This is a genomic window from Microbacterium maritypicum MF109 (assembly GCF_000455825.1).
Lineage (GTDB): Bacteria > Actinomycetota > Actinomycetes > Actinomycetales > Microbacteriaceae > Microbacterium > Microbacterium maritypicum_A.
This window is the reverse complement of record NZ_ATAO01000157.1, coordinates 1-56562: the sequence shown is the minus strand read 5'-3', so window position 1 is coordinate 56562 and position 56562 is coordinate 1. Positions and strand designations below refer to the sequence as shown.

Sequence of the window (56562 nt, the reverse complement as noted above, 5' to 3'; positions counted from 1 at the left end):
TGATCGCCACGCCTAGGGTGGAGCCATGCCCCAGCGCCGATCACACGTCGCCCCGTCCGCTGCGCAGACCGAGCTGGCCTCGGCACTCGCCGGGCTGCGGGAATCTGTCGATGCTCCCCTCGACTTCCCCGACGAGGTCATCGCCGAGGCCGAGGCATCCACCGCCCCCGTGCCACAGATCGACCTTCGCGACGTCCCCTTCGCAACGCTGGACCCTGAAGGGTCTCGCGACCTCGATCAGGCCTTCCACCTCGAGCGCGCGGGGACCGGATACACCGTTCGCTACGCGATCGCCGACGTCCCGGGGTTCGTCGCACCGGGCGGAGCGGTGGATGCCGAGGCACGGCGTCGCGGACAGACACTGTATGCCGCGGATGGTTCGATCCCGCTGCATCCACGCGTGCTGAGCGAGGATCGAGCCTCGCTGCTCGCCGACGTCGACCGACCGGCGCTGGTGTGGACCTTCGCCCTCGACTCCAGCGGTGTCGTCTCCGACTTCCGCCTGGAACGCGCGCTGATCCGTTCGCGCGCACAGCTCGACTACGCGACGACGCAGCTGGCGATCGACCGCGGCGAGGACGGCCCGGCGGCACTGCTCCCGGAGATCGGAGCCTTGCGCATGGAGCAGGAGCGCCTGAGAGGAGGAGCGAGCCTGAATCTGCCCGACGAAGAGGTCGTGCGTGCAGAAGACGGCACCTATGCGATCGAACGACGCCGCCCACTCCCCGTGGAGGAGTGGAACGCCCAGCTCTCGCTCATGACCGGGATGGCCGCAGCTTCCCTCATGCTCGACGCCGGAGTCGGCATCCTCCGGACGATGCCGGAGCCGGATACGGCCGCTTTCGAGACCTTCCGGCATCAGACCGAGGCCCTCGGGCGCCCGTGGACGGCCGGTGCATACGGCGACTACCTTCGCGGGCTCGACCGCGCCGACCCGATGACCCTCCCCGTGCTGGAGGCCGCGTCGTCGCTGTTCCGCGGAGCCGGGTACCTGGTGTTCGACGGCGAAGCGCCGGGCGCCGCCGTGCAGGCCGCCATCGCCGCGCCGTATGCCCACGCGACCGCTCCCCTGCGCCGACTCGTAGACCGGTGGGCACTGGCGATCTGCCTCGCCGAAGCGAACGGCGAGCCCGCCCCCGAATGGGCTCGCGCATCGCTCGGCGAGCTCCCCGCCCTCATGCAGGAATCCGGCCAGCGTGCATCGCGCCTCAACGCGGCGACGATCAACAGCGTCGAGGCCGCGCTGCTCACGCCCCTGGTCGGCACGACGATCGAGGCGACCGTGATCGAGCTGCGCGGTGAACGCGCGGCCGTGCAGATCGCCGATCCCGCCGTGACAGCGACTGCACCGCTACGGCCGGGTGCGAAGCCGGGTGATATCGTGCGACTCCGCATCGTGCGTGCGGACATCGCGAAGGGCGAGGTCGAGTTCGCGATCTGACCTTCTGCTCATCGGCGACGCGTGGTCGCCGACGTGCTCTTCGAGCGGATCGCGGAGCTGATGCTGCTAGGCGACCGCCGCTGGATCGCCACCGGGAAGTGGCTCCCCCGTCGATTGCGCGCTCTGAGCGAGGAGCGCACCGAGCGGCTGAGTGCGCCGCTGCTCGCCGGAGACTTCGCAGCCTTCGCGGACCGCGTCGAGGAGGAGCTCGATCGAGCGGGCGGACGGCTGCAGGCCGGGTTCGTGCGCTGAGGTCAGGGGGCGGGGACAGCCGTGGTCGTCATGACGAGGAGCTGGGGATCGCTGAGATCGAGCGACACCGTGATCGATCCGAACGCGGCGAGGGAGTCGGCATGGGTTCCCCCGCAGAGGATCACGGCTTCGCCCTCTGGGAGGGAGCAGTGCCAGCGACGCCGGTCGACGATCGTCGGCCCCTCGGTCTCGATGCTGCTGGAAGCGCCCGAGGCGATCCAAGCGGCCAGTCGGTCGTTCACCTGCGCCTCGCGGTCGGGGAGGGTCGCAGCGAACGTCTCGGTGTCGAAGCCTGCCCTGCGCAGACTCTTGCCGAGCCGGTATTCGTCGACGGCCCCGTCCTCGTGGATACGACTGGACTGGTTGGCGCGACCCTCGAAGTCGGGGTTCCCGAGAGCGTCCTCCCCCGGGTCCTTCCGCCAGAGATCGACGAGGGCCAGGTCAAGCGCCAGTGAAGCGACATGACATGCCGTGTGGCCGCGGCTGAGTCCCGCGCGACGGGCACCGTCGACCGCGAGCGCCACCGGTGCTCCCTCAACGAGTGATGCCGGCACGACACCCTCGATGCGATGCCCGACCAGCCACGTCCAGCCCTCCGCACCGCGCTTGACCGGGATCTCGCGGCCCACGGCGAACTCGCCCTCGTCAGAGATCGCGGCCATGAGAGCCTCGGTCACCGTGACCGTGACGCCGGCGGCCGTGATGGTTCCGCTGTCGCCCGGCTGATCCGGCCAGGTGTGGTCGACCGGATGGAAGGGCGTCGCGTCGACGACGACGACCGCTCCGTCGGCGAAGCTCTCCACACGTGTGACGATGCCGTCTCCGGCGATGGTCCCGTCCGAGAAGGTCACAGTGGTGGGCGTCGACATGGTTCTCCTCGGATTCGTCGGTGATCTCGACGGTGTTCGCGGCCGTCGGGCCGTCGTGAGAGCGGGGCGGACCCCGGTACGAAAGGTCAGTGGGACGGCGGGATGGTGAAGCTGGCGAGCTTGTCGTCCTCGACGACGAAGATGCCGTCGGATTCTCCGTTGAAGACCCGGCTCGCCCACCCGAAGCGGATGCGGGTCGTGTCGCCGTCGGTCTCGGCGGAGAGCACGGTCATCCGCGCTCCGGCGCCGATCGCGTCGCTGCCTGCCCATTCGCGCACCCCATCAGGGCCGGCCTTGACCGTGCCCCAATCGCTGACATGCCCATCCGGGGTGAAGGCATCGACGAACGCATCGGTATCGGCCGCGTTGATCGCATCGACCATCACCTGGACAGGCGCGGGCAGGGTGACATCCGACATCTCGCGCTCCTCCGAGCTCAGGCCGTGACGACCTGGGCCGTGCCGAGCGGGGCCTCAGGTCCCATCTCAGCGGCGATCCGGTTGGCCTCTTCGATCAGGGTGGCGACGATGTCGGCCTCCGGCACGGTCTTGATGACCTCGCCCTTCACGAAGATCTGCCCCTTGCCGTTACCCGAAGCCACGCCGAGGTCGGCCTCGCGCGCTTCGCCCGGTCCGTTGACGACGCAGCCCATCACGGCGACGCGCAGCGGAACGGTCATGTCCTTGAGCCCCTCCGTCACGTTCTCGGCCAGGGTGTAGACGTCGACCTGAGCGCGTCCGCACGAGGGGCAGGAGACGATCTCGAGCTTGCGCTCGCGCAGGTTGAGGGACTGAAGGATCTGGTGTCCGACCTTGACCTCTTCGGCGGGCGGCGCCGAGAGCGACACGCGGATCGTGTCGCCGATGCCCTCGCCGAGGAGGATTCCGAACGCGGTGGCGCTCTTGATCGTTCCCTGGAACGCCGGCCCCGCCTCGGTCACACCGAGGTGAAGGGGCCAGTCGCCCCGCTCGGCCAGCTGCCGATACGCCTTGACCATGACGATGGGGTCGTTGTGCTTGACGGAGATCTTGAAGTCGTGGAAGTCGTGCTCCTCGAACAGCGACGCCTCCCACACGGCGCTCTCGACCAGCGCCTCAGCCGTCGCCTTGCCGTACTTGCTGAGGATGCGGCGATCCAGAGATCCGGCGTTCACGCCGATGCGCAGAGAGACTCCCGCCGCCTTCGCGGCCTCGGCGATCTTGCCCACGTTGCCGTCGAACTCGCGGATGTTGCCGGGATTCACCCGCACCGCCCCGCATCCGGCATCGATAGCCGTGTAGATGTAGCGCGGCTGGAAGTGGATGTCGGCGATCACGGGGATCTGGCTCTTCATCGCGATGATCTTCAACGCATCGGCGTCGTCCTGATGCGGCACCGCGACGCGGACGATCTCGCAGCCCGAAGCCGTGAGCTCGGCGATCTGCTGCAGCGTCCCGTTGATGTCGGTCGTCTTGGTGGTCGTCATCGACTGCACGCTGACCGGAGCGTCGCCGCCCACGAGCACCTTGCCCACCTTGATCTGCCGGGACTTGCGGCGCGGGGCGAGGACTTCGGGGATCTTCGGCATTCCGAGGTTCACTGCTGGCACGCCCCAAGCCTACGCCGCCTGGATGCAAGTGGGCTGAACAGACGCACCTACGCTGGAGGCATGGCCGTCGTCCTCCTCACCGGATTCGACCCCTTCGACGGGGCGGACCGCAATCCGTCTGCCGATGCCGTGAACGCGGTCGCGGCCGCATACGACGGTCCGCACGAGCTCGTGGTGGCCACACTTCCGGTCGCGTTCGAGGCATCCGCTCACCGGCTCCGGACCCTGATCGCCGCGCACTCCCCCGATGTCGTCATCGCCACCGGGCTCGCCGCCGGGAGCAGCAGGGTCGCGATCGAGCGCATCGGTGTCAACCTGATCGACGCCCGCATCCCCGACAACGACGGCGAACAGCCCGTCGATGCTCCCAGCGAGGCCGGCGGTCCCGCCGCGCGGTTCTCGACGCTCCCCGTGAAGCGCCTGCTCCAGGTTCTGACCGCGGAAGGGCTGCCGGCGCAGCTGTCGCTCTCTGCGGGAACCTACGTGTGCAACCACGTGCTGTACACGGCAGTGGGTGCCGTCCGGCCGGATGCGCGTGCCGGATTCGTGCACCTTCCGTGGTCGACGACCACGGTCCCTGCAGGCGGGCTGCACCTCGCCGACGCGCAACTGGCGCGCGCCCTGCGCCTCATCGTGGATCACGCCCTCGACGCCGAGTCGACGGAGGCCGGCGGCAGCATCTGGTGATGTCATCGCGCCGTGACCCTCGCTCGCGATGTGGTAGTTTCGGCCCCATGCTCGCGAACTTCACCTGGTGGCCCGCCTTCTAGGCGGTGTGTTCGCGTTCCCACGAATTCAGACCGCCTCCGGGGCGGTCTTTTCGTTGCGCCGAGCCGGAGCACTGCACAGGAGACATCGATGACCCTCTCACGACTCGCCGAGCTCAGCGCCGATCCCACGGCATCCTTCGTGCTCATCGCACGCGACGGCGCGGACACCGTCGAGCTGCTCAGCGGGGACGTCGTCGACGTCGAGCTGCTTGCCGACATCCCCCTCTCGGTCGACGGCACCCCGCGCGAGGTGTTCGCCATGGTGCCCTATCGCCAGGTGCGCGAACGCGGCTTCGTCGCCCAGGACGACGGGGCGCCGCTGCGCTGCGTGATCGTCGACGAGCACCTGCACCTCCCGACAGCCGAGCTTCTGCCCGCGCTCCCGAGCACGCCCGTCCCCCTCCACGACGACGGCTTCGACATCGCCGACGCGGACTACGCGGCCATCGTCGAGACGGTCATCGCCGACGAGATCGGACGCGGCGAGGGCGCGAACTTCGTCATCCGTCGAGACTTCACCGCGACCATCGACGTCGAGGACCGCACCGCGGCACTCACGTGGTTCCGTGCTCTCCTCACGCACGAGCGCGGCGCCTACTGGACGTTCGCTGTCGTCACTCCTGGGCACATCGCCGTGGGGGCCAGCCCCGAGGCGCATGTGGTCGCCCGCGAAGGCGTCGTCACGATGAACCCGATCTCCGGGACCTTCCGTCATCCGGCGGGAGGGGCGACGAAGGAGACGCTGGTCGACTTCCTCGCCTCGACCAAGGAGACCGAGGAACTCTTCATGGTCGTCGACGAGGAACTCAAGATGATGAGCGCCGTCTGCTCCGACGGCGGCCGCATCACCGGCCCGCACCTCAAGGAGATGTCGCGACTCACGCACACCGAGTACATGCTCCGTGGGCGCAGCGCCCTCGATCCCCGCGACATCCTGCGCGAGACGATGTTCGCTCCGACGGTGACAGGTTCGCCCATGCAGAACGCCTGCGCGGTGATCCGCCGTCACGAGCAGAAGCCCCGCGGCTATTACTCCGGTGTCGCCGCGCTGTTCACCCCGAATGCGGACGGCGGGCACGACCTGGATGCGCCTATCCTCATCCGGACCGTCTACCTCCAGGACGGCACCCTCAGCGTTCCGGTCGGCGCGACGCTGGTTCGACACTCCGATCCGATGGGTGAGGTCTCCGAGACCCACGGGAAGGCCGCCGGCGTCCTGGGCGCCATCGGCGCGATCGACCGCGACCGGGTGGCAGAGGCACGTAGCGACGCCGACGCGCCCGGCGACGCGCGCGCCCTCGCCGACGACCCGACCGTCGCCGAGCTGCTGTCATCGCGCAACGCCCGCCTGGCCGAGTTCTGGCTCAACCCGCAGGGCGAGGACTTCACCGGTCCGTTCGCCGGCCGCTCCGCTCTCGTCGTGGACGCGGAGGACCGGTTCACGACGATGCTGGCCCACCAGCTGCGTCATCTCGGGCTCGCCGTCACGATCGCTCCCTGGGCCGACGTGCGGGACGCGGACTTGGACGCCGCCGATCTGGTCGTCGCCGGCCCGGGCCCCGGCGACCCTCGGGATACACGGAACGCCCGCATCGCGAGGATGCGCGATGTCGTCGCCCGCCGACTGGACTCCGACGCGCCGCTGCTCGCGGTGTGCCTCAGCCACCAGATCCTCGCCGACAAGCTCGGCATCGCCCTGACTCCGCTCGATGCCCCTCACCAGGGCCTGCAGAAGCCCGTCCCGGTCTTCGGGGAGACCGCATCGATCGGCTTCTACAACACCTTCACCGCGCGGGTCGCACCGGGCACGACGGTCGTCGGCGCCGCCGACGTCTCGGCGGACCCCGACTCGGGAGACGTGTACGCGCTCCGCGGAGACCACTTCGCTTCGGTGCAGGGACACCTGGAGTCGATCCTGTCCCGCGACGGGATCCGCACGCTCGAACGTCTCGTCTCCCACGCGCTGGCCTGAGCAGGAATCCCTGCTCGCGTTCGCCTCCCGCGCGGTCCGGCGAGGCCTGCGACCTCAGCCGAGAAGGTTGACCGGGTTGAAGAGGTCGGCGACCAGGAGCAGCGCTCCCATCCCGATCAGGAGCACCGCGACGACCACCGTCAGCGGCACGAGCTTGGTCGCGTCGACCGGCGCCGGAGGGGGCCGGCGGAAGAGCTTGGCCCACGCGCGCTTGATGCCGTCCCACAGTGCGACGACGATGTGACCGCCGTCGAGCGGGAGCAGCGGGATGAGGTTGAACACGAACAGCGCGATGTTCAGCGACCCCAGCAGACCGAGCAGGAACGCGAACCTGTTGAGGATCGGCGCATCGGTAGCGGCCGCCTCTCCCGCGAGGCGTCCGACGCCGACGACGCTCAGCGGTCCGTTCGGATCGCGTTCTCCGCCGGTGACGAGTGAGACGCCGACGTCCCATAGACGCACGGGGAGCGTGACGATCAAGGATGCGACACGCGCCGTGCTGTCCGCCGCCATCTCGGGGCCGGCGGTGAGGGGCTGCTGCACGTAGCCCATCTGGGCGCCCATGCCGACGTAGCCGACCTCCTTCACGACAGGCTTTCCGGCCTCATCGAGGACGGGCTGGCCGCTGGCATCCGTGATCGAGCGTTCCGCGGCGATCGGCGTGATGCTCAGCGACTGCTCCGCCCCGTCGCGGCTCACGACCATGTCCAGCGTCTCGCCTGGCGCGGCCTGCACGATCGCCGTCGCCTCGGCGAACGTCGACACGGGCTGTCCGTCGATGGACAGGATCACATCGCCCGGCTTGATCCCGGCTTCCGCGGCGGGTGAGGCCGGGTCATCGGGTGTGCACTCGGTCGCCGTCGAACCGGCCGGAACGACGCACTCGGTGACGGACGCGATCGTCGTCGTTCCCTGCTGCAGGCCGATGCCCGACAGCAGCACGGTGAAGATCACGGTCGCGAGGAGAAGGTTCATCACCGGCCCGCCGAGCATGACGACGACGCGCTTCCACACGGGAAGACGATAGAAGACGCGATCCTCGGCACCCTCGGCGATGGTCTCGTCGTTGGCGCTGCGCGCGTCCTGGATCAACGAGCGGAACACGCCGGACGCCGGGCCCGAGTTCTTCGACGCCGGGTACATGCCCGACATCGAGATGAAGCCCCCTAGAGGGAGCAGCTTGAACCCGTACTCGGTCTCGCCGATGCGCCGGGACCACAGCCGCGGCCCGAAGCCGATCATGTACTGGCCGACACGCACGCCGAAGAGCTTCGCGGGGACGAGATGGCCCACCTCATGCAGGCCGATCGAGAGCCCGAGGCCGATCAGCATGAAGAGGATGCCGGCCAGATAGAGCAGGAATTCCACGTGCCAACGTTAGTGCCCACAGCTAGGAATCCGCCCGGCACGCCGCGCGGCTAGGCTGAGACGGTGAATGCCCGGCAGCTGCGACTCGTGCGCGCTGCCGCCGTCTCCTCGGTGGCGACGTTGCTCGCAGCCCTCTCGCACACCCTCGGCGGCGGAGCGGTCCCGCACATGCTGCTGATCCTGGCGGTCGCGACCCTGCTCACCCCTCTGTCGGCGCTCCTGGTGGGCATCCGTGAGTCGCGGGGTCGTGTCGCCATCGCCGTGTTCCTCGGACAGGCCGCTTTCCACGTCGTGTTCCAACTGCTGGGCTCGCCCACCGGTACCGCTCCGATCGCCGGCGGCGGTCACGCCCATCATCTCGATCTGAGCGCGCTCTCTTCCACGGCGCCCACCGCAGCCCCTGGCACGTTGATGCTGTTCGCGCACGTCGTCGCAGCCGTGCTCACGACGCTTCTCGTGTGGCACGGAGAAGCGGTCGTTCGGGTCGTCGCCCGCTGGGTGGATGCCCTCTTCCGGCGCGCGTCCGGCGGGGCACCGGCCATGCATCGCCGGCCGCCGCGGCTGCGGTCGACCACCATCGCCAGCTTCGCCGTCACCATCTCGGCCGCTGTGCCGAGGCGCGGGCCTCCCGCTCTCCTGCGCGACTGATCCGTCGCACTCGAATCCGCTGCTCCGACACGGGCAGCGTCCCTTTCTCGCGGAGATGCGCCACCGTGGCGCGCCCGCACTTCGAGCACCAGGAGAACTCTCATGTCCCGCAACATCCGTACCCGCACTCCGCGCCCCACCACCCTGCGCTCCACCGCTCGGCGCTCGCTCACTCTGCGACGCGCCGCGCTCGGTGTCCTCGGCGGAGCCGCACTCGCCCTGGCCGTTCCCACGATGGCAGGTGCCCATGTGGGCGTCAGCCCCGACGAGATCGCTGCGGGCGACCACGGCGTGCTCACGTTCTCGTTCTCCCACGGCTGCGAGAACTCCCCCACCACCGCGCTGCGCATCACGATGCCCGAGGGGCTCGCATCCGTCTCGCCGACGATGGACTCCGACTGGGACATCCAGGTCGAGCGCGGCGACGACGGTCTCGTCAGCGCCGTGACCTATACGGCGGTCACCCCGGTGCCCACCGACCTTCGCGGCGCGGTGAGCATGGGGGTCGGTCTGGACGAGACCACCCCCGACACTCTGGCGTTCCCCGTGGTCCAACAGTGCGTCGAGGGCTCGACCGAATGGACGCAGATCGCCGAGGACGGCCAGGATCCGCACAGCCTCGACGCGCCGGCTCCGGTCGTCTCCGTCACGGCCGCTGCCGCCGACGGGCACGGCGAGCACACCGAATCCGACACTGCGGCCGCGAGCACGGCTCCGACCACGGTCGCCGATCCCCTGGGTGTGGCGCTCGGGGCGGGTGGGCTTCTCGCCGGTTTCGCCGCCCTGGTCGTCGCGATCCTCGCCTACCGACGCCGAGCCTGACGACGCGAGCTCCCCCTCGTGCTCCGCAACGCGGCGCGCGAGGGGGCGCTCGGCGAAGGGTTCCCACCACGGTCGTGAGATCATGGATGCGCCATGTCGATTGAACAACAACCGAGCCTGCCTCCCGTGCTCCGCCCCGCGAACCCGCCCCGGCGTGAGCTGTCCGAACTCGCTTCCCGTTTCGCCCGCACCGTCCGCGGCGATGTCGACGGAATCGCCCTCTCCGGCATCACCCTCGCGACGGCAGACCTGCGTCCCGGCGAGGCATTCGTCGCGATCCGCGGCGTCAACCGGCATGGCGCGGACTTCGCCGTCACCGCCGCTGAGAAGGGTGCCGTCGCCGTCATCACCGACGACGCTGGCGCGGAGATCGCCGAAGCCGCGGGGCTTCCGATCCTCGTGGTCGACGACCCTCGCGCCGTGCTCGGTGATCTCAGCGCGTGGGTCTACGGCACCGGCGCCGGTGACCCGCTCCCCCTGCTGTTCGCGACGACGGGCACCAACGGCAAGACCAGCGTCTCCCACCTGCTCGAGGGGATCCTCGATCAGATCGGCGTGGTCACCGGCCTCTCCTCCACCGCAGAACGTCACATCGCGGGCGAGGTCATCGTCTCGCGCCTGACCACCCCCGAAGCATCCGAGATGCACGCCCTCCTGGCGCTGATGCGTGAGCGCCAGGTCGAAGCCGTCGCGGTCGAGGTCAGCGCACAGGCGCTGTCACGTCACCGCGTCGACGGCATCCTGTTCGACGTCGCCGGATTCACGAACCTGAGCCACGATCATCTCGACGACTACGCCGACATGGAGGAGTACTTCGAGGCGAAGCTGCCCCTCTTCCGGCCCGACCGCGCCCAGCGCGGGGTCATCTGCCTGGATTCCCCGTCCGGTGCGGTCGTCGTCGACCGGGCCGAGATCCCGGTCGTCACTGTCGGCACTCCGTCGATCGCCGCCGATCCCGACGCCGCGACCGCCGCGGACTGGGTGGTCGTCATCGACGAGGAGCGCGCCGCCGGTACGACCTTCACGATGACCGGCCCCGCCGGGTCCCTCACCACGACGGTCCCGGTGATCGGACCGCACATGGCGGCCAACGCGGCTCTGGCGATCGTGATGCTCCTCGAGGGCGGCTACGCCTGGGATCGCATCGTCGATGCGCTCACCCGTGACGGGGGGATCCGCGCCTACCTGCCCGGTCGCACCCAGCTGGTCTCCGGCGATCGTGGGCCTGCCGTCTTCGTCGACTTCGGACACTCACCCGACGCATTCGAGAAGACCCTCGCCGCCGTCCGGCGCGTGACACCGGGCAAGGTGCTGATGCTCTTCGGCGCCGACGGCGACCGCGACGCGAGCAAGCGCTTCGACATGGCGCGCACGGCGGTCGAAGGCAGTGACATCCTCGTCGTCACCGATCACCACCCCCGCTTCGAGGACCCCGCGTCCATTCGGGCGACCCTCATCGAGGGCGCCCGCACGGCACGACCGGATGCCGAGATCCACGAGGCCTCACCGCCCGAGAACGCCATCATCACCGCGGTCGGCTTGGTCGGCGACGGCGACGCCATCCTGTGGGCCGGCCCCGGGCACCAGGACTATCGCGACATCCGCGGCGTCCGCACACCGTATTCGGCACGCGAGCTCGCTCGCCGCGCGCTGCGCGACGCCGGCTGGCCCGTACCCGATTCGCGTTGGCCGGTCCCGTACCCCGACGAGGATTGACCTGCTCGACCAGGGCGACTCCGCCCTGGTCCCCGATCAGAGCGCCGCGATCATCCGATCGGCCGTCGAGCGCGCCCACGCCTCGGCCTCGGCGAGCGTCTCGACGGTGAGGGCGTCCGGCGCATCGTGCGCGTCGACGACCCGAGCGATCGTGTCCACGATGCCGAGGAACGAGAGCCGTCCCTCGTGGAACGCGTCGACCGCTTGTTCGTTCGCGGCGTTGTAGACAGCAGGGAACGTGCCGCCGGCGCGGCCCACCGCCTTCGCGAGTGCGACGGAGGGGAACGCCACGGCGTCGAGCGGCTCGAACGTCCAGGAAGTGGCGGATGACCAGTCGAGGGGCCGTCCGACGCCACCGACGCGGTGCGGCCAGTCCAGACCCAGGGAGATCGGCAGACGCATGTCGGGCGGGGAGGCCTGTGCGATCGTGGAACCGTCGATGAACTCGACCATCGAGTGCACGATGGACTGCGGGTGCACCACGACCTCGATGTCGTCGTAGGCGACGTCGAACAGCAGGTGCGCTTCGATCACCTCGAGTCCCTTGTTGACAAGGGTCGCGGAGTTGGTCGTGACCATCCGTCCCATGTCCCATGTCGGATGCGCGAGAGCCTCGGACGGAGTGACCTCGGTCAGCTGCGCGCGGCTGCGACCGCGGAACGGCCCGCCCGACGCCGTCACCACGAGGCGGCGCACCTCGGCATGGGTACCGGCCAGGAGCGCTTGCGCGAGAGCCGAGTGCTCGGAATCGACCGGGACGATCTGACCGGGAGCGGCGGCGGCGAGGACCAGGTCGCCGCCGACGATGAGGGACTCCTTGTTCGCGAGAGCGAGCACGCGTCCCGCCTTTAGCGCCGCGAGCGTCGAGCCCAGTCCGATCGAGCCGGTGATGGCATTGAGCACCACGTCCGCCTCGACGTCACGGACCAGCTGCTCGGCCTCGAGCGCGCCGAGAGCGGTCGACTCGACCTGGAACTGTGCGGCCTGCGCTTCCAACATCTCGGCGTTGGACCCGGCAGCGAGACCTACCAGCTCGAATCGGCGAGGATTGGCACGGATCACATCCAGTGCCTGGGTGCCGATGGAACCGGTGGAGCCGAGGACGATGACGCGACGCATACCGTCAGCCTAGGTCACGCCCTCGGCACCCAGCGGCTACTGCTGCGCCTGGACCGGTGTCGTCGCCAGGATGTCCACGACGAACACGAGGCTCTCCTTCTGGAGCTCATGTCCCTCGCTCGCACCGTATCCGTCGGACGGCGGCATCACGACGATGACCTGTGAGCCGACCTTCTGACCTTCGAGGGCCTTCTGGAAGCCCGCGACCACGCCGGTGGTCTGGAACTGCGCGGGCGCGGCGTCGCGGCTCCAGCTGGAGTCGAACTCCTTGCCGTCGGACCACTTGACGCCCAGGTACTGCACGACGACGAGGTCACCGGAGGCGACCGTCGCACCGTCACCCTGCTTGAGGACGGCGACCTGGGTCTCTGTCGGCGCGTCGCCGTCCGGGATCGTCACGGTCGGAGCGCCCTTGTCGTCGAGCTTGACAGTCGGCATGCCGGGAGTCGGGTCGACCGGCGTTCCCGTCGCCACCTCGGGCAGCTGCTCGACGGCCTCGGCGTAGACGACCACGTTGTTGGCGCCCTCGCCGAGGACCTTTCCGGGAAGAGTCAGCACGATGCGCGAGCCGACCGGCTTGCACTCGAGCGCCGCGACGAAGAGCGAGGACTGGTTGGTGTCGAGGAGAACGGGCAGCACACCGCCTTCACCACGAGCCGACGAGTCGAGCACCTGATTGTTGGTCGCGTCGACGATCTGGTACTCGACGGACACCAGGTCATTGACCACGACGTCGTCTCCGTCTCCCTCGGAGATGACGGTCCTCTCGACGCCGGCGAACGGCGCATCGGCCGGGACCGTCACGGTGGTGTCTGCCCCTTCCCCCTCCACGACGACCGCGTCCGAGGTATCCCCGGACTTCGCGTCCAGCTGGCACGTGCTCGATGCGGAGGGCGACGGGGTGCCGGAGCTCTCCGGGGCTCCACCACCGGCGCAACCCGCCAGCAGCAGGGTCGCCGCGGCGACGGTGGACAGAACGATGAGCGGACGCTTGCGCACAGTGAGACCTCGGGATCGCGGGCAGGAAACTCCATCCTGCCCCATACCCCTTTGCTCGCGCTGGGAGGCGCGGCGCAACTCTTCATTCCCACCCCGGCATGGATCCGGGAGTAATCTGCTCTGATGACCTCTGAGCAGTCCGTCGAGCCCGAATCCTCGTCAGAAGAGGGATCCTCGTCAGAGGAGACTGCGAAGCCTCGCCACGCCGGGTTCGCCTACACGCTCGGCCGCAGCCTCATCACGCCACTCGCCCGTCTGGTGTACCGCCCTCGGATCGAGGGGCGCGACAACGTGCCGCTGACCGGTCCCGTCATCTTCGCGAGCAACCATCTGTCATTCATCGACTCGATCGCGATCCCGGTCGCGGCCCCTCGTCCCGTCCACTTCCTCGCGAAGTCGACGTACTTCGAAGGCACCGGATTCAAAGGCTGGATGAGCAAGACCTTCTTCGAATCGATCGGCGCGATCCCGGTGCGACGCGGTGCCGGACAAGCCGCGCTGGACGCGCTCGACCTGCAACGCCAGCTCCTCGATGAAGGTCTCGCCGTCGCCCTGTATCCGGAGGGGACCCGCTCGACCGACGGCCGCCTCTACAAAGGCCGCACGGGCGTCGCGTTCCTCGCTCTGCAGACGGGCGCCCCTGTGGTGCCGGTCGGCCTCATCGGCACGGACAAGGTGATGCCGGTGGGAGCGAAGATCCCCACCCTCAAGGAGCGCATCACCGTGCGTTTCGGCGAGCCGCTCGACCTCTCGCCGCACGGGCCCGCGACCAGTGGACGGGCACGTCGTCTCGCCACCGATCAGATCATGGCGGCGATCCACGGTCTCTCCGGCCAGGAGCTCGCCGGCGCGTACAACGAGGCACCGGCGCAAGGTGCCATCGAGAAGATCAAGCAGGCCCTCCCGCACGAGCGTCGCTGAGGCCTGTGAGCCCCACTCAGGCGAGGGCTGTGACCGTCGCCTGGTGGCGTACGGGGAAGTTCATCGAGTTCGCGATGAAGCACCACTCGTTCGCCTGGGCGTGGGCGCGCTCTGCTGCGTCGATCATCGAGGCCTCGGCGACGACGACCTCGGGCCGCAGCATCACCTCGACGAACGATCCGCCCCCCGCACCGTCCTCGCGCATCGTCCCGCTGGCCTGGTCGCGATAGGACACCACGACGACGCCCGCGGTCACACACGCGTGCAGGTATGACAGCAGGTGGCACTCGGAGAGGGAGGCGAGCAGCAGGTCCTCCGGATTCCATCGTGAGGGATCGCCGCGGAACGGCTTGTCTGCCGAGGCGAGGAGATCGGGCTTCCCCTCGACCTCGATCGTCACGTCTCGCCGGTAGTCCCGGTATCCGGTCGTCCCGGTGCCGGTGTTGCCGGTCCACGTCGAGGTGAGCGCGTAGCGGTGTTCGCCGAGCGTGCGCGTGGTCGTCTCTGCCATCTGCTCAGTCTGTCAGGCTCCTCCGACACGACGCGAGACGCCGCACGCCCCGGGCTAGAGTTGACGGGTGCAGGAGACTCTCACCGTTCAGGATTCCGTGGAACTCGCCGTCGTCGAGCGGAGCGGATTCGTCGAATCCCGCCACGCCGGCGCGGCCGTCGTGCTCTCCCCCGACGGGGACATCGTCGGTCGCCATGGAAATGCCGATGCGCTGATCCTGCCGCGATCCAGCCTCAAGCCTCTCCAGGCGATCGCCTGCATCACCGCAGGTGCCGTCCTCGAAGGCGAGCAGCTCGCGCTCTCCACGGCCAGTCACGTCGGCACCGACCGTCACGCTTCAGTGGTACGCGACATCCTGACCGAGGGCGGGCTGACGGAAGACGACCTCCGCTGCCCGGCCACGTGGCCGAGCGACTCGGCGTCGCGAGACGAGCTCGTCCGCGAGCACGGCGAGCCGACCCGGGTGCGCATGAACTGCTCCGGCAAGCACGCCGCGATGCTCCGCGCATGCGTGGCGACGGGCTGGCCGACCGACGGATACCTCGACCCGACCCATCCACTGCAACAGCACATCCGCGACGTCATCGAGCGCCTCACTGGCGAGAAGATCGCCCACACCGCTATCGACGGGTGCGGTGCGCCGGTCCATGCGATGACGCTGACCGGCCTGGCACGCGCGATCCACCGCATCGGCACCGCCTCCGACCGCTCGCCCTTCGCCCTCCACCGCGTGGCCGGTTCCCTGGTCCGCGCCGTGCGGGAGAACCCCTGGACGATCGAGGGTCCGGGCCGCCCCGACACGATCGCGACCGAGAGGCTCGGCGTGTTCACCAAGTACGGCGCCGAGGGCGTGATGGTGATGGTCGCCCCCAACGGCACGACCGTGGCGCTGAAGATGCTCGACGGCGCCACTCGAGCCTCGACGATCGTTGCCGCGACCCTGCTCGCTCGGGCGGGCGGGCTGAGCGATGCCGACGTGGCCTCGCTCGCGGACGCACTTCCGCTCGCCGTGCTCGGCGGTGGGGAGAACGTCGGCTCCATCCGACCCGGCGCAGGAGTCTGACGCCCGCGGCGGCGTTCCTCGTCGCCGAGCGTCGATTCGCGGCGCCTTCTCCTCACGACAACGTCTCCGCACGGCAACGCTTCTCACGGCAACGCTTCTCAGGGCAACGCTTCTCAGGGCATCGCTTCTCAGGGCAACGCTTCACCGAGGCGACAGCTCGGCGAGGTGGACACGTTTCGGCGCACCGGAGCCGGTGACCGACCAGGCCCGGCCTGCGTGCGGGTGTGCATACGGAGGAAGCTCCCGCGCGCCGATCAGTTGCCGGAGCTCGCCGGGATGTTCACATCGGATGAGCACCTCGCCTGCCGATCTGATGCGCTGCCACAGCGACCAGTTCCGCTGCCAGGTCTCCGCGTCGGCGACCACGATGCAGCGTGTTCCCGGCGAAGTCGACTCAGATCCTGCCGCCACCACCTCGCATGCGGGGTGCGCGTCGTGAAGAGCGGCGATGACCGTATCGGTGCCGGCACTGACGACAGCGGTGATCGCAGACGACGGCGTCCACCGTGGTGTCTGCGCTGCCTGCGGCAGCCATCGGCCCTCGTCGACCCACGCCAACTGCACCTCGCGATCTCCGATCACGGCGCGCCCGGGTACGCGGTCGCGCACGAACCCCGATGCCTCTCCGCCGGCCGCCAGATGCTCGAGTCTCGTCGGCATCCGCAACAGCGCCCGACGGGGCACCAGATCGAGTACACGTCCCAACGCCCCGCTCGCCCTGGTGGCCGTCAGAACGAAGGTGGTGTCCGGACTCGCCCGAAGCACGCGCTCCCAGCGGTGGACGAGCTGCTGCGCGTACTCGGCCGGCAGGGAAGCCAGCATCGCATCCACGTCGTCGATCAGGACGACCGAGGGCGGACGCTTCCCGCCCTCGACCCATGCGGCGAGCACGTCCCAGGCACCCTCGGGATCGTCGGGCATCCAGAATGCGTCATCGCATTGCGCCGCGACCGCTCTCAGCACCGAGGTCTTACCGAATCCGGGGGCGCCCAGCACCACCAGCCCCCGTTCCTCTCCGCGCCGGAGCATCTCCAGCGGCTGCGCCTGGCGATCAGGGTCATCGGCGCGACCGAGGATGATCGCATCGGGGAGGATTTCGGCCTCCGTGACGAGTTCGGCGATCGGCAGGATGGCCGGAAGCGGGGGAAGCCACGGGCTGGATGACTCGCCCGCTGCCGCCCACCGCAGACCGACACCACGAATATCGGAAGCCTCAGTCAGGGCGATGCGCATCGCGACGGGTTCCTGGTCGGATGGTCGACGCAGCAAGCCGAGACCGCGGGAACCGACGTCTCCCGTGAGCGCGGAGGCAGCATCGGTACCGATCACGAGCCGACTGTCGGCGGCGTCGCCGACGCGCAGGCTGATGCGAAGGGGGCAGTTCGCAGCCAGGGCGTCTCTGATCACCCCGGCAGCACGCTGTGTCCCGAGAATCAGGTGCATCCCGAGGGCGCGGCCACGGGCAGCGATATCGATGAAGACCGCACCGAGCTCGGGGTGCTCGGTCAGAAGCGCCGCGAACTCGTCGACGACGATGATCAGCCGGGGCATCGACACACCGCTGACGTCGCGCGCCCCGACGGCGGCCAGCACCCTCTCTCGACGTCGCAGCTCGGCGGTCAGGCTGGAGACGCCTCGTCTTGCACCCTGATCGTCGAGATCAGTGATGACGGCGGCCACCTGAGGCAGTGCGCTCAGGGGTTCGAAAGCCGTTCCGCCTTTGAAATCGGCGAGCACGAACGTCACCTCGTCCGGGCCGTGCGCCGTGGCGATCGCAGTGACCCAGCTGACCAGCAGCTCGCTCTTGCCGGTCCCCGTCATCCCCGTCACGATCGCGTGCGGTCCGTCTCCCACGATGTCGACCGTGATGTTCGCGCGTTCGCCTCGGCCGATGGTCGCGACGAGCCCGCCTCCGGCCGAGGTCTGCTCGAGCTCGGAGAGCAGCACCGCGTCGGGGATCGCATCCGTCTCGTCGTCCCGACGCGCCAGCTCCGCGGAGACGGTCTCCGCTTGGGCACGCGACAGGCACTCGACAGCGACTGGCTGGCTACCTGTCGGAGTGCGCAGCGTCGCCCGCCGAGGTTCGACGATGTCGATGACCGTCGTGATTCCCGCCGGGACATCCTCCCCCACCGCGGTCAACACGATCAGGGCGTCCGCGTCCCCCCGGACGCCCGCCGCAGGACCGAGCCCGATCCGGAAAGCACCACGCCGCGCACTCCGGGCGTGGGGCAGGCTCGCCAGGCCGTGGTCAGCGAGATCAGTGTCTTCCGGATCGATGCCGATCAGCGACAGCTGGCCGGTGCCGAACCGCAGACACAGCTGCACGACAAGAGCGCGCGCTGCCGCCTCGGCCACAGGCCGCGCACCTCGAAGACAGATCCCCCCACCGATCGGCGCGGAGACCGGCGCGTCCGCGATGACACGGCATCGTTCACGGAAGTCCCGCCCGCGCGCGTCATCCGCGCCGGTGCAGCGGACCGCATTCGTCGTGTTGCCGGCACCGATGACGATCGGAGTCGTCGCGTCGACTCCCTGAGCGCCGCGCAGGGGCGCCTGTGCGATGCAGGTCGCGGCGTCGGGCCACCGCTGCCACAGGGCTTCGAGCTCGTCCTGCTGACGCTGGACCAGATCCGCTTCCGCCGCAACCCACTCGGCTTCGAGCTGCTGCTCGGTTCGTCGGCGTTCACGGCGCCGCGTACGTGTCGCGTCGAGCAGTGAGGCGCCGATCATCAACGGCCCCAATGCCGCGAAGCAGAGCGCGAGGAGGGAGCCGGTGACCAACCACATCACCACTCCCGTGGCCACCGGCACGAGGGCGGCCATGAAAGGCAGTGGAGCGCGAGGCGACGCTGCCGGAGCCGCGGGAAGCACGATCGGAGGGGATTCCATGGAATCCAGTGGACCGCATCACGGCCCGTGAAACAGGGCTGTGCACAGCGCTGGAGCGTTACTCCGCGGTGTTCTCGATTGGGGAGGACGAGTCGTCCTCTGCCGCCACCTGGACGATGATGAGGGTCACGTTGTCGCGACCGCCGTTCTCCAACGCCGCCGCAAGCATCGCGTCCACCGCGGCACCCGGATCGTCGTGCTCCCGGAGGAAATGCTGGATCCCGTAGTCGGTCAGTTCCTTGGTGAGGCCGTCCGAGCAGATGACGAATCGGTCACCGGGACGCACGTCGATGGAGACGTAATCGGGAGCTGTGAGCTCACTCGCCCCCACGGCACGCGTGATCACGTTGCTGTAGGGGTGCCCTTCAGCTTCCTCCGGGCTGAGCTTGCCCGCTGTGATCAGTTCCTGCACGACCGAGTGATCGGTGGTGATCTGGACCAGTCGATCGTCGCGAAGGAGATACACGCGGGAGTCGCCGATGTTCAGTGCGGTCCAGTGCGGCTCGTCCCCATCGGTCTCGAAGTACACCCCCGTGAGCGTGGTCCCCGTGCCCTCGTCGGTGGTCTCGGGATGCTCCGCGATGTCTCCGACAGCCAGTTCGAGCGCGTTCTCGATCGACGGTCCGTCGACCTTGCCCGAGGAGACGACGGCCTGCAACCGGGCCACCGTGCTCTGACTCGCGATTTCGCCGCCGGCATGACCGCCCATTCCGTCAGCGACGATGAACAGCGGATAGTCGGCGAGGAACGCGTCCTGATTCGTCTCCCGGCGTCGGCCTTGATCGGTGATCCCGGACCACGACAGCAGCAGCGGGCGCTGCGCAACCGTGACGCGGTGCGTCTTCGTCTCAGCCACGTGCTGCCTCCGATGGGCCTGCGGCGGGTCGGACGGTCGCAGGATACTCACAACACATCGTAGTAGAAGTCACGCGCACCTCGATCACACCCTGGCACCCGGATCGGCCGGCAGCGGGAACAGATCATCGATGATGGCGAGTTCGGCCGCGTCGGGGCGCCAGGCCTCCCCCGCGTCTGCGTTCGCCTCGACCTGCTGCACCGAGGTCGCGCCCGCTATCACGCTGGAGACCGCCGCATGCGAGAGCAACCAGCCGAACGACGCCTGGACCATCGTGATGCCGCGCTCATCGCAGAAATCGCGGAATGCATCCAGGGCGTCCCACGGTGCGCTCTCCCACACGTGGCGCCGTGTCGACATGATCCGGCTCTGCTGCGGCCCGCCGTCGCGAGTGAACTTCCCCGTGAGCAGGCCGTTGTGCAGGGGGAAGTACGGGAAGAAGCCGAGTTCGTAGCGTTCCACCGCCGGCAGCACTTCCCGCTCCGCCGCCCGAGCCAGCAGGGAGTAGTGGTTCTGAGCCGAGATGAACCTGCCACTCGATCGCGCCCTCGTCGTGAACTCCGCTTCGGCGATCTGCCACCCGGCGAAGTTCGAGTGCCCGTAGTAGCGGATCTTGCCCTCGCGCACGAGTTCATCGAGGGCATCCGTGGTCTCCGCGATCGGCGTCTCGGGATCGGGGAGATGCAGCTGATAGAGATCGATCCAGTCCGTGCGCAACCGGCGCAGCGATTCCTCGACGGCCCGACGCACGTAGCGACGAGAACCCCGGGCAGCGGGGAACGCGTAACCCATGTCGCGCTCGTGTCCGAACTTCGTCGCCAGCACCACACGGTCGCGGCGTCCCTCGAGGGCTTCGCCCATCAGCAGCTCGCTCGCCCCCGCTGCTGCTCCGTACATGTCGGCGGTGTCGAGGAAGGTGATGCCGTTGGCAAGAGCCGCATCCAGCACCTCGCGCGTGCCGGCGAGACTCTCCGTCTTCGTCCCCGCGCGCCCGAAGTTGTTGCAGCCGAGGCCGGTGGCGGACACGAGAAGACCGGAGGCACCCACACGGCGCTGGGACGAGACCATGCCCCCACGTTAGCGGCCGCTGCGGATAGACGACCACTCGGAACAGCACAGAGCCCCCGACCGAGGTCGGGGGCTCTGTGTCAGAAGGTCACACCGTCAGACCATCACGCCGGAGGCTGTGTGGGATCGGTCGGCGGTGACGCCGGGGTTGCGGGAGGAGCCGGCGGAGCAGCGGGCGGAGCCGTCGGCGGTGCGGGCGGAGCCGTGGGCGGTGCCGCAGGGGGCGCCGGCGGCGTGGTCGGCGGCACCGGCGGAACCGGGGCACCGGTCGCCGGAGCTGCAGGGCCTGCGGGAGGTGCGTAGCCGGGCTGCGCGGGCGGTGCGTACCCCGGCTGCGCGGGAGGCGCGTATCCCTGCGGTCCGGGCTGCGCGTAGCCCTGCGGAGCACCGTAACCGGGCTGCGGCGCCGCGGCCGACGTCTGAGCGGGGATGCCCTCCCACGCGGTGCGGTCGCCGAGCAGACCGTTGGCAGCCCAGGAAGCGGGCTGGATGCTCGGGTTCCAGCGCGACTTGTCGAACGCGTTGATGCCGAGCCACACCGGAGGCAGGAAGAAGTAGAGGACGACCCAGACGGCGTCCTTCTGCAGCTTCAGCCCGACGCGCCAGGCGGCGATCAGGTCGACCACGCGACCCGCGATGCCGACGAGCGGGAGGATCAGGAACCACCCGAGGAACGGGATGATCGCGCCGAGGATACCGGCACCCATCAGGTAGAGGACGAGCCAAGGGCTCAGATCGCCGAGCTTGTAGAAGATCATCGTGCTGTAGACGGGCACCCACGCACGCCACTTCCCCTGCACTCCCGCCTTCTCGAAGATCTTCATGTAGAACCACGAGTAGAGTGCGTAGATGGCGAGTGGCAGGATCGTGTAGACCAGGGTCAGCGCGAGGATCGCTCCGCCTGACAGGCCGTCATAGCCGTAGTAGTCGTTCATGGTTCCCTCCAGAAAGTCATGATGCGGCATCATGCGCTGAACACACTAGCGCTTCCCGGGGTACGCGCGCATGTCTCTTACGCCGTCGGGCGCGTTCGACTCGTGGTCGCGCGTGGACGCACGGCGCACCCGGCCGATCCCCTGCTCACTCGTCGACGACGAGCTCCAGCACGCCCGGCTGTGCGCCATCGCGGAGAATGATCCCTCGCTTCTCCGCCCAGAGCCGAAGACCGCGAAGGGAACCGACCCGTGGTCGATCCTCGGCAATCGCCCGGACGAGTGCACCCTTCGATTTCTTGTTGAAGTGATTGAGGGCCCTCCCGTGCTCCGTCACGACCCGCACGTAAGCGGAGGAGACGGAGTCCGGCACGGGCCCCAGCGCGACGTACGCCTCACTCCGCAGGTCGAGCACGAACGACGGATCCGCCTCCGCGATCGCTGCAGAGGTGGCCTCCGCCCAATGCCGCCGAAGCGCGGGAAGCCCGGGGACGGAGGTGCCGGCGGCCAGCCGATACGTCGGGACCGCGTCGAGCGCGCCCACCGGTCCCAGCGGAGCGCTGTGGATCCAGACATGGGCACCCAGCCATCGACGGGACGCGACGGAGAGCGATCGGGCATCGAGCGCATCGAACAGCACTCCCGTGTACCGGTCGATCGCGGGCATCGTGGGAGCGGAGCGAAGCGCCCTGTTGTGCGCGATATCGCCGCTCTGCCGAGCACTCAGCTTGAGCACCCGACGGGCAGCCTCTTCGTCGGCAGCGAGGTCGATCAGCGCCTCGACGACAGCGGCGCGCCGCTCGTTCAGAGACGGGAGTGCCAGCGACGCGAGATCGAGCGGGGACCCCTCACCGCCCTCATGCTTGGTCTCCGACGGAGGGAGCAGGATCTTCATGGAACCTCGGTGGATACAGACGCGTCCGCCTCGGAACCCGTGCGGGTGCCGAGGCGGACGCGTGAAACAGGAACTGCTAGGCGATGAGAGCCGCGTTGCCGGCAACGATCGTCAGGGTGTCGCCCTCCATCGAGAGGAACCCGTCCTGCGCGTTGGCCAGCACCTTGGTGCCATCCGACTGGGTGATGCGAACCTGGCCCTCGGCGAGGATGGCCAGCACCGGCTCGTGGCCGGTCATGAAGCCGATCTCACCCTCGACGGTCTTGGCGACCACGAGGCTCGCCTCTCCCGTCCAGACCTCCGCATCAGCGGAGACGAGGCTGACATGCAGCGCCATGGTCAGCCGTTCTCCTTCTGGATCTTCGCCCACTGCTCTTCGACGTCGGAGATGCCACCGACGTTGAAGAAGGCCTGCTCGGCCACGTGGTCGAAGTCACCGCGGGTGATCGCGTCGAACGACTCGATGGTCTCCTTCAGCGGGACGGTCGAACCCTCGACGCCCGTGAACTTCTTGGCCATGTAGGTGTTCTGCGAGAGGAACTGCTGGATGCGACGTGCACGCGACACGACGATCTTGTCTTCCTCGGAGAGCTCATCGACACCCAGGATGGCGATGATCTCCTGCAGCTCCTTGTTCTTCTGGAGGATCTGCTTGACGGTCGTCGCGACGCGGTAGTGGTCCTCGCCCAAGTAGCGGGGGTCCATGATGCGCGACGTCGAGGTCAGCGGGTCGATGGCCGGGTACAGACCCTTCGAGGCGATCTCACGAGAGAGCTCGGTCGTCGCGTCGAGGTGGGCGAACGTCGTCGCCGGAGCCGGGTCGGTGTAGTCATCGGCGGGCACGTAGATCGCCTGCAGCGAGGTGATCGAGTGACCACGCGTCGAGGTGATGCGCTCCTGGAGCACACCCATCTCGTCGGCGAGGTTCGGCTGGTAACCCACGGCGGAGGGCATGCGGCCCAGCAGCGTGGAGACCTCGGAACCGGCCTGCGTGAAGCGGAAGATGTTGTCGATGAAGAGCAGAACGTCCTGCTTCTGCACGTCACGGAAGTACTCCGCCATCGTCAGAGCCGACAGGGCGACGCGAAGACGCGTTCCCGGCGGCTCGTCCATCTGGCCGAACACCAGGGCGGTCTTGTCGAAGACGCCCGCCTCTTCCATCTCGTGGATGAGGTCGTTGCCCTCACGGGTGCGCTCACCGACACCGGCGAACACAGACACACCACCGTGGTCCTGCGCGACGCGCTGGATCATCTCCTGGATGAGGACGGTCTTACCGACACCGGCTCCACCGAACAGACCGATCTTTCCACCCAGCACGTACGGGGTGAGGAGGTCGATCGACTTGATGCCGGTCTCGAACATCTGAGTCTTGGACTCGAGCTGGTCGAAGTTCGGGGCCTTGCGGTGGATCGGCCAGCGCTCGGTGACCTCGATGGTCTCGCCGGGCTCGAGGTTCAGCACCTCGCCGATGACGTTGAACACCTTGCCCTTGGTCACGTCGCCGACGGGGACCGAGATGGCCTCACCGGTGTCGCGGACTTCCTGGCCGCGGACGATGCCGTCGGTCGGGTTCAGCGCGATGGCGCGGACGAGGTCGTCGCCGAGGTGCTGAGCGACCTCGAGCGTGATCTCGGTGGACTCTTCGCCCATCGCGATCGTGGTCTTCAGCGCGTTGTAGATGTCGGGGATCGAGTCATGAGGGAACTCGATGTCGACAACCGGACCGTTGACGCGTGCGACGCGCCCGACGACCGCGGTCGCCGGCTGGTCAGCCGGAGCGGTGAGGGTCATTTTCGTCTCTTTCCTGATGGTCTATTTGCTCGAGAGGGCGTCGGCGCCGCCGACGATCTCGGCGATCTGCTGCGTGATCTCCGCCTGGCGCGCGTTGTTGCGCAGACGGGTGTAGTCGGTGATGAGCTTGTCGGCGTTGTCGCTGGCCGACTTCATCGCCTTCTGCGTCGCCGCCTGCTTTGCGGCAGACGACTGCAGGAGAGCGTTGAAGACTCGGCTCTGGATGTACACCGGCAGGATCGCGTCGAGAACAGTCTCGGCGTCCGGCTCGAACTCGTACAGCGGGTAAACGGTGTTACCGGCCTCCGACTCATCGGCTTCCGTGATCTCCAGCGGGAGCAGACGCACGGATTCGGGCGACTGCGTCATCATGCTGACGAAACGGTTGTACACGAGGTGGATCTCGTCGACGCCGCCGTCCTGTCCCCCGCGGGAGAAGGACTCGAGCAGCGTCGCGGAGATCTCCTCCGCGGTGTGGAACGACGGGGTGTCGGTGTCGCCCGTCCACTCCGCAGCGGCAGCCAGGCGTCGGAACTGGAAGTATCCGACGGCCTTGCGACCGATGAGGTAGAAGACCGGCTCCTTGCCCTGCTCCCGCAGGAGCTCCGCAACCTCGAGACCCTCACGGAGGATCTGCGAGTTGAAGGCTCCGGCGAGACCGCGGTCCGAGGAGAAGATCACGACCGCGGAGCGGGTGATGTTCTCGGACTCACGGGTCAGCGGGTGATCCACGTTCGAGTGCGTCGCGACGGCCGACACGGCCCTCGTCACGGCACGCGCGAAGGGAGTGGACGCCTTGACGCGTGCCATCGCCTTCTGGATGCGCGAAGCCGCGATGAGTTCCATCGCCTTCGTGATCTTCTTGGTCGTCTGAGCAGAAGAGATCTTCTGCTTGTAGACCCTGAGTTGAGCGCCCATATGTCAGTACCTCACGCGGTTACGCGCGACGACCCTTGACGATCTTCTCCTGGTTGACGTCTTCCGCCTCGGCCGCAGCGTGCTCTTCGTGACCCGGGGCGCCGATGGCGTGTCCCTTGCCACCCTGGAACTCCAGGATGAAGGCATCCGTCTGCTTGTCGAGCTCGGCGACCGTGGCGTCGTCGAGGACGTTGGTGTCGCGGAGGGTCTCGAGGACCTGGGTGTTGCGACGCAGGTAGTCCAGGAGCTCGCGCTCGAAGCGCAGCACGTCGGAGACCTCGATCGTGTCGAGCTTGCCGTTGGTACCGGCCCAGATCGAGACGACCTGCTCCTCGACGGGGTACGGCGAGTACTGCGGCTGCTTGAGCAGCTCGGTCAGACGCGCACCACGGGAGAGCTGACGACGCGAAGCCGCGTCGAGGTCGGATGCGAACATCGCGAACGCCTCGAGGGAGCGGTACTGCGCGAGCTCCAGCTTCAACGTTCCGGAGACCTTCTTGATCGACTTGACCTGAGCGTCACCACCGACTCGCGAGACCGAGATACCCACGTCGACCGCAGGACGCTGGTTGGCGTTGAAGAGGTCGGACTGGAGGAAGATCTGGCCGTCGGTGATCGAGATCACGTTGGTCGGGATGTAGGCCGAGACGTCGTTCGCCTTGGTCTCGATGATCGGGAGACCCGTCATGGAACCGGCGCCGAGCTCGTCGGACAGCTTCGCGCAACGCTCGAGCAGACGCGAGTGCAGGTAGAAGACGTCACCCGGGTAGGCCTCACGGCCCGGCGGGCGGCGCAGGAGGAGGGAGACGGCACGGTAGGCCTCAGCCTGCTTCGACAGGTCATCGAAGATGATGAGGACGTGCTTGCCGCCGTACATCCAGTGCTGACCGATGGCGGAACCCGTGTAGGGAGCCAGGTACTTGAAGCCGGCGGGGTCGGACGCCGGAGCCGCCACGATCGTGGTGTACTCCAGAGCGCCGGCCTCTTCGAGCGCGCCCTTCACCGAAGCGATGGTCGAGCCCTTCTGGCCGATGGCGACGTAGATGCAGCGGACCTGCTTGTTGACGTCGCCCGACTCCCAGTTGGCCTTCTGGTTGATGATCGTGTCGATCGCGATGGCCGTCTTGCCGGTCTGGCGGTCGCCGATGATCAGCTGACGCTGGCCACGGCCCACGGGGATCATCGCGTCGATGGCCTTGATGCCGGTCTGCATCGGCTCGTGCACCGACTTGCGCTGCATGACGCCGGGAGCCTGGAGCTCGAGGGCGCGGACGCTCTCGGTCTCGATGGCACCGAGTCCGTCGATCGGGTTGCCGAGCGGGTCGACCACGCGGCCGAGGTAGCCGTCGCCGACCGGGACCGAGAGGACCTCGCCGGTGCGGGTGACTTCCTGACCGGCCTCGACGCCGGTGAACTCGCCGAGGACGACGACACCGATCTCGTGCTCGTTCAGGCTCTGTGCGAGACCCTTGGTGCCGTCGGCGAAGATGACGAGCTCGTTCGCCATGACGCCGGGCAGTCCCTCGACGTGCGCGATGCCGTCTGCGGCGTCGATGACGGTGCCGACCTCGGTCGCCCCGGCCCCGGAGGGCTCGTATGCTGCGGCGAAGTCCTTCAGCGCGTCACGGATGACGTCGGGGCTGATCGATAGTTCTGCCATTGTCTTCCCTTTGTATCTGGGTGCGCGGTTCCCCGCGCGAAGTCGTGTTAGCCCGCGAGCTTCTGGCGAAGGTCGGCGAGTCGTGCGGAGATGCTGCCGTCGATGACGTCATCGGCGATCTGCACGCGCAGGCCTCCGACGACGGCAGGGTCGATGACGACGTTGAGCGATACCTGGCCGTCGTAGCGACGCGAGAGCGAGTCGCTGAGACGGGCGCGCTGCGCGTCGCTGAGAGGGGCCGCGGTGTGCACCGTGGCGACCACTCGACCACGCTGGCTCGAGACGACGCTCATCGCCCGGTTCAGCAGCCGTCGGACCCGTCGCCCGCGCGGCTCGCGCACGAGCGACGTGATGATCAGCGTCGTCGCGGCGCTGGTGGAGCCTTCGGCCAGGAGGCGCTCGACGAGTGCACTCTTGGCGTCTTCTCCACCGACGCGGCTGCCCAGAGCGAGTTCGAGCTCGGGGTTCGCCGCGATCACCCGGGAGAATCCGAAGAGCTCCCCCTCGATGTCCGTGCCGGGCTCCGCGATCGCTGCGGCGCGGATCGCGAGCTCCTCGATACCGTCGACGAGCTCACCCGCGTGGGACCAGCGCTCGGCGACGGCGGTCTTCAAGACGCCCTGGGCGCCTGCGGAGAACCCGCCGAACACCGCGGCGACGACGTTCTGTCGTGCCGCGGCGGGTGCGGAAGGATCAGCAAGCGCGCCGCTCAGCTGGGACGACTCGCTCACGGCATGCGCGGCAGCGAACAGCTCCCGCGCGGTGTCGAGAGTGACGTCCTTCGCTGCGGCAAGCGTCTTGATGGATGCCGCGAGTGCCTGAGTGGTCGCGCTGCCCATTACTGAGCCGCCTTCTCGGATGCCTCGAGCTCGGCGAGGAAGCGATCGACGACAGCCGTCGCACGTGCGTCGTCGGAGAGCGTCTCGCCGACCACGCCACCGGCGAGGTCGAGAGCGAGCGATCCGACCTCGCTGCGCAGCGAGACGAGAGCGGTCTGACGCTCTGCTTCGATCTGCGTGTGCGCGGTGGCGGTGATGCGTGCGGCCTCGGCGGTCGCGGCGTCCTTCGCCTCGGCGACGATCTTCTTGCCGTCCTCGCGGGCGGCCTCGCGGATCTCGCCGGCCTCGGTACGCGCCTCGGCGAGCTGACGCGTGTACTCCTCGAGTGCCGCCTCCGCCTGCTTCTGCGCCTCGTCGGCCTTGGCGATGTTGCCCTCGATGGCGGCGGACCGCTCGTCGAGCATCTTCGTCAGCTTGGGAAGGGCGACCTTCCACACGACGATGAGGATGATGAGGAACCAGAGGCCCGACCAGATGATGTCGTACCACGCCGGGATGAGCGGGTTGTTGACCGCGCCCTCCTCTGCTGCGAGGTTCGTGACAAGAGCGTTCAGCATCCTGTCTCCTTCAGAAGTCGGTTCGGATTACGGGAAGGGGATGAATCCGACGGCGATGCCGACGAATGCAAGCGCCTCGGTGAAGGCGATACCGATCCACATGAGGACCTGGAGACGGCCGGCCAGCTCGGGCTGACGAGCGACGCCCTCGATGGTCTTGCCCACGACGATGCCCACACCGATGGCCGGGCCGATGGCTGCGAGGCCGTAGCCGATCACCGCGAGGTTGCCGTTGATGTCAGCGAGAACCGTAGTTGCGTCCACGGGGTTTTTCCTTTCGTTGGGTGGGAGGGCTGTTGCCCGCCCGCTCAGTGCTCTTCTGCGACCGCGAGCTGGATGTAGACCGCGGTGAGGACGGTGAAGACGTATGCCTGGAGGACGGCGACCAGAATCTCGAAGAGAGTGAAGGCGCCGCCGAAGGCGAGGGTTCCGATACCGAGAGCGGCCCAGCCGCCACCCGCGGTGAAGAAGAAGAACTGGGTCGCTGCAAAGCAGAGGACCAGAATCATGTGACCGACGACCAGGTTCATCAGCAGTCGCAGGGTGAGGGTCACCGGGCGGATGATGAAGGTCGAGATCAGCTCGATGGGCGTGACGATGAAGTACACGGGCCACGGCACACCGGAGGGGAAGAGCGAGTTCTTGAAGAAGTTCTTGGGGCTCTTCTTGATGCCGGCGTAGATGAAGGTGACGTAGCTGACCACCGCGAGCGTGAGCGGCACCGCGATGATCGCCGTACCCGGCATGTTCAGGAACGGGATGATGCCGGTGATGTTCATGAACAGAGTCATGAAGAAAATGGTCATCAGGATCGGGAGGAACCGGTCACCGTCCTTGCGACCGAGCAGGTCGTGGGCGATGCCGCCACGGACGAAGCCGAGGCCCATCTCGACGACGCTCTGGAAACGTCCGGGGACGACCTTCATGCGTCGGGTGCCGAGCCAGAGGATGAGGACCACGGCGATCACCGAGAGCAACTGGATCAGGTGGATCCGGTTCACCGGGATGGGTCCTACGTGGAAGAGGATCTCCGGAAAGAACTCATCGATCGAAGGGCCGTGGAACTCGCCGTCGGTGGCAAGTCGGGGGGTCAGGGTCGCAGCGATATTAAACAGCGCGGGCTCCAGCTTCGGGGCACCGGTCAGAACCGGGGCGACGATGGTCGGTGTGCTTCACAGCGCAAGCGCTCGCGGGCGAGCGGCGGGCACGTGTCAACACTATCAGAATCTGAGGGTCCCCTAAGACCGCTGGCCACCCTCGACCGGCCCGCCGTCGATGTGATTGGCCGCGCCGGGGGCACGATCCTCGGGCACCTCGGTCGGCAGCGTGGTGTCGCTGACGTTCGGGAGCCGCATCTGGGTGAGCACGACGACGTCGATGACGAGCGACATGAGCACACCGGCGACGATCGAGAGGAAGAAGACCATCGGCTGCAGCCACGGCTGACCGGCGAGGAGGATCATCACGACAACGAAGAGGCCGAGCTTCAGCAGCCAGCCGCCCAGGACGATCGCGAAGAACAGCTGCACGTACAGCGGATCCCCGAACCAGCGGTTGGCGATCAGGATGCTGAGTCCGGTGATCCCGAGGAAGACGGCAGCCAGGACGACACCGAGCAGGCCACTGACGAGCCCCTCCCCCTGGGCGACGAGATAACCGACTCCGCCCGCCACGATCGCGAGCACCGCGGTGGCGATCGCCGACCAGATCAGGGTCCGGCGCAGGATCGGCGTGCTGGAAACGGGGCTCGGGCTCATCAGGACTCCACGGGTGTCGGTTCGGGTTCGGCGCCCGCTGCGCTCTTCCTGCGGCGGGTGGGACTCAGCGTGACGACGAGGCAGGCGGCGATGCCCACGATGCCGAAGCCGACGCCCGGCAGATACTGGCCGGGCCAGTCCTCCCGGGCACCGACGTACATCAGGAGGACGGCGAGCGAGACGACGGCCGTCCAGGCATAGAAGATGAGCACGGCGTCGCGGTCGCGGTGACCGAGATCGAGCATGCGGTGATGCAGGTGCTTCCGGTCGGGCGAGAACGGCGAGCGACCGGCGCTCATCCGGCGGAGCACGGCGAGCCCGAAGTCGAGCAGCGGGAGCAGCACGACCAGCAGTGGCAGCAGGATGGGCAGGAACGCGCCGACCAGCTGGGAACGCCCGAGACGCTCGGGGTCGAGGGCGGACGGGTCCATCTGCCCGGTGATCGCGATCGCCGATGTGGCCATCAGCAGGCCGATCACCAGCGCCCCGGAATCGCCCATGAAGATCTTCGCCGGACTCCAGTTCAACGGCAGGAAGCCGAGGCAGGCGCCGATGAGCACCGCCGCGATGAAGGTCGAGAGGTTGAAGTAGCTGGACGCGCCCGAGTCGCGCGTGAAGATGTAGGAATAGGCGAAGAACACACCGTTCGAGATCAGGCACACGCCCGCGACGAGCCCGTCGAGCCCGTCGATGAAGTTCACCGCGTTCATCACGATGACGATCGCGAACATCGTGATGGTGATGCTCAGCCAGCTCGATACCACGATGAGGTCACCGAACGGCAACGAGAGGATCTGCAGGCCGCCGCCGACGGTGATGACGCCCGCCGCCAGGAACTGCGCGCCCAGCTTGATCATCCAGTCGATGTCCCACAGGTCGTCGACGACCCCGATGATCGCGATCAGCAGCGAGGCGCCGAGGATCGACCACATGGTCTGCGGGGGGATCCAGATGCTCTGGAAGAAGGGATTGATCGCGGAGAACCCGAACGCCGCGGCGATGGCGAGGAAGATCGCGACGCCGCCCAGACGGGGCTTGGGCGTGGTGTGCACGTCACGGTCGCGGATGGCGGGGTACAGCTTGAACCGGAGGCTCAGCTTCCACACCGCCCAGGTCAGTACGAACGTGATCGCGGCGGTGAGGATGATCGTGAAGAGATACTGCTTCACGAATCCCCGTCCTGGTCCGGTGCATGCTGGTGGTGATGCTCGTGCTCGGCATCGTCCTCGGGCTCGAGGAGATCTCCGAGCACCTCCTGCAGCTGCTCCCGTGTCACGGCGCCGTCGCGGAGGATGCGCACGCCTCCCGTCTCGGAGTCCGCACCGCGGCGGACCAACGAGGTCGCATCGACGATGGTCGACGCGATGCCGTTCTTGCTCAGTCCGTCCGCCAGGTAGACCGCGACGCTGTCACCCAGCATCTTCTCGGCGTCGTACGCGGAGATGGCGGCGGCCTCCCCCGTGAGGTTCGCGCTGGAGACGGCCAGTGGACCGGTCTCCGCGAGCAGTTCGAGTGCGACCCGCCCCTCCGGCATGCGGACGGCGACGGTGCCGAGCGTCTCACCGAGGTCCCAGACCAGCGACGGCTGCGCGGGCAGCACGATCGTGAGCCCACCGGGCCAGAACGCCTCGACCAGCCGCTCCACCGGTTCGGGAACCGATTCGGCGAGGGCGGCGAGTGTCTCCTTCGTGCCGATCAGCACGGGCGGCGGCTGGTCGCGGCCCCGCCCCTTCGCGTCGAGGAGCCGCTGGACAGCGGCCGGCGAGAAGGCATCGGCGCCGACGCCGTACACCGTGTCTGTGGGGATGACGATGAGGTCGCCACGGCCGATCGCCTGGCGCGCATGACGCATTCCGGCGAGGAGCTGCGACTCGTCGCTGCAGTCGAAGATGGTTGACATGACGGTTCGATTCTATGCGGCGCGGCCGGTGAGCATGCTCCGAGGTTGCTGATCAGGGTCGGAGTGCGGTGGTGGTGCGATCGCGCAGTGTCAGGTCGCGATGTGTCGCCGCCGCGCGCCAGCCGTCGAGGGTGAGGATCTCCCTGATCGATTCGCCCTGCAGTTCGCCGTGCTCGATGACCAGCAGGCCCCCGGGACGAAGCAATCGCAGCGCCCGCGAGCTGAGCACGCGCACGATGTCGAGCCCGTCCTCTCCCCCGTACAACGCCATCGCCGGATCGAAGAGTCGCACCTCCGGATCGCGCGGGATCGCGGCGTCGGGCACGTACGGCGGATTCGAGATGACCACGGACGCCGTGCCCTCGAGTTCCGGGAACGCCTCGCCCAGGTCGGACAGGACGAGTGTCAGGTTGTCGATCCCTGCGACGTTTCGACGCGCCCAGGCGTGGGCATCCGCGGAGAGCTCGGCCGCGAAGATGCGGGCGTGCGGCACCTCGGTGGCCATCGCGACGGCGATCGCGCCACTCCCGGTTCCGAGATCGATCCCGATCGGGGCGGGCTCGGCCGAGTTCAGCAGGGCGTCGATGGCGTACTGGACGACGGTCTCGGTCTCCGGACGCGGCACGAAGACGCCGGGACCGACGGCGAGCTCGAGGTGGCGGAACGGCGCGGTACCGGTGATGTGCTGCAGCGGCTCACGGGCAGCCCGACGCGTGATGAGAACGTCGAGAGCCGCTGCCGTCTCGTCGTCGACGTCGTCTCCGCGAACGATCGCCGCCTGCACCTCGCCGCGCCGACGGCCGAGCAGGTGACCGGCGAGGAGCTCGGCGTCGACCAGCGGGTCAGGGACCCCGACGTCGGCGAGACGCTGGGCAGCCGTGCGGACCACGGCGGCGAGGGAGGTGTCGGACATGTCTTCCAGCGTAGAGCGCGCGCTGACGTCACAAAGCCTCGCCCATAGGGACGCTCCCCTAGGCTGGTGCGGCAGCGACCCCCGCACAGGAAGGCTCACCATGCCCGGTATCCACTCCGACATCACGACCGCTTTCGGCAACACCCCGCTCGTCCGGCTGAACAGGGTGACCGAGGGACTGGGCGCCACCGTCCTCGCCAAGCTCGAGTACTACAACCCCGCGTCGAGCGTGAAGGATCGGATCGGCATCGCCATGATCAACGCCGCCGAGGCATCGGGCGAGCTGCAGCCGGGCGGCACGATCGTCGAGTCGACCAGCGGCAACACCGGCATCGCCCTCGCGATGGTGGGTGCCGCGCGGGGCTACCGGGTGATCCTCACGATGCCTGCGTCCATGTCGAAGGAGCGCCGGGTCCTGCTCAAGGCGTTCGGCGCGGAGATCGTGCTCACCGATCCCACCAAGGGCATGAGCGGTGCGATCGAGGAGACCAAGCGCATCGTCGCCGAGACCCCCGGCGCGATCTGGATCCGGCAGTTCGAGAACGCCGCGAACCCCCAGATCCACCGCGAGACCACGGCGCAGGAGATCCTGCGCGACACCGACGGCGCCGTCGACATCCTCGTCGCGGGCGTCGGTACCGGTGGGACCGTCACCGGAACGGGCCAGGCGCTCAAGGCCGCCAAGCCCGGCGTCCAGGTGATCGCCGTCGAGCCCAAGGACTCCCCCGTGCTGACCGAGGGACGCCCCGGCCCCCACAAGATCCAGGGGATCGGCCCGAACTTCGTCCCCGACGTGCTCGACCGCGACGTGCTCGACGAGATACTCATGGCGGAGTTCGACGAGTCCATCCGCGTCGCGCGTGAGCTCGCGGCCAAGGAGGGTCTCCTCGTCGGCATGTCGTCGGGTGCTGCCGTCGCCGCGGCGCTCAAGGTCGCCGCCCGTCCGGAGAACGCCGGCAAGACGATCGTCGTCGTGATCCCGGACACCGGTGAGCGCTATCTCTCCACCGCGCTGTTCGAGGACCTGCGCGAAGACTGAGGCTGTCGATGGGCATTTTCGGGCGGATGCGCGAGGACATCGCAGCAGCGCGCCTCCGCGATCCAGCCGCGCGCAGCGCCGTCGAAGTCGCTCTGCTGTATCCCGGCCTGCATGCCATCTGGGCGCACCGCGTCTCGCACGCGCTCTGGCGGCGACGGCTGCGCCTGCTCGCGCGCGCCGGTTCGCAGGTCTCGCGCTGGCTCACGGGGATCGAGATACACCCCGGTGCGAGGATCGGCCGGCGGTTCTTCATCGATCACGGAATGGGCGTCGTGATCGGGGAGACCGCTGTGGTGGGCGATGACGTGATGCTCTACCACGGCGTCACCCTCGGCGGACGTACGCGGACATCGGGCAAGCGTCACCCCACGCTCGGAGACGGCGTCGCCGTGGGCGCCGGTGCCAAGATCCTGGGGCCCGTCACGATCGGCGCGGGATCCGTGGTCGGGGCGAATGCCGTCGTCACACGCGATGCCCCGGCTGACAGCGTGCTCGTCGGGGTGCCGGCGAAGCCGCGCCACCGCACGCTCGGAGAAGACACCAGGGCGCTCCTCACCGCTCCCGACCACTACGCGATCTGAACCCGGTGCCGCGTGGGCCCGTCAGCGGCGTGCGGACTTCACGGACTCGACCTTCTTGCGCAGGAAGATGAGAGGGAGCACCACGCTGCCCACCGCGGTGATCAGCCACACGATGACCGAACCGAGCAGCCAGCCGGTGAGGTCCGTGATGCGCAGCCCGCCGATGGGGAGCAGGACGACGACGATGAGGGAGATCAGCGTCGAGAAGATCCCGATGCCTCCCATCAGCACCGGCGCGTAGCGATTGGCGACCTTGGCGACCCACGGCGCGAGCACGCTCTGCAGGATCGCGAAGATCAGGATGCAGATGACGAAGCCCCACCACTTGTCCCATTCGATCTCGAAGCCGTCGAGCAGGAGGTCGGCGGCGATCAGGCCGAGACCGGCCGACACCACGTAGAGCAGGCCGCGGAAGAGGAATGTGATCACGCGCCGAGCATAGCGCTCCGCACGCCGGCCGACGGGGAACACGGCATCCGCGCTCCCCGTCGGCGGGTCGTCACTGCGCCACGAAGAACGGGACGGCGCCGGTCAGGATGCCGACACCGAGCATGACCAGCGAGACGATCGTCGCACGCCACAGCACCTTGCGGTGGTGATCACCGAGGTTCACGCTCGCGAGCGACACGAGCAGCAGGATCGCCGGCACGAGCGGGCTCTGCAGGTGCACGGGCTGCCCCGTGATGGACGCCCTCGCCATCTCGACAGGATCGATGCCGAAGTTCGCCGCGCTCTGTGCGAGCACCGGGAGGATGCCGAAGTAGAACGCATCGTTCGACATGAAGAACGTGAACGGGATCGAGAGGACGCCGGTGATCGGCGCCAGGAAAGGTCCGAGGGCCGGCGGCAGCACGTTCGTGATCCATGTGGCCATCGCATCGACCATCCCGGTGCCGGTGAGCACGCCGACCAGGACCCCGGCCGCGATGACCATGGAGACGACCCCCACGATGCTCGGAGCGTGCGCCACGATCTCCGACGCCTGCTCCTTGATGCCGCGGAAGTTGATGACGAGGGCCAGCCCGGCGCCCACCATGAACACGTACGGCAGCGGCAGGATGTCGAGCACCAGCAGCACCATCACCGCGACGGTGAGCACCAGGTTGAACCAGATGAGCTTCGGCCGGAGGGTGGGGCGTGCAGGATCCAGCATCGTGTCGGCCATGGCCGTATCGGCAGGATCGACGTTCGCGGCCGAGACAGGGGCGTGTCCACCGGCGACGACCACCAGGTTCCCGGTGCGCAGCGACGCACGTGCACCCGGCTTCGGCTCGGCTCCGCGGAAGATCTTCGGCACCGTCGAGAGCGATCCCCCGTCGGCCCCGACCAGCAGCCCCTCGGAGTCCAGCCGTCCGAGTCGACGGCGTTCCTGCAGCCCCAGGATCCACGCGAAGCCGAGCGTCACGACGATCCCGGCGCCCAGCGCGGGAAGCATCGGGACGAAGATGTCGGTCGGCTGCAGTCCCAGAGCGGTCGCCGCCCGGACCGTGGGCCCTCCCCACGGCACGATGTTCAGGGTGCCGTTCATGAGTCCGGCGACGCACGTCAGCACGACCGGGCTCATCCCCAGTCGGAGGTATATCGGCAGCATCGCCGAGGTCGTGATGATGAAGGTCGTCGAGCCGTCGCCGTCGAGGGACACCGCACCGGCGAGGATCGCGGTGCCGAGCACCACCTTGGCGGGATCGTCTCCGAGCAGGCGGGTGATCAGCCGGATGAGCGGATCGAAGAGCCCCACGTCGATCATGATGCCGAAGAACATGATCGCGAACATGAGCAGCGCCGCGGTCGGGGCCATCGCGCCGATCGAGTCGAGGATCATGTCGCCGAGGCCGAGGCCCGCTCCCGCGAAGAGTCCGAACGCGGTCGGCACGAGGATCAGGGCCACCATGGGCGTGAGGCGCTTGGTCATGATGAGCGTCATGAACGCGAGCACCATGGTGAATCCGAGGAGCACCAGCACCCACTCGGGCGGCACGAACGCCACGTCGTAGGTCGGCGCCTCTTCGGCGGCCGCGAACAGGCCGGTGAGTGCGTCTGGCATGCGTTGACTCCTTCGTCGTGGCTCCGTCATCGGCGACGGATCCTGTCGAGACTAGGCAATCGACCACGTCCGGGTGCGGTATCCCGCATTCCCCGACGTTGTGCGCGTAGCGTGGGTTCTGCGCATATTGCGCGGCAGGAGCGGAGGAGAAGCACGGTGCCGAGGACGATGTCGACCAGACCGCGGTTCGCCACGCGCGCCCTGCTGCTCCAGCTCGCCACGGTGACCCTCGTCGTCGTCCTCTGTACGGGCGTGTATCTGCTGCTCACCGTGCAGCAGTTGCGCGCAGAGGCCGAGTCGACCGCGTTGGGCATCGCCCGCACCCTCGCCGAGGACCCGCAGGTACGTGCAGAGGTCACGCGCATCTCGCTCTCGGACGGCACTCCCGACGCGGCGGAGCTGCGCGACGGCGACCTGCAGCGCATCGCCTCCGACGTGACGAGCCGCACCGGCGCGCTGTTCGTCGTGCTCACCGATGACAACGGCATCCGACTCGCGCACCCCACTCCCTCCCGCATAGGCGAAGAGGTCAGCACTCCCTACGAGGAGGTGCTCGCCGGCGCGGAGGTGCTCGACTGGCAGACGGGCACACTCGGCGAATCCGCACGGGCGAAAGTCCCCGTCCGCAACGACGCCGGTACGCCGGTGGGCGAGGTCAGCGTGGGTTTCGAGCGTGCCGGGGTGTTCGATGATCTCCCTCCCCTGCTGACGGTGATCGGAGTCACAGCGGCGGGTGCGCTCGCCCTGGCCGGCCTCGCATTCCTGCTGCTCCGCCGGCGCTGGGAGCGTCTGACCTTCGGAGTCCAGCCGGAAGAACTCGTGGCACTCGTCCAGAACCAGACGGCGGTGCTGGACGGCGTGGACGACGGCGTCATCGCCGTCGACCCCCGAGGAGTGGTGCGCGTGAGCAATGCCGCCGCCGATCGCCTGCTGGGGCTCCACGATCCCATCGGAAGGCCCATCGAGGAACTCGGCCTGGCCACAGCCGTCCTCGAGGCGGCGACAGGCGCACGCACCCGTTCCCGTGCCATCGTCGGCGACCGGATGCTCTACCTCGACTCTCGCCCCGTGGTGCGCGACGGCCACGCGCTCGGCGACGTGCTGATCGTGCGTGATCGCACGGATCTGGTCGCCCTGACCGAGCGGCTGGAGACCGTCAGGACGATGACGGCGGCGTTGCGCGTACAGCGGCACGAGTTCGCCAACCGCATGCATGTGGCGGCCGGGCTCATCGACGCCGATCGGGTGCGAGAGGCGCGCACGTTCCTCGGCGAACTCGTGGAGCGGGGGCCGGTGGTGTTCCCCGTCGTCGGATTGGACCTCCTCGGCGATCCCTTCCTGCACTCGTTCCTCGGCGCCAAGGGCGTCGAGGCCGGGGAGCGCGGGGTGGCCCTTCGGATCGCGGACGACACCCAGCTGCTCGGGACCGTCCGCGAGGCGGAAGACGTCGCCGCCGTGCTCGGCAACCTCATCGACAACGCCGTTGCCGCCGCCGTCGCAGGCGAGCGGAGACCACGCTGGGTCGAGGTCGCCGTGCTGGACGACGGCGACGCCCTCGTGTTCACCGTCTCCGATTCGGGGTCCGGCCTCGGGGGCAGCGACCCGTGGGCGCCGCCGTCGCGGGAGCAGGATGCCGCCGGAGACGTGCACGGGCACGGGATCGGGCTGCCCCTCTCGACGGAGATCGCCCGTCGGAGCGGTGGAGACCTCTGGGTGATCGATCCGGGCGGGCCCGACCGCGGCGCGGTGTTCGCCGCGCGCATCGGCGGAGCCATCGACAGAGCCCGCCACGATGAGAAGGAGAACACATGACCGAGCCTCTGCGCGTGCTCATCCTCGACGACGACTTCCGAGTGGCCCAGCTGCATCAGGGCATCGTCGAGGAGCACCCCGGCTGCACCGTCACCGAGACCGTCCGCTCCCTCGCAGAGGCACGCGACAGCATCCGCTCGTCGCGCCCTGACCTCCTCGTCGCCGACGTCTTCCTCCCTGACGGCGACGGCATCGCGCTCGTACGGGAGTCCGGGGTCGACGCCATCCTCATCTCCGCGGCCGACGACGCGTCCACCGTGCGCAGGGCGCTCCGGTCGGGGGCCGTGGGCTACCTCGTCAAGCCGTTCGAGCGACGAGCGCTGTCGAGCCTCCTCGACCGCTACATCCGCTATCGGAACCTCCTCAGCGGTGATCGTGCGCTGCGCCAGGAAGACATCGATCGCGCCGCGGCGATCCTGCACGGTGCAGGTGAGCCGGTGTCGATCTCGCGCTCGGCGACGGAGCAGCTCGTGCTCGCGGCACTCGGCGACGGCGAAGCCTCAGCCGCCGAGATCGGCGAACGCGTCGGGATCTCCCGCGCGACCGCACAACGGCATCTGGCGGCGCTGGCCGCCAGGACCGTCGTCGAGGTGCGACTCAACTACGGCACGACAGGACGTCCCGAGCATCGGTACATCGCACGGACCTGATGCGGGGCGCGTGCCCCTCGCTCAGGACTCGGAGCCGACCGCGGCGAGCCGGGCTTCCTCATCGGCGGTGATGGCGCTCTCGATCAGCGGATCGAGAGCACCGTCCATCACCTGATCGAGGTTGTACGCCTTGAACCCGGTGCGATGATCCGCGATGCGGTTCTCGGGGAAGTTGTAGGTGCGGATGCGCTCCGAGCGGTCCATGCCCCGGATCTGCGATCGGCGGGCGTCGGAAGCCGCGGCGTCGAGTTCCTCCTGCTGTCGCGCGAGCAGCCGGGCGCGCAGCACACGCATGCCGGCCTCGCGGTTCTGCAGCTGGGATTTCTCGTTCTGCATCGAGACGACGATGCCGGTCGGCACGTGGGTGATGCGCACGGCGGAGTCCGTCGTGTTCACGGACTGGCCGCCGGGGCCGGACGACCGGAAGACGTCGATCTTCAGGTCGTTCTGGTCGATGTGGATCTCCTCCGGCTCATCGACCTCGGGGAACACGAGGACACCGGTGGTGGAGGTGTGGATGCGCCCCTGCGATTCGGTCGCCGGCACACGCTGCACCCGATGAACTCCGCCCTCGTACTTCAGGTGCGCCCAGACGCCCTGTGCGGGATCGGAGGACGAGCCCTTGATCGCGACCTGGACGTCCTTGTAGCCGCCGAGGTCGGATTCGTTGCGCTCGAGCAGCTCCGTCTTCCAGCCCTTGGAGGCCGCGTACTGGATGTACATGCGCAGCAGGTCGGCGGCGAACAGCGCGGATTCCGCGCCGCCCTCCCCCGCCTTGATCTCCATGATCACGTCACGGGCGTCGTCCGGGTCGCGCGGGATCAGCAGACGTCGGAGGCGCTCCTGCGAGAGCTGAAGCTCCTCCTCCATCGCCGGGATCTCCGCGGCGATGGACTCGTCCTCGCGGGCGAACTCGCGAGCGGTCTCCAGATCGTCGGTGGCAGCGACCCAGGCCTCGTACGCGGCGACGATGCGCGACAGCTCGGCGTAGCGGCGATTGACGCGCTTGGCCCGGGCGGCGTCGGCGTGCACCGCCGGGTCGGAGAGCTCCTCCTGCACCCGGCGATGCTCATCGATCAGAGTCTGGACGGACTCGAACACGGCTCAGCCGCTCAGCGGATGTTGTTGTCGTGCCCGTGCGCACCCGAGGGGAGCGTCGGGATCGACTTCTGCATCTGCACGAGGAACTCGACGTTCGAGTTGGTCTCCTTGAGCTTGCCGAGCACGACCTCGAGAGCCTGCTGCTGGTCGAGGCCGGCGAGGGCGCGACGCAGCTTCCAGGTGATCTTGACCTCGTCGGCCGAGAGCAGCATCTCCTCGCGACGAGTGCTCGACGCGTTCACGTCGACCGCCGGGAAGATGCGCTTGTCGGCCAGCTGGCGGGACAGACGCAGCTCGCTGTTGCCGGTGCCCTTGAACTCCTCGAAGATGACTTCGTCCATCTTGGAGCCGGTCTCGACCAGCGCCGTGGCGAGGATCGTGAGGGATCCGCCGTTCTCGATGTTGCGTGCAGCGCCGAAGAAGCGCTTGGGCGGGTACAGCGCCGACGCGTCGACACCACCGCTGAGCACACGACCCGATGCCGGGGCCGCCAGGTTATAGGCCCGGCCGAGGCGGGTGATCGAGTCGAGCAGCACCACGACGTCGCGGCCGAGCTCGACCAGGCGCTTCGCGCGTTCGATCGCGAGTTCGGCGACGGTCGTGTGGTCTTCGGCCGGACGGTCGAACGTCGAGGCGATGACCTCGCCCTTGACCGAGCGCTCCATGTCGGTGACCTCTTCGGGGCGCTCGTCGACGAGCACGACCATGAGGTGGACCTCAGGGTTGTTCTGCGCGATCGCGTTCGCGATCTGCTGCAGGACGATGGTCTTTCCGGCCTTGGGCGGCGCGACGATCAGGCCACGCTGGCCCTTGCCGACCGGGGCGACCAGGTCGATGATGCGCTGGGTCAGCTTCTCCGGAGCCGTCTCCATGCGCAGGCGCTCCTGCGGGTACAGCGGGGTGAGCTTGCCGAACTCCACGCGGGTGGCCGCGTCGTCGATCGAGAGGCCGTTGATCGAGTCGACCTTGACCAGGGCGTTGTACTTCTGGCGCCCCTGCTGCTCGCCCTCACGCGGCTGCTTGATCGAACCGACGACCGCATCGCCCTTGCGCAGGTTGTACTTCTTCACCTGACCGAGCGACACGTACACGTCGCTCGGGCCGGCGAGGTATCCGGTGGTGCGGACGAACGCGTAGTTGTCGAGCACGTCGAGGATGCCGGCGATCGGGATCAGGACATCGTCCTCGCCGATCTCAGTGTCGAACTCGTCGGTCGGCACACCGCTGCGGCGCTTGTTGCGCTGACGGTTGCGGTTGTTGCCACCGGCCTGGTCGTCATCGGCAGCGGGCTGTGCCTGCTGCTCCTGCGCCGCGCCGTTCTGGCCACGTCCGCGGTTGCGGCTGCGGTTGCGGTTGCGACCGCGGCCGCCCTGCTCCTCGCCACCGTCGGACGAGTCCGAGTCGCCGTTCTGCGAGTTCTCCGCAGGCGCGGCGTCGGAACCGGTTTCCGCCGTCGGCTCGGCAGCGGGCGGCTCGGCGTCGGCAGCGGGCTTCTGTGCTCCGCGGCGTCCGCGCCCGGTCGTCTTGGGTGCGGGCTCGGCCGGAGCCTCGGCCGTGGCAGTAGCTGCGGCATCGGCAGCAGGCGCTTCGGCGGCAGCGGTATCCGCGGCAGGAGCCTCGGCATCCGCCTTCTTCGCACGGCTGCGGCTCGGGCGCTTCGCCTTCGGCGCGGCTTCGGCGGCATCTGCGCCGGCGGATGCAGAATCGGTTGCAGCCGCTTCCGGCGCGGCATCCGTCTTCGCCGCCTTCTCGGCCTTCGCCGCCTCGGCCTTCTCGGCCTTGGCCGCAGCCGTCGCAGTGCTCGCACGACGCGGCGCGCGCTTGCGGGCAGGCGCGGACTCGGTCGTCGACTCCGCGGATGCCGCGGGTGCCTCGGCGGTGGGCGCCGACTGATCGTTCTGGGTCTCGGAGAGGTTCTCCACGAGTACTCCCTTATATGTCATGGGGAATGAGCGTTGAACGCACACAACGGGTGCTGCGCGCGATCGCACGGGCTGACGCTCGGCGCCAGCCAGCCTCGGCAGGCGGCTCTGGAATGAGCTCTGCCACAGGGGTTTGCGTGCGGGTCTTGCAAGAGATGCAATGGGGCCAGATTCACGCAGTTACGTGGAGCCCTCCGCTCGAGTCCCCACTGTACCACCACGGACGTCGACTGCGAGCAGGAGCGCCTCCCACGGGGTGTCGGTGACTCGATCGGCCAGCTCGACCGCATCCTGGCGGCTGCCGGGACCGTCGGCAAGCACGAGGACGCTCGGGCCGGCTCCGGAGACGACGGCCGCGAAGCCTGCGGCCCGCAGTGCCTGCACGAGACGCTGCGTCTCGGGCATGGCTCCGGCCCGGTAGTCCTGGTGCAGGCGGTCGGCGGTCGCGTCCAGGAGGAGTTCGGGGCTCTGCATCAAAGCGGCGATCAGCAACGCCGAGCGCGAGACGTTGAACACGGCATCGGCGGTGGACACCTGCGGGGGCTGCAGCGATCGCGCCTGCGACGTCGACATCGTGTACGCGGGGACAAGCACGAGAGGCGACACGCCGCGATGCACGAGCAGCTTCTTGTGCTGTGGTCCGCGCTCGGACATCCACGCGATCGTCAGCCCGCCGAACAGCGCCGGAGCCACGTTGTCGGGGTGGCCCTCCAGCTCGGTCGCGAGGCGGAGGAGGTCGGTGTCGCCGATCTCGACGTCGCCCGCGAGCAGCCCCTTCGCGGCGAGGACTCCCGCGGCGACGGCGGCTCCGGAGGACCCGAGGCCGCGACCGTGCGGCACGCCGTTCTCGGCGACGATCCGCAGCCCGGGTACCGGGCGGCCAGCGTCGGCGAAGACGTACGCGATGGTGCGGACGATCAGGTTCGACTCGTCGCGGGGGATCTCGGTCGCGCCGGATCCCGTCACCTCGATCTCCAACTGCCCCGGAGGCAGGGCCGTCACCTCGAGGGTGTCGTAGATGCTGAGCGCCAGGCCCAGCGTGTCGAAGCCGGGGCCGAGGTTGGCGCTCGTCGCGGGAACCCGCACCTCGACGGTGCGCCCCGGCACCGCGTCGCCTGCGGCCGGCGCGAGGGCTGCCGCCATCGTCACTCGCCCTCCACCCGGAGCACCGAGACCACGCGGGCCACGACCTCGCTGTCGGCGAGAGCGTCGACGGTGGCGCTGAGTGCCTGCTCGGTCGCGCGATGCGTGCCGATGATCAGACGGGCGGTCGGTTCGTCCTCCCCCTCGACGGTCTGCACGACCGTCGCCACCGAGACGTCGCCGTCGCTGAGGATGCTCGCGACGGTGGCCAGCACGCCGGGCGCATCCGCGACCTCGAGCGTGATCTGGTAACGGGTGGTGACGTGGCCGATCGGCACGACGGGAAGGTTGGCGCGAGTGGACTCCCCCACCCCGACCCCGCCGGCGATGTGGCGACGGGCGGCCGAGACGACGTCGCCGAGCACCGCGGACGCGGTCTGCACACCGCCGGCACCTGCACCGTAGAACATCAGCGAGCCGGCGGCCTCGGCCTCGACGAACACCGCGTTGTTCGCGCCGTGCACGGAGGCGAGCGGATGCGAGGTGGGCACCAGGGCCGGGTAGACCCGCACCGAGATGGACTCGGCGCCGTTCGCCTCGATGCGCTCGCAGACGGCGAGCAGCTTGATCACGAAGCCGGCGGCGCGAGCCTCTTCGATCATGGAGGCCGTGATCGAGGTGATGCCCTCGCGGTAGACGGCGTCGAGCGGGACCGCGGTGTGGAACGCGAGACTCGCGAGGATGGCGGCCTTCTGCGCGGCGTCGTACCCCTCGACGTCGGCCGTGGGATCGGCCTCTGCGTAGCCCAGACGCTGCGCATCGGCGAGCACGTCGGCGAAGTCGGCGCCCTCGGTGTCCATCCTGTCGAGGATGTAGTTCGTGGTGCCGTTCACGATGCCCATGATGCGCACCACACGGTCGCCGGCGAGCGAGTCGCGCAGCGGACGGATGATCGGGATCGCTCCCGCGGCCGCGGCCTCGTAGTACACGGAGGCGCCCACGCGGTCGGCCGCCTCGAAGAGTTCGGGCCCGTGCGTCGCCAGCAGCGCCTTGTTGGCTGTCACGACGTCGGCTCCGGATCCGATCGCCTGCAGGATGCTCGTACGGGCCGGCTCGATCCCGCCGATGAGCTCGATCACGATGTCGGCACCCAGGATCAGCGACTCGGCGTCGGTGGTGAAGAGCTCCTTGGGCAGGTCGACGTCACGGGGAGCGTCGATGTCGCGCACGGCGATGCCGGCGAGCTCCAGTTCGGCGCCGGCACGGTCGGCGAGCTCGTCGCCGTGTCGCAGCAGGAGTGCCGCCACCTGAGAGCCGACCGCTCCGGCACCCAGCAGCGCCACGCGAAGTCGTCGGTAGTCAGTCATGGTTACTCCTTCGGAGGTGGGTCATTGGTCTCCCTCGGGGGCGCTCGCCCCGTCGATGCCCGCGTCGCGGGCCAGCACGTCGTCGATGGTCTCGCCGCGGACGATGACCGTCGAACGTCCACCGCGCACGGCGACGACCGGCGGACGCGGCACATGGTTGTAGTTGCTCGCGAGCGAGACGCAGTACGCGCCGGTCGCCGGAACCGCGAGCAGATCGCCCGGCACGAGGTCGTCGGGCAGGTACTCGTGGTCGACGACGATGTCGCCGGATTCGCAGTGCTTGCCGACCACGCGGCTGAGACGGGGCTCGCCCTCGCCCACGCGGGAGGCGAGCCGTGCGGAGTACTGGGCCCCGTACAGAGCGGGACGCGCGTTGTCGCTCATGCCGCCGTCGACGCTGATGTAGCGGCGCACGGCTCCGGAATCGATCGTGACGTCCTTGGTCGTGCCGACCTCGTAGATCGTGACGCCCGCCGTGCCGACGATGGCACGGCCCGGCTCGAACGAGAGCGCAGGGACGGGGATGCCCCGAGCCGCGCAGTCCTCGGCGACGGCGGTGATGATCGCGCCTGCGAGTTCCTCGATGGGCGTCGGGTCGTCGACGCGCGTGTAGGCGATGCCGAAGCCGCCGCCGAGGTTGAGCTGCGGCACGGGGCCGCCCTCGAGCAGCGCCGCATGCAGGTCGAGCACGCGGGACGCCGATTCGCGGAACCCGGCGACGCCGAAGATCTGCGATCCGATGTGGCAGTGCAGACCGGCGAAGACCAGGCCGGGGATCTCACGGATGCGCGCGACAGCCTTCTCCGCATCCGGGAGCGGGAAGCCGAATTTCTGGTCCTCGTGAGCGGTCGCGAGGAAATCATGGGTCTCGGCATGGACCCCGCTGATCACGCGCACCAGCACACGCTGTGTGGCTCCGGTGCGAGCGGTGATCGCCGCGAGGCGCTCGATCTCGACAGCGCTGTCGACGATGATCGTGCCGACGCCGACCTCGACGGCTCTCTCCAGCTCGGCGACCGACTTGTTGTTGCCGTGGAAGCCGATGGATGCCGGCACGACGCCGGCCGCGAGAGCCACCGCCAGCTCTCCCCCGGTGCACACGTCGACGCGAAGCCCCTCGTCGACCACCCACCGCGCGACCGTCGTGCAGAGGAACGCCTTGCCCGCGTAATAGACCTGAGCCGTGGTGCCGTTCTCGGCCGCCGCCTGGTCGAAGGCGAGCCGGAACCGCCGTGCACGCCCCCGCACCTCGTCTTCGTCGAGCACCAGCAGCGGGGTGCCGTAGGTGCGGGCGAGCGTGGTGGCGCTGACGCCCGCGATGTCGAGAACGCCGTCGGGATCGCGCACCGCGGAGGCGGGCCAGACGCCGTCGGCGAGGTCGTTCGCGTCTTCGGGGACGGCGAGCCATTCCGGAGCGAGCGAATCGGCAGGGAGAAGCACTGATCACCAATCGTGGGAAGGATCTCGGGCGGGGCACGCACATCGAGGCTGACCCGATTCTAGGGCACCGCCCGGTCGCCCTTGGTCAGGGTGACGCGCGGCGTCAAGCCCCTGCGGGCGACCGGCGTCGCCTCATAGTGTGGGGGCGTGACGAACAGCGAAACGAGATCAGACTCCCCCGCAGAGCCGGGACTCATCGCGCGCATCACCGGGCCGGTGATCGCCTGGGCTCTCGCGCGCCGACCGGTGCGCGCCGCGTTGCTCTACACCGAGCGTCGCGGACCGATGCTCGCCGACAGCGTCACGTACCGGGCGCTCTTCAGCGTGTTCGCCGGCGTGCTGCTGGGCTTCTCCATCGCGGCGCTGTGGCTCGCCGGGAATCCCGTGGCCTGGCAGGCGATCATCGACTCCGTGCAGGCGGCGGTACCGGGGCTCATCGGCGAGGACGGCGTGATCAAGACCGAGGATCTGCGTGCGCCCGCCTCGCTGTCGATCGCCGGGATCATCTCCCTCGTCGCCCTCGTGGGGTCCGCGCTCGGCGCCATCGGCTCACTGCGCACGGCCGTGCGCGTGCTCGCCGGGACCGTGCAGGACGACATCCTCTGGATCTGGGTGATCCTGCGCAACCTCGCGCTCGCGCTCGGCATCGGTGTCGCGTTCGTCGCCTCGGCCTTCCTCACCTTCGCCGGCCAGCTCGGCGTCACATGGATCGCCGGAATGCTCGGCCTTCCCGAGGACTCACCCGTCGCGGCCTGGACGGTGCGCCTGGTGTCGCTCGTGGTCGTCTTCGCCCTGGACGCGGTGATCATCATCGGTGTGTTCCGCCTGCTGTCCGGAGTCCGCCCGTCGCCTCGATCGCTCTGGTCCGGTGCGCTGCTGGGCGCGCTGGGACTCCTGGCACTGCAGGAGCTGTCTGGCCTCTTCGTGGGTGGCGCCACGAGCAATCCGCTGCTGGCCTCGTTCGCCTCGCTGCTCGCGCTGCTGATCTGGCTGAACTTCTCCGCACAGGTGATGCTTTTCGCCTGCGCCTACATCGTGACGGCCGAAGAGGAGAAGTCCGATCGCGTGCACGCGAAGTTCGCGGCGACCACGTTTCCGCAGCGAAGACTGCAGCGCGCGGAGGTCGACGTGCAGATCGCCACGGCCGAACTGCGAGCGGCGCAGAAGGCCGCGAGTCCTGACACCACTTCGTGACCGGGTGCCCTCGTTGTGACCAGATCAAGTAGATTGGTCACAACGAGAGGATGCCATGGATCCCCGACGCACGAGCATCGTCCTCCCCCATGCCACGGTCTCCGCTCTGGAGTGGCGACCGGCATGCGAGTCCGGTGTGCCCGTCCTGCTCCTGCACGGCGGCGGTGCCGATAACGCCGAACTCTCGTGGAGTGCGGTCGGACATGCTCTCGCCGAGGCGGGGCATCGCGTGATCGCGCCCGACCATCCGGGCTTCGGGCAGAGTCCACGTCCGGACCGGCCGCTCACTCAGGAACGGCTCGTGCGATACGTGGGCGAGCTCGTCGACGGGATCGGTCTCGCCGACTACGCCGTCGCCGGCCTCTCACTCGGCGGCGGCATGGCGGTCGGGCATCTCCTGGATCGACCCGGCCGCGCGCGATCAGCGATACTGCTCGGATGCTACGGTCTGATGCCCCGTCTGGCCGACGGCTTCTCCGGTCGGCTCACGCACTTCGGCACATTCCTCCTGCTGCGTTCGGGTCTGCTCGCCCGGATGACCCGCGCGTACGCGCACAACCGTTCAGCGATGGAACGAGGGCTGCGAGAGCTGGTGCGGAACCCGACAGCGCGCACGCCTGAACTCGTGGATGCGGTGCTCGCCGAGGCCGCCACCGGCACCGGCCTGGAGACGTTCGGGGAATGGCAGCGCGATCAGGTGCTCTGGAATCGACTGCGCACCGTGTACGTCGAGCAGCTGCCTTCGATCACGACGCCCACGCTCCTCGTGCACGGCGATCGTGACTCCGGCGTTCCCCTCGCGCGCATCCGGATCGCCGCCGAGCAGCTGCCGGTGGGGTCGCTGGTGACCGTACCCGGTGCCGGACACTGGGTGCAGCGCGACCGCCCCGACCTCGTCATCCCGGCCATGCGGGAACACCTGGAAAGGAGCGGCGATGCCCAGACCCCGCGTCCCTGACCGTCGCGAGCGCATCCTCGACGCGGCCGAACGACTGGTGCTCGCGCAAGGCTTCGACAGCGTGAGCGTATCGTCGATCGCCGACGGCGCCGGGATCGGCAAGGGTGCGGTCTATCTGGAATTCAGCGGCAAGCGGGAGATCCTCGATGCACTCCTGCAGCGCGGGACGACGCGCATGAATGACCGCGTGAGCCGCGAACTGGGCGACCGACCCCGCCTGAGTTCTGCGTATCGCGCCTCCGCACGCGCGCTGAGTGCCGATGCGCTGATGACAGCGGCGTTCCTCGACGACCGTGGCATCCTCGGTGCGCACGTGGCGGAGATCACGGACGGCCGGTATCGCGATCGGCAGCGACGCGTCGTCGAGTGGCTGCACGGCCTGCAGCGGCGCGGCGAGATCGTGGCGGACGTGGACGTCGAGGCGCTCGCCCTCGCGCTCTCGAGCGCGTCGATCGGCCTCCTCTCGGCGGCTCGACTGCTCGGACCGTTCGACTCCGCGCAGCTCGAACGCGCGATCGACACGATCGGCCGCATGGCCGAGACCTTCGAGAGGACCTGACCATGCATGTGGAGAGCTTCGGAGCACGCGACGGACATCCCCTGCTGCTCCTGCACGGTGGAGGTGTCGCCGGGTGGATGTGGGAGCCGCTGCGCGCGCACCTCGGCGAGGGTCTGCGCATCGTCGTCCCCGATCTTCCCGGACATGGTCACGGCACCGACGAGGCATATGTGTCTCACGCGGTCACGACCACGGCCCTCGCCCGCCTGCTGGACGACCTCGGGAGACCCGCCACGGTCGTCGGCTTCTCGCTCGGCGCCCAGCTGACCGTGCAGCTCGCAGCTCAGCACGCAGAGAGGGTGCGGAACGTCGTTGTGGTCAGCGCACAGGCCGCTCCGATGTGGGCGACCCGTCCCACACTCGCCCTTCTCGGCGCGACCGCCGGCCTCGCGAAGAAGCAGTGGTTCGCCCGGATGCAGGCCCGGGAGCTGTTCATCCCGGACGAGCTCCTGGACGACTACGTGCGTACGTCGGTTGGCATCTCACGGGCGAGTCTGCTGCGCTCCGTCGAGGAGAACCTTCGATTCTCACCACCGCCAGCCTGGCGGTCGTATCCCGGAGCGGCGTCGATCCTCGTCGGGGGGAAGGAGAGGTCGCTCATGAAGCGCTCAGCGGCTCTGCTCCACACTTCACTCCCCCACAGCGATCTGCGCGTCGTCGACGACTGCGGACACGGCATCCCCCTGCAGCGTCCCTCGTGGCTCGCCCGACACATCGAGGCGACGCTCGACGAGCCCCCTCACCCCGCGTAGCCCGGGACACCGGGTCAGAGCGCCGCCGGAAGACGACTCGGGGTCAGCTCGGGCAGACGCCCTTGTCCTGGAGCGTGGTGTCGGTGACGATCGCCCCGTCGACATCGATATCGATCACGGCCGCACCGTCGACGACCTCGAGACCGGTGAGGGCGAGGCCTGCGGGTAGCTGATCGGCGATGCACACCCGTTGCGGCTGGGTCAGGCCTTCGCCGAGGGATCCGAGAGTGGAAGCGACCCGGTCGAGATCGATGTCGAGTCCGCCGATGCTCGCGGCCACCGGTGTCAGCTCGAGGTCGCCGTCGGTTGTTCCGGGCGTGAGCGTGAGCGACAGCGGAACGGCGGCCCCGAGCACGCTGATCGACCCGCTCACCGTGGCGTTCGGGGCGGCGAACTCCACGGAGTCGACGGGCAGATCGGTCCCGGCGAGCAGAGACGTGAACTGCTCCTGATCGATGCGGATGGTCCCGGAGGCGCCGCCCAGATCGCCGCCGTGCAGCGGGACGTCCGTCGCTGTCACATCGACGGCGCCCGTGATGCCCTCCAACGTCACCGAATCCGTCGACAGACGCAGCGTGTCGAGGGTGCCGCCGATCAGCTGCGGCAGCAGGAGCCCCTGCGTCTCGACGTCGAGCTGCTGGTCGGCGGGCAGGTCGAGCTGTTCCACGACGATCGACCGCACGACGCCGGGGAGCACGGCGCGAGCGATGAGTTCCGCAGCGACCACGAGCACTGCGAGCACGACGACCACGATCAGCAGCACCCATGGCCAGCGGGGCCGTGTGCGCGGCGCGGCCGCCACCTGAGCGGAGGCGGAACCGGGGATCACGAGCGTCGGATGCTCCGCGGCGGCGTCGGGGTACGGCAGGGTGTGGTTGTCGTCGCTCATGCCTGCCATCCTGCCGTACCGAGAAGAACGCCGAGCCGCACTACATCCGCTCTGGTGCGGAGACGCCGAGGAGCTCGAGTCCGTTGCGCAGCACCTGACCGGTGGCGTCGTTGAGCCACAGCCGGGTGCGGTGGACGCTCTCGATCGGGTCTTCGCTCAGCGGGATCACGCGGCAGTTGTCGTACCAGCGGTGGTACAGGCCGGCGAGCTCCTCGAGGTAGCGGGCGACACGGTGCGGTTCGCGCACCTCGGCGGCGAACGCCACGATGCGCGGGAACTCCTGCAGCGCACCGAGCAGCGCCGCCTCGGTCTCGTGCGTGAGCGTCTCGGGAGCGAACTCCGAGCGGTCCACACCGGACTGGCCGGCGTTGCGTGCGACGTTGTGGGTACGCGCGTGGGCGTACTGCACGTAGAACACCGGATTGTCGTTCGTGCGCTTCTGCAGAAGCTCGGGGTCGAGATCGAGCGGCGAGTCGGCGGGCGAGCGCTCCAGCGAGTATCGCAGCGCATCGCTACCGAGCCAGTCGAGCAGATCATCCATCTCGATGATGTTTCCCGCACGCTTGCTGAGGCGCGCACCGTTGATCGACACCATCTGGCCGATGAGCACCTGGACGTTCTTCTCCGGGTCCTCTCCTGCCGCTCCGGCGACGGCCTTGAGGCGGTGCACGTAACCGTGGTGGTCGGCGCCGAGAAGGTAGATCTTGTTCTGGAAGCCGCGGTCGCCCTTGTTCAGGTAGTAGGCGGCGTCGGCGGCGAAGTACGTGTACTCGCCGTTCGACCGGCGGATGACACGATCCTTGTCGTCACCGAAGTCGGTCGTGCGCACCCACACGGCGCCCTCGTCGTCGAACACGTGTCCCTGCTCGCGCAGACGGTCGACGGCCTGGTCGATCAGGCTCGTGCCGGACGCGTCCTTGGCGTGCAGCGTGCGCTCCGAGAACCAGACGTCGAACGGCACATTGAAGCGGTCCAGCGAGCTCTTGATCTCGGTGAGCTGGAATTCGTACGCGAGTTCCATCGCGACGGCGGACTGCTCGGTCTCGGGAAGCTGCAGCAGATCGGGGCGCGCTTCGAGCACACGGCCGGCGAGGGTCGTGATGTACGCGCCCGGGTAGCCGCCCTCGGGGGTGGGCTCGCCCTTCGCCGCCGCGAGCACCGAGCTCGCGAAGCGCTCCATCTGCGCACCGGCGTCGTTGATGTAGTACTCACGCACGGCGTTCGCACCGCTCGCGAGGAGTAGACGCACGATCGAGTCGCCGAGGGCGGCCCAGCGCGTGTGGGCGATGTGCAGCGGTCCCGTCGGGTTCGCCGACACGAACTCGACGTTCACACTCACTCCCGCCTGCGACGTGTTCGTGCCGTAGGCGGCGCCGGCATCGACGATGACCTTCGCCAGCGCACCCGCCGCTGCGGCGTCGAGACGGATGTTGATGAACCCGGGGCCGGCGACCTCAGCGCTGGCGATGCCGTCGACGTCGGCGAGGCCGTCGACGATCTGCTGCGCGAGCTCGCGCGGGTTCGTGCCGAACGGCTTGGCCATGCGCATGGCGATGTTCGAGGACCAGTCGCCGTGGTCGCGGTTGCGGGGGCGCTCGAGCACGATGTCGGATGCGGAGAGCTCCAGCGGCTCGCCGGGACGTCGTTCCTCGGCGATCGGTGCGAGGACGGCGAGGACGGCTGCGGCGAGGGTTTCGGGGTTCATAGCCTCCCCAGTTTACGGGGCCGGAAGGTCACGACCGACGGCGCGGGGCTCCCCGAATTTGCGTTCGGCCTCCGGTGATCTACTCTCATGCCATGAAGCCGCCCGCCACCCGTCGCCGAGTGGGCGCCGCCGGTATCGCCGCCGGCCTGCTCATCGCCGTCGCGGCAGTGGTCCTCGGCGTGTGGCGGCCATGGATCCCGGCGCCCTCCACGACTCCGATCAGCGCACCCGCCGATGCGGCATCCGGCCCCTCGGCGGTCATCGCTCCGGCGCCGCTCGTCCTGCCGGAGCATCCGACCGTGCTGGTGTTCGGCGACTCCTGGACCTACGGTTCGGCGGCGACCGTCCCGACCCTCGGCTACGCCTACCTGTTGGCGGACCTGCTCGACGGCGAAACCGTCGTGAACGGAGTCCGCGGGAGCGGATACCTGAAGCCCGGGATCGACGGCCCCTCCTTCGGCGAGCGGATCGCCGCCCTCGACCCGTCCCTCTCGCCGGATCTCGTCATCCTCCAGGGGTCCATCAACGACCGCGCACAGGGTGTCGCCGGGTACCGCGAGGCCGTCAACGCCGCGTGGGACGCGATGGCCGCCACCTACCCGGAGGCGACGATCGTGGTGCTCGGTCCGGCGCCGCACGAGCTCCCCGTGGGCACGGCCACCGCGCGTATCGACGCGGATCTCTCCGAGCTCGCCGCCGCACGCGGCTGGTGGTACATCTCCCCCATCGCCCAGGACTGGATCACCCCGCAGAACTACCTCGACGTGATCGACGTGGACGCGGGACGCCAGCATCCCTCCACGGACGGCCACCGTTATCTGGCCGAGAAGCTCGCTGCGGCGCTGGACGAACTGCGCGCCGCGCCCGTCACCGTGGCCGGTGGGTCGGAGACCACCCCCGACGAGTGATATTGTCGATCGGTACGCCTCCGTAGCTCAGTGGATAGAGCGCCGGTTTCCGGTACCGTAGGTCGCAGGTTCGACTCCTGTCGGGGGCACACACGTTGTACGCGAATGGAACGTCAATTCATACGAAGTCCATCCGAGTATGAGAAAGCCGCCTGGTTTCAGGCGGCTTTTCTCGTACACAGGACGGCGAGCACTAGTGGGGCTTCGGACCCGCGTCATGGCGAGCACCGGGCCCGCTCGACGTCGGTGGATCACTCCGACTGAGCGCTCTCCATGGCGGACAGACTCCCCAGCAATCGGAGACGCTCTTCGGTGGGGCCGCCCGGCGAGGGGGTCATGGTGAACATGACGAGCCCGGGATCCGCAGGCAGCTCGAAACCCTCGTAGTCGAAGAGGAGCGCCCCGACGTCCGGATGGTGGATCCGTTTGCTTCCGGTGCGGTGGAAGCGAACATCGTGGGCTGCCCAGCGCGTACGGAAGACGTCACTACGCGTGACGAGTTCGCCGATCAGATCGGTGAGGTCCTTGTCGTGCGGGTTGCGTCCCGCTTCGATTCTGAGTGAGGCGACGATGCTGTTGGCCCCGGACTCCCAATCGACGTAGAAGTTCTGCGCAGCGGGGTTGAAGAACGTGTAGCGGGCGTTGTTGCGCTGATTGGCGGCGTCGTCCAGAATCGGCGCGAAGACGGCCCGACCGATGACGTTCACGGCGAGGAAGTCCTTGCGTGCGTTCGAGATGTAGGCGGGAACGCTGATGCTGTCCAGGAGTCGCTGAAGCGCGGGCCGGATGACGGGCGTCGCAGCCCGCGGACGTGCGCGTGCAGAACGGTTCGGGGCGGCGTTTCGGGCGAGGTCATGGAGGTGGGCGAGCTCGGCGTCGTCGAGGTGGAGTGCGCGACCGAGCGACTCGAGCACTTCCGGGGAGACGCCGGACAGGTTGCCGCGCTCCATCCTGGCGTAATAGTCGACGCTCATCCCGGCCAACATGGCCACCTCTTCGCGGCGGAGACCGGTGACACGTCGTCGGCCTCCGCCGATGATGCCGGCCTGCTCCGGGGTGAGTCGTGCTCGCCGCGTGGAGAGGAACTCACTCACCTCGGCTCGTTGTGTCATGCCTGCCACGTCGTGCCTTCCCGTCGTGTGTGGATGGGTGTCGTGTGCGGATACGTACCGACCGGCGGCGCTCACGAGCCGCCGGTCGACGAGCTACCGGCCGAGCCGGCTCAGGTCGTCCCGCACGGTGGCCGGTTCGTCGGTGAGAGGCATGTTCGGCATGTCGAGTGCGCCGTCGATTCCAGTATCTCGGACGAGCGCCTCGAACTCGGGGGCCAGGTCCTCCTGCGCTGCCCCCCGCTCCGCGACCAATTCAAGGGTTCGGTGGTCCGCCGCGTCGATCTCCAGACAGTCGAGCAGCACGCGCGCGATCTGGTCGCGGGCGATGACCCCGTCTGCCGGCGAGGCCGTGCTGTACTGGTCCCCTTGGCGGAAGACGATGTGGCGCTCGTCCGGTGCGTTGTAGTCGAACCAGCCGGGGCGGACGACCGTGTACCGGTTGCCGGACGCGCGGACGAGGCGCTCGGCCCTCCGTTTCCAGTCGTGACCTTCGTTCGCCCGATCCGTCGTGCCGACAGCGGTCATCAGGGCGATGCGCACAGGGCGTCCGTCGAGCACAGTGAGCACGTTGGCCACTGCTCCGTAGTCGACCTTCTCTGCGACACCACGGCCACCATGGGAGCCGTGGACGAAGACCACGGAGCCGACCCCGGCGACAGCGTCCGCCAGCGTCTCGGCCGAGGTGAGATCGCCGATGACGATCTCCGCGCCCTCCGGGACCCGCGCGGCGCGAGATGCGTCACGCACCAACGCGCGCACGTGTCGTCCTCTCGTGAGAGCCTCGCGGACGACGTGCACGCCAATGCTTCCGGTCGCCCCCACGACGAGAACCGTGGACGTCGCGGTCATGTCAGTTCTCCGGGATATCGCGACCGAACGCCTCGAGCGTGATGACCTCGGGCTCCGGGCCCCCGCGAACGCCGGTATCGAGAGCGTCAATGCGAGCGATCTCGTCGTGGGTGAGTTCGAAGTCGAACACATCGAAGTTCTCCGCAATACGAGCAGGCTTCACCGACTTGGGGATGGCCTGGACGCCGTTCTGGATGTGCCAGCGGAGCATCACCTGCGCTGCCGACTTTCCATGCGCGTCGGCGATGGCGACGATGACGGGGTCGTTGAACGTGCTCTGGGAATCGTCCCCTCGGTAGGACGTGATGCCGCCGATGGGCGACCAGGCCTGTGGGAGGATGCCGCGGTCCTTGCCGAACGCCTGCAGCTCGCGCTGCTGGAAGTACGGGTGCACCTCGATCTGGTTCACCGCCGGCACGATCTCGGTCTGCGCGAGCAGCGTCGTGAGGTGGTCGACCATGAAGTTGCTCACGCCGATGGCGCGGACCTTGCCCTCGGCGAGGAGAGTCTCCAGCGCCGTGTAGGCGGCGATGGTCTTGTCGAACTCACCGGGGAGGGCCTGGTGGAGGATGAAGAGGTCGATGACGTCGACCTGGAGCTTGCGGGCGCTCTTCTCGAATGCGTGCAGCGTCTGGTCGTAGCCGTAGTCGCTGATCCAGACCTTCGACTCGATGAACACGTCGTCGCGGGAAAGACCGGACGCTTTGATGGCGTCGCCCACTCCTCGCTCGTTGGCGTATGCGGCGGCGGTATCGATGAGACGGTACCCCGTGGAGAGGGCGGAAGAGACAGCCTCGACCGTTTCGTCCGGTGGCGTCTGGAAGACGCCGAAACCCAATGCGGGCATCTCGACGCCGTTGTTCAGGGTGAGGTGAGTGTTCGTCATGGGATCGACATTATGACCATCCATCAGCACCTGGGAGTGACTGTCGTTACACGGATAAGCGGTCAGTCCCGCCCGCCGCAACGCAGCACCAGGGGCCACCTATCCAGGTAACAGCAGAGCACCCCAAGCGATGAGGTACGGGCGTACCGTCGAAACATGGCCCGCACCGCTTCCCCGCAACGCCCCACGAAAGTCGGGCGCCGGGTCGCCGCTGCTGTCGGCATCGTGGCATCGGCCGTCTCGATCGCCGCGTGCGCCGGATCAGACGATGCACGGCCCGATGTCTCGGCACCATCAGCACCACCGAGGGTCGAGGGAGACACCGTGACCACGGACACCTATCGTGACGGAGAGTACTCCGCACGCGGCTGGTATGGCTCGCTCCCGTCCCATCACGACGTGACTCTCACCATCGAGAACGGCATCGTCACAGACGTCGACATCACCACGCCGGCAGATGACGAGATATCGCTGGGGTATCAACAGCGGTTCGCTGATGCCCTCCCGAGAGAGGTGGTGGGCACGCCGCTCGACGACATCGTGGTCGACCGACTCGCGGGATCCAGCGGATGTTCGGAAGGGTTCATGAACGCGCTCGCCGACATCCGCGAGAATGCCCTCCGCTGACCCGACTCCCCGCCTCCTGTCTCTTATACACATCTCCGAGCCCA

55 protein-coding genes and 1 tRNA gene are annotated in these 56562 nt (G+C 68.5%); 20 read left to right on the top strand and 36 right to left on the bottom strand.

Features of this window, described 5'->3' with window-relative positions; genetic code table 11:
• Nucleotides 1-25: 25 nt before the first annotated feature.
• Nucleotides 26-1441, top strand: a complete 1416-nt coding sequence (locus L687_RS29490) for an RNB domain-containing ribonuclease (RefSeq protein ID WP_021199396.1) — start codon at nt 26-28, stop codon at nt 1439-1441.
• Between the two features lie 21 nt (nt 1442-1462).
• Entirely contained in the window at nt 1463-1693 is a 231-nt protein-coding gene (locus L687_RS29485) for a hypothetical protein (RefSeq protein ID WP_021199395.1), read from the top strand.
• Between the two features lie 2 nt (nt 1694-1695).
• Here the strand turns inward: L687_RS29485 and L687_RS29480 are convergent, their stop codons facing one another.
• The 3 genes from L687_RS29480 to ispG all read right to left on the bottom strand — a co-directional run bounded on the left by L687_RS29480 (nt 1696) and on the right by ispG (nt 4129).
• Nucleotides 1696-2562 carry a hypothetical protein gene (locus tag L687_RS29480; protein WP_021199394.1) on the bottom strand — a complete coding sequence of 289 codons (867 nt, stop codon included), beginning with the start codon at nt 2560-2562 and terminating at the stop codon, nt 1696-1698.
• An 86-nt stretch (nt 2563-2648) separates the two neighbouring features.
• Nucleotides 2649-2981, bottom strand: a complete 333-nt coding sequence (locus tag L687_RS29475) for a nuclear transport factor 2 family protein (protein WP_021199393.1) — start codon at nt 2979-2981, stop codon at nt 2649-2651.
• Nucleotides 2982-2998: 17 nt separating this feature from the next.
• Nucleotides 2999-4129 carry a flavodoxin-dependent (E)-4-hydroxy-3-methylbut-2-enyl-diphosphate synthase gene (gene ispG, locus L687_RS29470; RefSeq protein ID WP_021199392.1) on the bottom strand — a complete coding sequence of 377 codons (1131 nt, stop codon included), beginning with the start codon at nt 4127-4129 and terminating at the stop codon, nt 2999-3001.
• 81 nt (nt 4130-4210) lie between these two features.
• Between ispG and L687_RS29465 the strand changes: the two genes are divergently transcribed.
• Both L687_RS29465 and L687_RS29460 read left to right on the top strand, forming a co-directional pair.
• Nucleotides 4211-4837 (top strand): pyroglutamyl-peptidase I family protein, encoded by a 627-nt coding sequence (locus tag L687_RS29465; protein WP_021199391.1) that lies wholly within the window; start codon nt 4211-4213, stop codon nt 4835-4837.
• 171 nt (nt 4838-5008) lie between these two features.
• Entirely contained in the window at nt 5009-6892 is a 1884-nt protein-coding gene (locus tag L687_RS29460; protein WP_021199390.1) for a chorismate-binding protein, read from the top strand.
• Between the two features lie 54 nt (nt 6893-6946).
• Here the strand turns inward: L687_RS29460 and L687_RS29455 are convergent, their stop codons facing one another.
• Nucleotides 6947-8260: a M50 family metallopeptidase gene (locus tag L687_RS29455; protein ID WP_021199389.1), complete on the bottom strand. Its 1314-nt coding sequence runs from the start codon at nt 8258-8260 to the stop codon at nt 6947-6949.
• Between the two features lie 63 nt (nt 8261-8323).
• On the opposite strand from L687_RS29455, the gene L687_RS29450 reads away from it, so the two are divergent.
• The 3 genes from L687_RS29450 to L687_RS29440 all read left to right on the top strand — a co-directional run bounded on the left by L687_RS29450 (nt 8324) and on the right by L687_RS29440 (nt 11446).
• On the top strand, nt 8324-8908 hold the full coding sequence (locus L687_RS29450; protein ID WP_021199388.1) for a hypothetical protein: 585 nt from the start codon (nt 8324-8326) through the stop codon (nt 8906-8908).
• A gap of 102 nt (nt 8909-9010) precedes the next feature.
• Entirely contained in the window at nt 9011-9730 is a 720-nt protein-coding gene (locus L687_RS29445; protein ID WP_021199387.1) for a YcnI family copper-binding membrane protein, read from the top strand.
• 93 nt (nt 9731-9823) lie between these two features.
• Nucleotides 9824-11446 carry a Mur ligase family protein gene (locus tag L687_RS29440; protein WP_046398913.1) on the top strand — a complete coding sequence of 541 codons (1623 nt, stop codon included), beginning with the start codon at nt 9824-9826 and terminating at the stop codon, nt 11444-11446.
• Nucleotides 11447-11482: 36 nt separating this feature from the next.
• Here L687_RS29440 and dxr read toward each other — a convergent pair whose 3' ends face one another.
• Together dxr and L687_RS29430 are read right to left on the bottom strand one after the other, a co-directional pair.
• Complete coding sequence (gene dxr / locus L687_RS29435) at nt 11483-12565, bottom strand: 1-deoxy-D-xylulose-5-phosphate reductoisomerase (RefSeq protein WP_021199385.1); 1083 nt, start codon at nt 12563-12565, stop codon at nt 11483-11485.
• A 36-nt stretch (nt 12566-12601) separates the two neighbouring features.
• Nucleotides 12602-13564 (bottom strand): FKBP-type peptidyl-prolyl cis-trans isomerase, encoded by a 963-nt coding sequence (locus L687_RS29430; RefSeq protein WP_021199384.1) that lies wholly within the window; start codon nt 13562-13564, stop codon nt 12602-12604.
• A 123-nt stretch (nt 13565-13687) separates the two neighbouring features.
• Between L687_RS29430 and L687_RS29425 the strand changes: the two genes are divergently transcribed.
• Entirely contained in the window at nt 13688-14485 is a 798-nt protein-coding gene (locus L687_RS29425; protein WP_021199383.1) for a lysophospholipid acyltransferase family protein, read from the top strand.
• A gap of 16 nt (nt 14486-14501) precedes the next feature.
• On the opposite strand, the gene L687_RS29420 is transcribed toward L687_RS29425, so the two are convergent.
• On the bottom strand, nt 14502-14996 hold the full coding sequence (locus L687_RS29420) for an OsmC family protein (protein WP_021199382.1): 495 nt from the start codon (nt 14994-14996) through the stop codon (nt 14502-14504).
• Nucleotides 14997-15063: 67 nt separating this feature from the next.
• Between L687_RS29420 and L687_RS29415 the strand changes: the two genes are divergently transcribed.
• Nucleotides 15064-16059, top strand: a complete 996-nt coding sequence (locus tag L687_RS29415; protein ID WP_031207106.1) for an asparaginase — start codon at nt 15064-15066, stop codon at nt 16057-16059.
• A 141-nt stretch (nt 16060-16200) separates the two neighbouring features.
• On the opposite strand, the gene L687_RS29410 is transcribed toward L687_RS29415, so the two are convergent.
• The 17 genes from L687_RS29410 to prmC form a co-directional block, all read right to left on the bottom strand.
• A complete protein-coding gene (locus L687_RS29410; protein WP_167540697.1) occupies nt 16201-18885 on the bottom strand; it encodes an FtsK/SpoIIIE domain-containing protein in 2685 nt (894 codons plus the stop codon).
• Between the two features lie 124 nt (nt 18886-19009).
• Complete coding sequence (locus tag L687_RS29405; RefSeq protein WP_021199379.1) at nt 19010-19807, bottom strand: PP2C family protein-serine/threonine phosphatase; 798 nt, start codon at nt 19805-19807, stop codon at nt 19010-19012.
• A gap of 84 nt (nt 19808-19891) precedes the next feature.
• Nucleotides 19892-20875, bottom strand: coding sequence for an aldo/keto reductase (locus L687_RS29400; protein WP_021199378.1), 984 nt, complete (start codon nt 20873-20875; stop codon nt 19892-19894).
• 104 nt (nt 20876-20979) lie between these two features.
• The gene (locus L687_RS43000; protein ID WP_052514688.1) at nt 20980-21810 is read right to left on the bottom strand and encodes a DUF5684 domain-containing protein; all 831 of its coding nucleotides are present in this window, start codon (nt 21808-21810) and stop codon (nt 20980-20982) included.
• A 145-nt stretch (nt 21811-21955) separates the two neighbouring features.
• Nucleotides 21956-22702, bottom strand: a complete 747-nt coding sequence (locus tag L687_RS29390; RefSeq protein ID WP_021199377.1) for a YaaA family protein — start codon at nt 22700-22702, stop codon at nt 21956-21958.
• A gap of 76 nt (nt 22703-22778) precedes the next feature.
• Nucleotides 22779-23039, bottom strand: a complete 261-nt coding sequence (locus L687_RS29385) for a F0F1 ATP synthase subunit epsilon (RefSeq protein ID WP_017830988.1) — start codon at nt 23037-23039, stop codon at nt 22779-22781.
• A 2-nt stretch (nt 23040-23041) separates the two neighbouring features.
• Complete coding sequence (gene atpD, locus L687_RS29380; protein ID WP_017830989.1) at nt 23042-24496, bottom strand: F0F1 ATP synthase subunit beta; 1455 nt, start codon at nt 24494-24496, stop codon at nt 23042-23044.
• Between the two features lie 21 nt (nt 24497-24517).
• Nucleotides 24518-25414, bottom strand: coding sequence for a F0F1 ATP synthase subunit gamma (locus tag L687_RS29375; RefSeq protein ID WP_017830990.1), 897 nt, complete (start codon nt 25412-25414; stop codon nt 24518-24520).
• A 19-nt stretch (nt 25415-25433) separates the two neighbouring features.
• Nucleotides 25434-27074, bottom strand: a complete 1641-nt coding sequence (gene atpA, locus L687_RS29370; protein WP_021199376.1) for a F0F1 ATP synthase subunit alpha — start codon at nt 27072-27074, stop codon at nt 25434-25436.
• 47 nt (nt 27075-27121) lie between these two features.
• Entirely contained in the window at nt 27122-27913 is a 792-nt protein-coding gene (locus tag L687_RS29365) for a F0F1 ATP synthase subunit delta (protein ID WP_021199375.1), read from the bottom strand.
• Nucleotides 27913-28470: a F0F1 ATP synthase subunit B gene (locus tag L687_RS29360; protein WP_021199374.1), complete on the bottom strand. Its 558-nt coding sequence runs from the start codon at nt 28468-28470 to the stop codon at nt 27913-27915. Before L687_RS29360 ends, L687_RS29365 begins: the two co-directional genes overlap by 1 nt.
• Before the next feature lie 27 nt (nt 28471-28497).
• The gene (atpE, locus tag L687_RS29355; RefSeq protein ID WP_021199373.1) at nt 28498-28734 is read right to left on the bottom strand and encodes an ATP synthase F0 subunit C; all 237 of its coding nucleotides are present in this window, start codon (nt 28732-28734) and stop codon (nt 28498-28500) included.
• 44 nt (nt 28735-28778) lie between these two features.
• A complete protein-coding gene (gene atpB / locus L687_RS29350; RefSeq protein WP_036271459.1) occupies nt 28779-29576 on the bottom strand; it encodes a F0F1 ATP synthase subunit A in 798 nt (265 codons plus the stop codon).
• A 132-nt stretch (nt 29577-29708) separates the two neighbouring features.
• Complete coding sequence (locus L687_RS29345; RefSeq protein ID WP_021199371.1) at nt 29709-30227, bottom strand: hypothetical protein; 519 nt, start codon at nt 30225-30227, stop codon at nt 29709-29711.
• Nucleotides 30227-31396 carry an MraY family glycosyltransferase gene (locus L687_RS29340; protein ID WP_021199370.1) on the bottom strand — a complete coding sequence of 390 codons (1170 nt, stop codon included), beginning with the start codon at nt 31394-31396 and terminating at the stop codon, nt 30227-30229. Before L687_RS29340 ends, L687_RS29345 begins: the two co-directional genes overlap by 1 nt.
• Nucleotides 31393-32127, bottom strand: a complete 735-nt coding sequence (locus L687_RS29335) for an L-threonylcarbamoyladenylate synthase (RefSeq protein WP_021199369.1) — start codon at nt 32125-32127, stop codon at nt 31393-31395. Before L687_RS29335 ends, L687_RS29340 begins: the two co-directional genes overlap by 4 nt.
• Before the next feature lie 52 nt (nt 32128-32179).
• Nucleotides 32180-33040 carry a peptide chain release factor N(5)-glutamine methyltransferase gene (prmC, locus tag L687_RS29330; protein ID WP_021199368.1) on the bottom strand — a complete coding sequence of 287 codons (861 nt, stop codon included), beginning with the start codon at nt 33038-33040 and terminating at the stop codon, nt 32180-32182.
• 100 nt (nt 33041-33140) lie between these two features.
• Between prmC and cysK the strand changes: the two genes are divergently transcribed.
• Entirely contained in the window at nt 33141-34079 is a 939-nt protein-coding gene (gene cysK / locus L687_RS29325; protein WP_021199367.1) for a cysteine synthase A, read from the top strand.
• 8 nt (nt 34080-34087) lie between these two features.
• The gene (epsC, locus tag L687_RS29320; RefSeq protein WP_029258405.1) at nt 34088-34660 is read left to right on the top strand and encodes a serine O-acetyltransferase EpsC; all 573 of its coding nucleotides are present in this window, start codon (nt 34088-34090) and stop codon (nt 34658-34660) included.
• Between the two features lie 21 nt (nt 34661-34681).
• On the opposite strand, the gene L687_RS29315 is transcribed toward epsC, so the two are convergent.
• Together L687_RS29315 and L687_RS29310 are read right to left on the bottom strand one after the other, a co-directional pair.
• The gene (locus tag L687_RS29315) at nt 34682-35089 is read right to left on the bottom strand and encodes a phage holin family protein (RefSeq protein ID WP_031207104.1); all 408 of its coding nucleotides are present in this window, start codon (nt 35087-35089) and stop codon (nt 34682-34684) included.
• A gap of 70 nt (nt 35090-35159) precedes the next feature.
• Nucleotides 35160-36704, bottom strand: a complete 1545-nt coding sequence (locus tag L687_RS29310; RefSeq protein ID WP_021199364.1) for a CitMHS family transporter — start codon at nt 36702-36704, stop codon at nt 35160-35162.
• A 168-nt stretch (nt 36705-36872) separates the two neighbouring features.
• Here L687_RS29310 and L687_RS29305 point away from each other — a divergent pair, with 168 nt between their 5' ends.
• Both L687_RS29305 and L687_RS29300 read left to right on the top strand, forming a co-directional pair.
• Nucleotides 36873-38516 carry a sensor histidine kinase gene (locus L687_RS29305; protein ID WP_021199363.1) on the top strand — a complete coding sequence of 548 codons (1644 nt, stop codon included), beginning with the start codon at nt 36873-36875 and terminating at the stop codon, nt 38514-38516.
• Entirely contained in the window at nt 38513-39166 is a 654-nt protein-coding gene (locus tag L687_RS29300; protein WP_021199362.1) for a response regulator, read from the top strand. The genes L687_RS29305 and L687_RS29300 overlap by 4 nt, the downstream gene beginning before the upstream one ends.
• Nucleotides 39167-39187: 21 nt before the next feature.
• On the opposite strand, the gene prfA is transcribed toward L687_RS29300, so the two are convergent.
• The 5 genes from prfA to lysA form a co-directional block, all read right to left on the bottom strand.
• The gene (gene prfA, locus L687_RS29295) at nt 39188-40267 is read right to left on the bottom strand and encodes a peptide chain release factor 1 (protein WP_021199361.1); all 1080 of its coding nucleotides are present in this window, start codon (nt 40265-40267) and stop codon (nt 39188-39190) included.
• A gap of 11 nt (nt 40268-40278) precedes the next feature.
• Nucleotides 40279-42189, bottom strand: coding sequence for a transcription termination factor Rho (rho, locus tag L687_RS29290; RefSeq protein WP_021199360.1), 1911 nt, complete (start codon nt 42187-42189; stop codon nt 40279-40281).
• 180 nt (nt 42190-42369) lie between these two features.
• Nucleotides 42370-43332, bottom strand: a complete 963-nt coding sequence (gene thrB, locus L687_RS29285) for a homoserine kinase (protein ID WP_029258410.1) — start codon at nt 43330-43332, stop codon at nt 42370-42372.
• Between the two features lie 2 nt (nt 43333-43334).
• Entirely contained in the window at nt 43335-44639 is a 1305-nt protein-coding gene (locus L687_RS29280) for a homoserine dehydrogenase (protein ID WP_021199358.1), read from the bottom strand.
• Nucleotides 44640-44660: 21 nt separating this feature from the next.
• Entirely contained in the window at nt 44661-46079 is a 1419-nt protein-coding gene (gene lysA, locus L687_RS29275; RefSeq protein WP_021199357.1) for a diaminopimelate decarboxylase, read from the bottom strand.
• A gap of 147 nt (nt 46080-46226) precedes the next feature.
• Between lysA and L687_RS29270 the strand changes: the two genes are divergently transcribed.
• From L687_RS29270 to L687_RS29255, 4 genes are read left to right on the top strand one after another with little or no spacing between them, the layout of a single operon-like run.
• Entirely contained in the window at nt 46227-47273 is a 1047-nt protein-coding gene (locus L687_RS29270) for a YihY/virulence factor BrkB family protein (protein ID WP_021199356.1), read from the top strand.
• Nucleotides 47274-47328: 55 nt separating this feature from the next.
• Nucleotides 47329-48231: an alpha/beta fold hydrolase gene (locus tag L687_RS29265; RefSeq protein ID WP_021199355.1), complete on the top strand. Its 903-nt coding sequence runs from the start codon at nt 47329-47331 to the stop codon at nt 48229-48231.
• Nucleotides 48209-48790 carry a TetR/AcrR family transcriptional regulator gene (locus L687_RS29260; protein ID WP_021199354.1) on the top strand — a complete coding sequence of 194 codons (582 nt, stop codon included), beginning with the start codon at nt 48209-48211 and terminating at the stop codon, nt 48788-48790. The genes L687_RS29265 and L687_RS29260 overlap by 23 nt, the downstream gene beginning before the upstream one ends.
• Nucleotides 48791-48792: 2 nt before the next feature.
• Entirely contained in the window at nt 48793-49542 is a 750-nt protein-coding gene (locus L687_RS29255) for an alpha/beta fold hydrolase (protein WP_021199353.1), read from the top strand.
• Between the two features lie 43 nt (nt 49543-49585).
• On the opposite strand, the gene L687_RS29250 is transcribed toward L687_RS29255, so the two are convergent.
• Together L687_RS29250 and argS are read right to left on the bottom strand one after the other, a co-directional pair.
• On the bottom strand, nt 49586-50431 hold the full coding sequence (locus L687_RS29250; RefSeq protein WP_021199352.1) for an LmeA family phospholipid-binding protein: 846 nt from the start codon (nt 50429-50431) through the stop codon (nt 49586-49588).
• A 40-nt stretch (nt 50432-50471) separates the two neighbouring features.
• The gene (argS, locus tag L687_RS29245) at nt 50472-52136 is read right to left on the bottom strand and encodes an arginine--tRNA ligase (RefSeq protein WP_021199351.1); all 1665 of its coding nucleotides are present in this window, start codon (nt 52134-52136) and stop codon (nt 50472-50474) included.
• A 92-nt stretch (nt 52137-52228) separates the two neighbouring features.
• Here argS and L687_RS29240 point away from each other — a divergent pair, with 92 nt between their 5' ends.
• The gene (locus tag L687_RS29240) at nt 52229-53044 is read left to right on the top strand and encodes an SGNH/GDSL hydrolase family protein (protein ID WP_029258420.1); all 816 of its coding nucleotides are present in this window, start codon (nt 52229-52231) and stop codon (nt 53042-53044) included.
• A 16-nt stretch (nt 53045-53060) separates the two neighbouring features.
• Nucleotides 53061-53133 (top strand) — tRNA-Arg (locus L687_RS29235).
• Between the two features lie 162 nt (nt 53134-53295).
• Here L687_RS29235 and L687_RS29230 read toward each other — a convergent pair.
• From L687_RS29230 to L687_RS29220, 3 genes are all read right to left on the bottom strand, one after another.
• Nucleotides 53296-54138: a helix-turn-helix transcriptional regulator gene (locus L687_RS29230; RefSeq protein ID WP_021199349.1), complete on the bottom strand. Its 843-nt coding sequence runs from the start codon at nt 54136-54138 to the stop codon at nt 53296-53298.
• Nucleotides 54139-54249: 111 nt separating this feature from the next.
• Nucleotides 54250-55005 (bottom strand): SDR family oxidoreductase, encoded by a 756-nt coding sequence (locus L687_RS29225; RefSeq protein WP_021199348.1) that lies wholly within the window; start codon nt 55003-55005, stop codon nt 54250-54252.
• A gap of 1 nt (nt 55006) precedes the next feature.
• Nucleotides 55007-55891, bottom strand: coding sequence for an aldo/keto reductase (locus L687_RS29220; protein ID WP_021199347.1), 885 nt, complete (start codon nt 55889-55891; stop codon nt 55007-55009).
• A gap of 156 nt (nt 55892-56047) precedes the next feature.
• Between L687_RS29220 and L687_RS42765 the strand changes: the two genes are divergently transcribed.
• Nucleotides 56048-56518, top strand: a complete 471-nt coding sequence (locus L687_RS42765) for a hypothetical protein (RefSeq protein WP_021199346.1) — start codon at nt 56048-56050, stop codon at nt 56516-56518.
• Nucleotides 56519-56562: the final 44 nt, after the last annotated feature.

Bases quoted from the DNA above. Each gene is read 5' to 3' on its own strand.
- L687_RS29490 (WP_021199396.1), top strand. From the start codon at position 26: ATGCCCCAGCGCCGATCACACGTCGCCCCGTCCGCTGCGCAGACCGAG.
- L687_RS29480 (WP_021199394.1), bottom strand. From the start codon at position 2,562: ATGTCGACGCCCACCACTGTGACCTTCTCGGACGGGACCATCGCCGGA.
- L687_RS29475 (WP_021199393.1), bottom strand. From the start codon at position 2,981: ATGTCGGATGTCACCCTGCCCGCGCCTGTCCAGGTGATGGTCGATGCG.
- ispG (WP_021199392.1), bottom strand. From the start codon at position 4,129: ATGCCGAAGATCCCCGAAGTCCTCGCCCCGCGCCGCAAGTCCCGGCAG.
- L687_RS29465 (WP_021199391.1), top strand. From the start codon at position 4,211: ATGGCCGTCGTCCTCCTCACCGGATTCGACCCCTTCGACGGGGCGGAC.
- L687_RS29460 (WP_021199390.1), top strand. From the start codon at position 5,009: ATGACCCTCTCACGACTCGCCGAGCTCAGCGCCGATCCCACGGCATCC.
- L687_RS29445 (WP_021199387.1), top strand. From the start codon at position 9,011: ATGTCCCGCAACATCCGTACCCGCACTCCGCGCCCCACCACCCTGCGC.
- L687_RS29440 (WP_046398913.1), top strand. From the start codon at position 9,824: ATGTCGATTGAACAACAACCGAGCCTGCCTCCCGTGCTCCGCCCCGCG.
- dxr (WP_021199385.1), bottom strand. From the start codon at position 12,565: ATGCGTCGCGTCATCGTCCTCGGCTCCACCGGTTCCATCGGCACCCAG.
- L687_RS29425 (WP_021199383.1), top strand. From the start codon at position 13,688: ATGACCTCTGAGCAGTCCGTCGAGCCCGAATCCTCGTCAGAAGAGGGA.
- L687_RS29420 (WP_021199382.1), bottom strand. From the start codon at position 14,996: ATGGCAGAGACGACCACGCGCACGCTCGGCGAACACCGCTACGCGCTC.
- L687_RS29410 (WP_167540697.1), bottom strand. From the start codon at position 18,885: ATGGCCGCCCTCGTGCCGGTGGCCACGGGAGTGGTGATGTGGTTGGTC.
- L687_RS29400 (WP_021199378.1), bottom strand. From the start codon at position 20,875: ATGGTCTCGTCCCAGCGCCGTGTGGGTGCCTCCGGTCTTCTCGTGTCC.
- L687_RS43000 (WP_052514688.1), bottom strand. From the start codon at position 21,810: ATGAACGACTACTACGGCTATGACGGCCTGTCAGGCGGAGCGATCCTC.
- L687_RS29390 (WP_021199377.1), bottom strand. From the start codon at position 22,702: ATGAAGATCCTGCTCCCTCCGTCGGAGACCAAGCATGAGGGCGGTGAG.
- L687_RS29385 (WP_017830988.1), bottom strand. From the start codon at position 23,039: ATGGCGCTGCATGTCAGCCTCGTCTCCGCTGATGCGGAGGTCTGGACG.
- atpD (WP_017830989.1), bottom strand. From the start codon at position 24,496: ATGACCCTCACCGCTCCGGCTGACCAGCCGGCGACCGCGGTCGTCGGG.
- L687_RS29375 (WP_017830990.1), bottom strand. From the start codon at position 25,414: ATGGGCGCTCAACTCAGGGTCTACAAGCAGAAGATCTCTTCTGCTCAG.
- atpA (WP_021199376.1), bottom strand. From the start codon at position 27,074: ATGGCAGAACTATCGATCAGCCCCGACGTCATCCGTGACGCGCTGAAG.
- L687_RS29365 (WP_021199375.1), bottom strand. From the start codon at position 27,913: ATGGGCAGCGCGACCACTCAGGCACTCGCGGCATCCATCAAGACGCTT.
- L687_RS29360 (WP_021199374.1), bottom strand. From the start codon at position 28,470: ATGCTGAACGCTCTTGTCACGAACCTCGCAGCAGAGGAGGGCGCGGTC.
- L687_RS29345 (WP_021199371.1), bottom strand. From the start codon at position 30,227: ATGAGCCCGAGCCCCGTTTCCAGCACGCCGATCCTGCGCCGGACCCTG.
- L687_RS29335 (WP_021199369.1), bottom strand. From the start codon at position 32,127: ATGTCAACCATCTTCGACTGCAGCGACGAGTCGCAGCTCCTCGCCGGA.
- prmC (WP_021199368.1), bottom strand. From the start codon at position 33,040: ATGTCCGACACCTCCCTCGCCGCCGTGGTCCGCACGGCTGCCCAGCGT.
- cysK (WP_021199367.1), top strand. From the start codon at position 33,141: ATGCCCGGTATCCACTCCGACATCACGACCGCTTTCGGCAACACCCCG.
- epsC (WP_029258405.1), top strand. From the start codon at position 34,088: ATGGGCATTTTCGGGCGGATGCGCGAGGACATCGCAGCAGCGCGCCTC.
- L687_RS29310 (WP_021199364.1), bottom strand. From the start codon at position 36,704: ATGCCAGACGCACTCACCGGCCTGTTCGCGGCCGCCGAAGAGGCGCCG.
- L687_RS29305 (WP_021199363.1), top strand. From the start codon at position 36,873: ATGTCGACCAGACCGCGGTTCGCCACGCGCGCCCTGCTGCTCCAGCTC.
- L687_RS29300 (WP_021199362.1), top strand. From the start codon at position 38,513: ATGACCGAGCCTCTGCGCGTGCTCATCCTCGACGACGACTTCCGAGTG.
- thrB (WP_029258410.1), bottom strand. From the start codon at position 43,332: ATGGCGGCAGCCCTCGCGCCGGCCGCAGGCGACGCGGTGCCGGGGCGC.
- L687_RS29280 (WP_021199358.1), bottom strand. From the start codon at position 44,639: ATGACTGACTACCGACGACTTCGCGTGGCGCTGCTGGGTGCCGGAGCG.
- L687_RS29265 (WP_021199355.1), top strand. From the start codon at position 47,329: ATGGATCCCCGACGCACGAGCATCGTCCTCCCCCATGCCACGGTCTCC.
- L687_RS29260 (WP_021199354.1), top strand. From the start codon at position 48,209: ATGCCCAGACCCCGCGTCCCTGACCGTCGCGAGCGCATCCTCGACGCG.
- L687_RS29255 (WP_021199353.1), top strand. From the start codon at position 48,793: ATGCATGTGGAGAGCTTCGGAGCACGCGACGGACATCCCCTGCTGCTC.
- L687_RS29250 (WP_021199352.1), bottom strand. From the start codon at position 50,431: ATGAGCGACGACAACCACACCCTGCCGTACCCCGACGCCGCCGCGGAG.
- argS (WP_021199351.1), bottom strand. From the start codon at position 52,136: ATGAACCCCGAAACCCTCGCCGCAGCCGTCCTCGCCGTCCTCGCACCG.
- L687_RS29240 (WP_029258420.1), top strand. From the start codon at position 52,229: ATGAAGCCGCCCGCCACCCGTCGCCGAGTGGGCGCCGCCGGTATCGCC.
- L687_RS29225 (WP_021199348.1), bottom strand. From the start codon at position 55,005: ATGACCGCGACGTCCACGGTTCTCGTCGTGGGGGCGACCGGAAGCATT.
- L687_RS29220 (WP_021199347.1), bottom strand. From the start codon at position 55,891: ATGACGAACACTCACCTCACCCTGAACAACGGCGTCGAGATGCCCGCA.
- L687_RS42765 (WP_021199346.1), top strand. From the start codon at position 56,048: ATGGCCCGCACCGCTTCCCCGCAACGCCCCACGAAAGTCGGGCGCCGG.